Here is a 57,671-nt window from a genome sequence, read left to right as displayed (position 1 = left end):
TTTTAACATTCTAATATTTAATTTAATTGGTCTGGGAGATTTAAGATTATATGGGTGCCAAATAACCCTAATAGGCTTATAAAGGGAGGGGAGAAAGATTTTTAAAAAGATTATTACCATAATCCTAACCTTCATCGTATTAGTAACACTCACTGTTGGTGTCACTCACTATATCAATAAAAAAAGAGCTTGGCGGCCGAAACCCCAAGCTCTTTAAAGTGTCTGGACACGCCCCAGCACCCGCCGAAGCCCCGCAAACTTCCCTTTAAACATCGCCCCATGGATAAAATAAAAGCAAACACTGATTCCAATTTTGCGTCTGCTGCTGCTTCTTTATATGGCGATAGTGTTTTATAAAAAAATTTTTTTCTATTTTGTGCATAAAAACATACTCATTGTCGAAAAATAAGTTTTAAAAATTTTTTTCCAGCCGTGTATATAATTCTACTTATCTGTTCAGAATGATTGCTGAGGTGATGAAAATGAGAGAGGAAGAAAACAAAAGATCTTCTCAAGGTTCCAGTGTAAAACGCTTTTTCAAGAAGCGTTGGGTATTTCCAGCCATCTATATCGCAAGTGCAGCACTTATTTTAACGGGAGTTCTTTGGTATCAATCATCAAGCAGTAATACAAATAAGTATGATTACAAGGCCACTGACTTAACCGGTAAAAAGAACGATGCTCCAGCAGTTGAAGTAAACAAAGCAATGGAAAACTTTAAGATGCCAGTAGCAAATGCGGATGATGCAGTAGTCAAAACCAAATTCTATGATTTCCAAGGTAAGGCAGAAGACCAGGAATCGGCATTAGTATTCTACAATAATACGTATGTACCAAATACTGGTATCGACATTACCGTGAAAGATGGCGAAAGCTTTGATGTTATGGCATCACTTAGCGGAACCGTTACACGTGTCGAAGAAGATGCAACACTAGGAAATGTAGTTGAAATTGAACACGACAAAGGTATTGTAACACAATATCAATCTGTTAAAGACGTTAATGTGAAGGTTGGCGACCAAGTAAAACAAGGACAAGCCATTGCCAAGGCTGGACAAAGCTTGTTCAATGAAAAAGCTGGAACCCATGTACATTTTGAAATTCGTAAAGATGGTGTAGCAGTAAATCCAACAAACTACTTCGAAAAGTCGTTGAACACACTGCAAGAAGACACTCTTACAAATGATAGCAAAGAATCGTCAAAGACTCCGGACGTAAAGGAAGACCAACAAAAAATTGAAGATCCGGCTGCAGACGAATCAACAGATAACAGCAACTCATAATTCTGCAACAAAGGGGAAGGGGAAAAACACTTTCCTCTTTTTTTGTGTTATTTTTGGTGCCTGTCACCATTTATCCTATTGGGAAGGGGAAAATGCATGTTTGCTTTCCTTGAGGGTGCAAAAAAAATCCGGCAAGTAGGCCGGATTATCAAAGGGGGTTTGAATAAGTGTGAATAACCATAGTATAGCGCCTAGTTATGAACAAACTATTAATAAATCATTAAGATTTTCTAAAAAATGACTCTATTTGTGAGTTTATCATATGAATTGTGCAAAACCCCAAAACAAGCAAAAACCATATTCCCGCTCATCTATGTTAAAATGGAAATAAAAGGAGGGATTTGGTTTTGAAAAAATTAATCGGGATCCTGTTCCTGCTCCTGCTGAGTTTAACTGTGATTGCCGGCTGCAGTAAGGAACCCACCCCAGAAGAACGATTCTCCGATTACATAGCCTTATGGAACCAGCAAAAGTTTGCTAAGATGTATGATTATCTTTCCAATGATGCCAAAAAGAATATCACCAAAGAACAGTTTACTAGCCGTTATGAAAAACTGTACGAAGATCTTCAGATTACAGACCTCAAGATTGACTTCAAAAAACCAGAAAAAGATCAGGGTGATAAGGACCAAACCCAATATTCTTTTACCGCCAGCATGAATTCAGTGGCTGGACCTATTAAATTTGCCCAGCAAGCCAGATTACAAGAGGAAGAACGAGACAATAAGAAAAATTGGTATGTAAATTGGAATACAGAGTTTATTTTTAAAGGAATGAAAGAAGGCGACACCATTAGTATCAAGACCACAGCACCTAAGCGCGGCGAGATTCTGGACCGCAATGGGAGCGGACTGGCAGTGAATGGCCAGGTGTACGAGGTCGGAGTGGTTGCTGGTAAGGCAGATGATTCCGACATTGCACAAATGGCGCCGCTGCTTAAAGTTACGCCGGAGCAAATTAAAAAGGCGCTCGGTGCGGGCTGGGTGCAGGAAGGGCAGTTTGTGCCTTTGAAGAAGGTGTCGATGGCTGACAAGGAGCGGGTTGCCAAGTTGGTAGCGCTTGAGCCGGTTCAGACGCGCAAAGTGGAGGCGCGGGTATATCCTTATGGACCGTCTGCCGCACAGCTTGTAGGTTATGTCGGATCCATTACGGCGGATGAGCTTGAGAAGCTAAAGGACAAGGGATATACAAGCCGTGATGTGATTGGAAAACGCGGCCTTGAGCAGGTGCTTGATGAGCGCTTAAAAGGGACGAGCGGCGTGAAGGTCGTCATTAAAAAGAAAGCAGAGGACGAGGCAGATGTGGTGCTGGCTGAGAAGCCGGTAGCGGACGGCGAAAATGTGAAGCTGACGATTGATGCCGAACTGCAGAAGAGTGTGTTTGGTGAGCTTAACGGGGAGGCCGGGGCCTCGGCGGCAATGAACCCACTGACAGGGGAGACGCTGGCGCTTGTCAGCAGCCCGTCATTCGATCCAAATCAAGCCGTATTAGGTTTCTCTGCAGCGGAGTGGAAGACGCTTCAGGAGGACCCTAAAAAGCCGCTGACGACCCGCTTTAAGCTCGGGTTTGCACCGGGATCGGTGATGAAACCTTTGACAGCGGCGATTGGATTAGCTAACGGAACGATAGTGCCACCTGAAGCGGTGCCGATTATCGGCAAGAAGTGGCAAAAGGATAAGTCATGGGGGAACTACTTTGTGACAAGGGTTCATGCCGGGACAGATCCAGTGAACTTAGAGAAAGCGTTAGTGTATTCCGATAATATCTATTTCGCCCAAGCCGCGTTAGACATCGGGAAAGAAAAGTTTGTCGCTGGGTTGAAAAAGTTTGGTTTCGACGAGGATCTCAAGTATCCATTCCCACTCGAAAAATCAGTGCCAGGCACCATGGGAAGTGAAATTGCGCTTGCGGACTCCGGTTACGGCCAGGGGCAGGTACAGATGAGTATTGTTCATCTAATGTCTGCTTATACACCGTTTGTGGCTGGGAGCGAGGGCAATATGATTAAACCGGTCTTGCTTGCTGATGAGGAACTCGGGCAGGTTTGGAAGGCGGCTGTGGTGCCTCCTGACGATGCAGGCGTAATTGCTGCGGATTTACGGAAAGTCGTAAGTGAGGAGAGCGGAACGGCAAATGATGCTGAAATCAAAGGATATCCGCTGGCGGGCAAGACGGGGACAGCGGAGATTAAGCAGAAGCAAGGGGAAACGGGCACGGAAAATGGCTGGTTTATTGCCTACAATACCGATTCGCCAAGTCTGATGGTGGCGATGATGGTCGAGAATGTCCAGGGCCGAGGCGGTTCCTCGGTGCCAGTGAAGAAAGTGAAGAATGTGTTCGAAAAGTGGAAATAAACGCGAAGCGCAAGTGAGTTTGATATCACTTGTGCTTTTTTTTGTTAGCGACATGTGCCTGCAATAAGAAATCAGGGGAAAAGGGCTGTAACTAATCCCCTGGGCGATATTGATATCTAGACAAATCAATCAACCCATTCAGACCAATCTCGACACCCTCGCTTTCAAGCGAGAACAGCTGCTCATGATAAAATTCGTCATCTTTCAAAGCAATCTGCCCTTTACTATTAATCACACGGTGCCAAGGCAGCTTATACTTCCTGCTCATCGAATGAAGAACACGTACCACCTGGCGCGCCGCACGAGGGCTCCCGGCGAGGGAGGCAATTTGCCCATAGGTCATCACTTTGCCCTCAGGAATATTCTGAATAATTTCGATCACTTTCTCAGTAAATGGTGTCATAAAGAAAAATCATTTCCTTCCATACGAATAATTAATCATGGAAACATTATATAATATTTAGTCCAGAAAAAAGGAGACAGCCAGTCCTATCAGTGTTTCCAGAACCTTTATTGATAAAAAAACAAAAACAAGTTGCATTAAAATAACAATTTACGAAAAAATTCTTTCGACAAAGTTTCTTAAAGAGCCTTGGGGAATTTAGGCTAAGAAAGCGGGTTAAACCCTTGGTAATCGTGGATTTTAGGCAGATGTCGAAAAAGGCGGTTTTGTCCTATTTTCTAAAGATTTGTTCATTACCTTTGTACCGTTTGTGTAATTCGTGCATAAACCCGTATCCAAGCTAATAAAATGGTTACAAACCTTTACAAAGAGAGTGTTTGAGGTGAGGAGTCGTTTGGAGATAGAAGGTATTCAGCCGGGGACATGATTATTCATTGTATTGACAGAAGGTTACACTTTCTGCCGTGTGTGGTGCCTGTCACCATTAACACTACACACGGAAGTAGAATTGGTCGAAGTGATAAGCGGGTCTCATTTCACACTTCTCACATCCAATTTAGGGAGGGCGAGAGTGTGCACGATTACATCAAAGAGAGAACTATCAAGATTGGAAAGTATATCGTGGAGACGAGGAAAACGGTTCGCGTTATTGCGAAGGAGTTTGGCGTATCCAAAAGTACAGTCCATAAGGATTTGACAGAAAGACTTCCTGAGATTAATCCAGAGCTGGCCAACGAGGTAAAGGAAATATTAGATTACCATAAATCCATTCGTCATCTCCGGGGCGGAGAGGCAACCAAAATGAAGTACCAAAAAGAAGAAAAGGAAGGCGAGGCCGTCAAGTAGACCGCTTTTTTTGAGGCCCCATCAACCCGAAATTCCCTTGATAACCCAAAAAAGGTGAAACAAGCAATCTGATCTCAGATTGCTCTTTTCATGCAAACTTTCGATTTTCTTTCCTGAAACCTTCCATTCGATATATTCCAACAAAAGTCATGATAATTACATTAAAATGTTATGGAAAAATTAACGAATATGGTACAATTATCAATTAGGAAAAGTATGTGGATTTTTGTTCCCGAGGAGGAAAGGAAAAAGAATGTTTGCAAGGGATATTGGGATTGACTTAGGAACGGCTAACGTGCTGATTCACGTTAAAGGCCGTGGAATTGTGCTGAATGAACCTTCCGTCGTAGCGATTGATAAAAATACAAACAAAGTTTTAGCAGTAGGGGAAGAAGCGCGCCGCATGGTCGGACGTACACCTGGAAATATCGTGGCCATTCGCCCGTTAAAAGACGGCGTCATCGCTGACTTTGATGTGACTGAAGCCATGCTAAAGCACTTTATTAATAAATTGAACGTAAAAGGCTTTTTATCGAAGCCGCGCATCCTGATTTGCTGTCCAACCAACATCACAAGCGTCGAGCAAAAGGCGATCAGAGAAGCCGCGGAAAAAAGCGGCGGCAAAAAGATTTACTTGGAAGAAGAGCCAAAGGTGGCGGCGATCGGTGCCGGCATGGACATCTTCCAGCCCAGCGGTAACATGGTAGTAGATATCGGAGGAGGAACAACAGATGTAGCCGTACTTTCAATGGGCGATATCGTTACTTCTTCCTCCATCAAAATGGCCGGCGATAAATTCGACATGGAGATCCTCAACCACATTAAGCGCGAGTATAAGCTATTGATTGGGGAACGTACGGCTGAAAATATTAAAATCAACATCGGTACGGTCTTCCCAGGTTCCCGTTCAGAGGAAATGGAAATTCGCGGCCGTGACATGGTTAGCGGCTTACCGCGCACCATTACGGTCCATTCAGAAGAAATCGAAGGTGCCCTACGTGAATCAGTTGCTGTTATTGTGCAAGCGGCAAAAAGCGTCTTGGAACGTACACCACCTGAACTTTCTGCTGATATCATTGACCGCGGTGTCATCTTAACTGGCGGCGGAGCTTTGCTTCACGGCATCGATATGCTGCTTGCAGAAGAGTTAAAGGTACCGGTATTGGTGGCAGAAAATCCAATGGACTGCGTAGCCATCGGTACAGGTATCATGCTTGATAACATTGACCGAATTTCGAACAGAAAATTAGGATAACAGCAATATAAAAGTCTAATGAACCAGGCTCAGACAAGCCTTAAATCATTGGACTTTTTATTTTTTATTAATAGTCCACCGGTTATTATTTTAAAAAAGAAAGATCCTGCCAGCCACAGATAAATTGACTCTTTTTACCAAGAAACCACTTTTTAATAAAAAAATAATGAGTATTGAGGAATAATTTTTTATAATAGAGTTAATGAACCTTAAGTAAAGCGAAATTTATCGGATATACTAAGTATTAACTCGCCAAATTCGTGCAAGGTGCAACAATTTGGTTAAAGGGGAAATTTATTAATGACAGCAAATAATGGACAAGTCCGATCGAGAGAAGAATATAAAAAGGCGAAACAAGAGGACGCCCCAACGAACCAGGCCCAAGCGAAGCCAGCGCAGCAAAAACGGGTGAGGATTCGCTTGATTCCGATATGGCTTCGTCTTGTTCTTTTATTGGTCAGCATAGTTTTCTGTGTAATGGCCGGAGCCGCGGTTGGGTACGGAATGCTTGGCGGCGGAGAGATGGGAGACATCTTAAAAGAATCCACTTGGACGCATATCATCGATTTAGTCGATAAGAAATAACTGGGAAGGGAGTAATTGCCCTTCCTATTTCTATATAGTAGAATGGAATCAGTTACTAGGAGGAGGTACTAAAAATGTTAGATATCGAACAAATCAAAGAAATTATTCCCCACCGCTATCCATTCCTACTTGTTGACCGCATCTTAGAAGTGGAAGAAGGAAAAAGAGCGGTTGGCATTAAAAACGTATCGGCGAATGAAGAATTTTTTAACGGCCACTTCCCGGAATACCCTGTTATGCCTGGTGTCCTCATTGTAGAGGCACTTGCGCAGGTTGGTGCGGTAGCAATGTTGAAAAAAGAAGAGAACCGCGGCCGCCTGGCATTTTTTGCAGGAATTGATAACTGCCGTTTTAAAAAGCAAGTAAAACCAGGAGATCAGCTGCGCCTTGAGGTAGAGATGACCCGTTTGCGCGGACCGGTTGGTAAAGGCAAAGCCGTTGCAACCGTTGACGGTGAAATCGCCTGTGAAGCGGAAATCACATTTGCACTTGGTGAGAAAAAGGAATAAGTTGACAAGGGCGGAGAAGCTAATCTCTGCCGTTTTTTTTGGATAAAAAATATCAGGTCATGGGCACCCTAATAAACGCAACACCAATGCGAAAGGGGACCTTGCCTTGAAGAAAAAATTAGTTCAATTACTTATTGGCTCAATGTTGTCAGGGGTACTTTTAGTCGGCTGTAATAACAATGATGATAAAACGCCAATCACAGATAATAATCTAAGGGATGATATTAGAAATAACGACTTGAGAAACAATAATATCCAAAATCCTGCAGATAACAATCTAAGGGATGACAACAACGATGATTTGATCGACAACAATAATATCGATGATGATAATGTAAATGACTATAAAAATGATACAAACACCGACACTGATAAAGACCCTTTCAAAGACAAGAACACGAAGAAAGAAGAAATGATTGAAGATGACCTTGATGCAAACGACCGAGACAATCGGGACCGTTAAAAGAAAGGACAGGCTCGGGGCCTGTCCTTTTTCTTCATGAAAAACCGTTTGCAAATAGTGCAAAAGCAGCAACGATTACGATAATAAGCACAACATAGAACAGGATGGCAAGTATCGTAATAATCCATCCTGCCACTTTTCGGCCTGTCTTGATAAAATAAATCCCCAGCGCAATCGGACCGAAGATAAAGCCTAAAATGGCCCAGAGCCAGCGGCTTTTATTGTGCTTGGGTGCATCAATATAAAGAAAAATAGCAAAAGCAAGACTGATAATTAAACTAATTAAACTCTCCACAAATATCCCCCCTATAAGTTAGTATCCCAAAATTACCCAAAAAAGCAATAGAAAATGGACAAATAAAAAACCAGCCAGTGGCTGGTATCAGTGATTTTTCACTTTAATTTTTGGTTTACTTTTCATTTTATCTTTAAATTCCTTCAGCAATTCCGTACCTTCAAGCCCTTTTTCAATCAGGCTGTCGAGCAAGAGCTCGGAATAATCACTTTTATTGCGGCGCAAGTGGCCTTGGAATAGGACGCTTATGTGACTCTCAAATTTAGTAAGTGAGCAGATCTTCGTTTGAAAATAGGCAGGGGCGTTCTCCTTTTTGGTAATTACCGCTTCAATGATGAGATCGCGGTCTGCCTCGGAGATTTTTTTAAAATAATCATAGAGGGACAGGTCTGTATAAGCTTCAAGCAGCCAGGTGGAGTGTTCATCTTCTTTGTTCAAAATCAAACCATCTACTAATGGGATTTCCACTGAGTTTTCATCTTCTACCACTTCCAATGAGTACAACTTAAAAGATTTCATCGCTACCTCCTGTTTATTTTTTCCTAATTATAGCATATGTCAGGAGAAAGCAAATGTCGAAAAGTATTTGTCGAAACTTGGTTATTTTATTTTTGTTGGAAGATTGAAGGGGGTAAATGACAAAAACAGGGGGGATAAATGAATTTTACGACAAAAACCGCCCCGATAACCGCTTTTTCTCCCTTTTACAACAATGGGAAAAACCAGCTATGATTAAGCCATCAAAAGGTGAAGGAGCTGAAAAGATGATCAATCAAGTCACGCTTGTCGGCCGGCTGACCCGGGACCCGGAGCTGAGGAAAACAACGGAAGGTACCGCTGTTACCAGCATTACACTTGCAGTCAACCGCAATTTTCGTAATCATAATGGTGATTTCGAGACGGATTTTGTGCAATGCACTCTTTGGCGGAAGGCGGCAGAAAATACTTGCCAATATTGTCGAAAGGGGGCCGTCGTGGGAATCACGGGCAGATTACAATCGCGCAATTACGAAGGCAAAGATGGAAAAAAGGTCTACGTCACAGAAGTGGTTGCGGAATCGATCCGTTTCTTGAGTGGGAGAGCGCAGGATGTAGTACCTGAACCGAAAAAGGAGGAGACAGCCGTTGGGATATCATGAGGACGAACAGCAAAAACTGGAGCAGCTGCTTGAAAGTTTAATTAAAATGGTGGGCAAGGCCAATAAAAATGTGGACAGCCTGCAGACCCGTGTCAGGCAATTAGAGTTATTGATTCGTGAACAGAATTTGATCATCAAGGAACGAGACCCCCTAGAAAATTACCCAAGACATCATCATTTACCTGATAAATTCCCTATACATCTATGACGTTCGATTGACCCATCCTTTTGCCCTTTGGGGCTCGTGTGACAGCGAGATTAATATAGCCATTTCCTTAGTATAAAAAATCAAACATTTCCCCGTTATTCTCCCCCATCATTCAGGCATCCTCCAGGATGCTATTTTTTTTAATAGGTATAGAAACCAGCGGGCAGGGCAAACTAATAGAAAAACCCCCCTGTTTTTTTAAAGAAAGCCGCGCCAATGTATTGGCAGCGGCTTCTTTGTGTGTATTACATTTTGTCTTTATGTTTTTTATTTATCTTTATAAACGTTGTAATTGTATCGGAATAGAAACTTTTACGTTTGGGGGCCATGAGGTGAAGCTCGACGAGTGCCTTTTTTAAATCGGGTTCATCATGCAGAAGCTGAAGGATCATGGCAACATCCGGATCCTCTAGTTTTTCCTTTAACACAAATCCTGGTGCTTCCATATTTGGCAACAGCTGGTTCAGTTCATCCACTAGATACTCTTTGTCCAATCTCTTTGTCCAATTTGTGAAAATGGTGCACATATGGGGGATTTTGTCCGTTTGCGGAAGTCGTATAAAAAGGAAAATTGAATATTATTGTCGAAAAGTATGAGTCGGTGTAATAAATTGTAATTATAGGAGGTTATGCATTTGGAGCATAAGAGTATATTAATGTTTATTGGAGAAGTCATAGGCAGCAGAGAAATACGAATTACAAAAAAGGTGAGCATTCACGATGCGATTATTTTGTTAGACAAGTCAATCCCAACACTCCCAACAACTTTGGACGAATCCTATCAATCTATCCCTCTAGAAGAACAAGCAAACATATTAATTCATTTGAATCATTACAATATCTTACTCTCCTATCAACAACATTCCCTGCAGATCGTAGAAACCAGTAATTTTCTTACGGAAGAAGAAATTTTAGACGTATTTACAAATTTCATTGTAAAAATCGGGGACAAACTCACCTGCCTGGGCACCTTCCCATACAGTAAAGCACGGTGCAGAAAAAGGAAAAAAGGGCCCACCCTTACCGGTGCCTGTCACCATTAGTGATGTTTACACTATACTAATATATAATATTAAGTGATTTACCTAATTTAACCATAAGTTGACACTGTTATGCCACAGAATAGACAACTTTTCATGAAATAAGACAAATTGTGATACACTTTTATTCGTTTTGTAACATAGCTGTTACATTCGTCTGGTATAAATATAGATAACTAAGGAGGGAGAAGCGTATGCACACGACAGGAAAGCGTATAATTCTCGGTTTACTTACAACTATATTATGTGTATCTGGTTCAATGGTTACATATGCACAAACAAACACTGAAGCACTACATAATGCAGAGGCGGAGCTTAAGCAGAAGCAGCAGGTCGTAGAGCAAAAAGTACAAGAACAACAAACGGTTAATAAGGAAATTTCAAATATTCAGGCAGAATTAACATCTCTTCAAGAGGAAATCGCTAAAACACAAGCATCCATGGCTGAAGCACAGAAAAAAATAGATGCCGTGAATCAGTTGATCGAAGAGAAGAAAGCAGAAATTGTTGTCATTGAGGATAAAATGCTTGCTCGGGAAGAGGTTATGAAAAAGCGGGCAGTAGCGATGCAGCAAAATAGTAACGTTAATCTAATGATTAATATATTCTTTGAATCTGATAGTCTTTCAGATTTTATCCAGCGTGCCAGCGCAGCATCAGAGTTAATTGATGCAGACAAAGATATTCTAACCGCACAGCAAGAGGATCTAAAACAGATCGAAGAAGATAAAGCAGAAATTGATCGACAAGAGAAAGTGTTAGAAGAGAATCAGAAAGCGCTTGCATCAGAGCAGGCCGCACTTGATCAAAATATGCAAAAAAGACAGCAAACTTTAACCGTTATGCAACAGAAATATACAGAGATTTCAAAGCAAGTGGCTCTAGCTGAGCAAGACAAAGCAGGGATTGAGTCACAAATGAAAAATCTTCAAACGGCTATCCAAGAGGAACAGGCAGCGGCGAAAGCACGTGCGGCTGCAGCTGCAGCTGCAAAAGCCACTGCAACTGCAACAGCAGCAAAACCAAGCACATCTGCGGCTAGACCGGCGGCAGCTCTAGTAAAAAATAACAAATCTTCACAAGGTGTTAAGCAAGGTAAAGAAATTTATGTGACCGCAACTGCGTATACTCCTAGCTGCGCTGGCTGCTCCGGAATTACAGCTTTGGGTTATAATGTTAAGGCGAATCCAAATATGAAATTAATCGCGGTAGACCCAAGTGTTATTCCGCTTGGAAGCAGAGTCTGGGTAGAAGGCTATGGCGAAGCGATTGCTGGCGACACAGGCGGTGCCATTAAGGGCCATAGAATCGATATTTTAATGCCGACAAAAGCGAAGGCTTTGGCTTTTGGAAGAAGAACAGTAAAAGTCATCATCTTAAATTAGACCATACAAGCTAGAGTGCTAGTAACCAGTTTACTATCTAGAGCTTAATAGTTTATTAACTTTACGAGAGACCTAACCAATAAATCGGTTAGGTCTCTTTTTGGCTTTAAATGGTGCCTTTTTATAGCTGGATGTTGTAGGAAATGGTTTTTTAGTAAACAATAAAATTGTATGGTGCCTTTACAAAAATATTTTGCACTGATAAAGTAATCAAGTGTTTTTTATGAAAAATAGCTTCGCAGTGTATACACTTGCTTATTTTTAAAAGCAAAATCAGTATCATCGAAGACAGCTTGTGGAGGAACGAACTATGAACTACATCATTGCAATCATCGGATTATTAGTTGTGTTTGGACTTGCCTATCTGGCAAGCAATAATCGCAGGCAGATTAAATGGAAGCCGATTATCTTAATGGTCGTCATTCAATTGATTTTAGCTGCCTTATTATTAAATACCACCTTTGGTTTAGTCATCATCAACGGGTTTGCCGGGGTGTTTAGTAAATTATTAGAATATGCCTCAAGCGGCATAAATTTTGTGTTTGGAGGCCTTGCAAATAAAGGAGAAGCACCATTTTTCCTGACGGTTTTGCTTCCGATTGTGTTCATTTCTGTGTTAATTGGGATTTTTCAATATGTAAAGATCCTTCCATTCATCATGAGGGTAATTGGTTTAATTTTAAGTAAAGTAAACGGAATGGGAAAATTAGAATCCTACAATGCAGTGGCTTCCGCAATCGTTGGACAGTCGGAAGTTTTTATAACGGTCAAGAAGCAGCTGGGTTTGCTTCCTGCTAATCGTTTATATACCTTGTGTGCTTCCGCCATGTCAACCGTGTCGATGTCGATTGTCGGAGCGTACATGACCATGATTAAACCCGAATATGTTGTCACAGCACTTGTCGTTAATTTATTTGGCGGATTTATCATTTCCTCGATTATCAATCCCTATCAGGTAGATCCAAGTGAGGATATATTAGAGATTCAAGATGTAGAAAAACAAAGCTTCTTTGAAATGTTAGGGGAATACATATTGGATGGGTTTAAAGTAGCCATCATTGTGGGTGCGATGTTAATCGGTTTTGTTGCGTTAATGGCTGGAATCGATGACCTATTCTTGATGATTTTCGGGATTTCATTCCAGCAAATATTAGGATATGTTTTTTCACCGTTTGCATTTATTATGGGGGTGCCATTTTCAGAAACGGTAAGGGCTGGGGGAATTATGGCAACAAAACTTGTAACGAATGAGTTTGTAGCCATGATCAATCTGACAAAAATACAGTCAGGTTTAAGTGCACGGACAATAGGGATTATCTCGGTATTCCTTGTCTCGTTCGCAAACTTTTCTTCAATTGGGATTGTTGCAGGAGCGGTAAAGAGCTTAAATGAAAAACAAGGAAATACAGTGGCCCGCTTCGGCTTGAAGCTGTTATATGGAGCCACATTAGTGAGTGTTTTATCAGCGGTCATTGTAAGTGTGGTTTTATAAAAAGTAAAAAAGGTGGCAGAACTACGATAAACAGTAGTCTGTCACCTTTTTTAAAAAGAACTATGCGCACTTCACTTAACCAACTGCATGAAGCAGAAAATTGGTGAAAAACAGAAGTGAAATGACCACACTTGAAAAAGTAAGCTGCTTTGATTTATTAGAAAAAACTTTTACAAGCGGATAAGCGATAAATCCGAAAGCAATTCCATCGACAATACTATAAGTCAACGGAATCATTATGATCACCAGAAAGGCCGGAAATGCTTCAGTAAAATCAGTAAAATCGATATTTACTACATTTGCCATCATCAATCCCCCGATAATAATGAGAATTGGAGTGATGGCGGCATCTGGTACTAATTTTATAAACGGCATGAAAAACAGAGACAGCAGAAGGAGTGAACCTGTTATAACAGAAGTTAAGCCAGTTCTTCCGCCCGTCGTGATACCCGCCGCTGTTTCAACCGTTGAAACAGCAGGACTTGTGCCAAAAAGTCCACAAACAATCGTGGAAAGTGAAATCGCCTTTAAAGATCTTTCACTCTTTTCCGGGGCCTTAAGCATCCCGTTGACTTGGGAATGCACCAAACCGATGTTTTCAAAGACGAGCACTAACACCAGGGAAAAGACCGCCGACCAAAATGGAAGGAACGACCACTTTCCAAACTGGCTGCTTAGGAAAACGTCCTGATAACTCTTAAAAGAAATGAAGCTAGTATCCATCCCTTTAAACTCGACAAGCCCGAAAAAGTAGGAAACAATCGTCCCTAGGATGATCGTGATCAAAAAGTTCCCCGGTATTTTCTTCAGGAATAAAAATAAGGCAATGATCAGATTAATAATCGAAGCCATCACCATCGGCGAAGATAACTCGCCAAGGGAAACAAAATTAGTCGGGTTTTCAGCGATGATTCCACTCTTTTGCAGTCCAATAAAGGCAATAAATAGTCCAATGCCAACAGAAATGGATTCCTTCAAAGAATCAGGAATCGCTTTTGTTATGATGCGGTGTAAATTGGTAAAAGCAACGATAACAAAAATAATCCCAGCAAGAACCACAGCCCCTAGAGCTTCCTTATAGTCAAGTCCCATTGAACCGACGATCGTATACGTAAATAAGGCATTAATCCCCATTCCCGGAACGATGATGAGCGGTGCATTGGCGATAAAGGCAACCAAAAGGCATCCTATAAACGAGGATAGTACGGTTGCGATGATTCCAGCTTCTAAAGGAATTCCGGCATCTTCAAGAATCTTTCCGTTGACGGCAAGGATATAAACGATTGAAAAAAACGAAGTTAACCCTGCAATAACCTCCTTTCTTATAGTTGTTTCATGCTGCTTAAGCTTAAAAACTCCCTTCATAATTATTATCACACTTTCGCGATTTCCCTCTCCCACCCGCATCAAGTTTATTTATTTAACTTATGCCGAGGGATATTATAACACAAACAGATGATTAATGGTGCCTGTCACCATTTACCATTTTTTCACTATGTTCAGGCAAAAAAATATCCAGCCGACGAGCGGCTGGATCAAAAAATATATAATTAAAAGGGGGTCATTCATGAAAAAGAGGTAAATCTGTTTCATAGGTTTATAATACCCGGTACAGATGAACAAAGTATGAACAAATCTTTAAATAATATTAGATTTTGAAACAAGGGGATTCAGACAAAAAAATCTAGCTGACTTTATCTTAAATAAGGCAGCGGGATGGTCCCACTGCCTTTTCCTTAGCCTAGTATTCGCAAAGATTCTTGGATAAACACCGGTATGTCCTCCGGCTGTCTGCTCGTCACCAGCTGATTTTGGCACACAACCACTTCTTTGTCATGCAAATTACCGCCGGCATTTTTTAGATCCACATGTATCGACTTATATCCAGTGACATCACGCCCATCAAGTGTTTCCGCTGTAATGAGCAGCTGAGGTCCGTGGCAGATGGCCAACACAGGTTTTTTAGCATCCATAAACGCTTTCGCGAATTGCACAAAGCGCTCGTCCGCCCGGAGAATATCCGGTGAAAATCCGCCTGGAATGAAAAGTGCATCAAAGTCCTCAGGAGAGACATCATCAATACTTTGATCGATGACCACCTCACTGCTTCCCTGTTTGCCTTTCACCGTTTTGCCCTTTTCCATTTCAATCGCAGTAACCTCAAACCCGCGCTCGTTAAAGGCCTGCACCGGCTCGGTATATTCGGAATCCTCGAAATGATCTGTTACTACCACAGCAATTTTTTTGCTCATAGCTATCCACTCCTTTTCTAAAACTCACTATTAATGTACCCTATATTATGACAGGTAAAACTTACCAGAGTGGGGGAGTGGAGGATGCATTATAGTAAGAAACGTCCCATTTCACAAAAATAGGAGCTGTCCATTTTTCGGACAACCCCCAGTACCTAAACAAAAAACCCAATACCAATTAAGATTGCTTCCACTGCGACAACGCCTAATAGTAAATTCATCTTACGCGCGCTTCTTTTCTCCAGTTTGGCCAGGTCATCCTTGCGGGTCGCCTGATCCGAAAGAGAGTGGAGTTTATCATTCGTTTGTTTAGCCATCATCTCTACTTGATCCTGCAATTGCTCAATGTCTGCTTTGTAGGATTCCAGCTGCTCAAGTTGTTTATGGGTCAAACTCTCTAGCTGATAAATCACCTTATTGATAAGAGCTTCTTCCCGAACGACGAGAATGCTATTGATCGACTCCGAATGCTTATGGAACATTTCCTTATACGACTGCTGCAATTGCTGCAAACGGTTATCCATTGCCAATAGGGCAGTGACATGAGAAGCTAATTTTTCTTCGGTTTTTGCTAAGTCATCTTTGGTGAGAGTGAAATACTCCTCATTTTGCTCCAAAAATTTACGGTTATTTTCGGCTGAAATCATCAGCTCACGGGTAAATTCCGCAATTTCATTTGAAACGGAATCAATGGTGGTGACGGATTTTTCCAACAACTCTTTGTTTCTGTTTTCTAATGTGTTCAGTTTTTCCTTAAAATCACCGTAAAAAATGTCTTCATTCAACTTCTTTAATTCATTCACTGCATTTTCATATTCACTTTGTGCAGGGAGATTGGTTTGGTGCGCCATCTATACATCGCCTCCTCTATTTAAAGATTCGATAATCCTCTCACCGTCTTGCCGTAAAAGCTGTAAATAGTGTGCCGCAAGAAATCGACTTTCTGCGTCGCCATACAGGAATTGCTGCTGCAACTCCTCCTTAAACGCCAGCCAATGTTTGATCAAATAGCCTTGTAAATCAGCGGCATGCTCATGGAATTGCTTCCTTAATTCACAGGCATTTAGATAGCGGGTTTTAAGCCTAGCTTCTTCCGTTTGGATTGTAGTTAATTCATTTTCTAGAGTGTTTATTTTTTGTCGGTAGCCACGCTTAGATGCCTCAGCCTCTTTGATCACTTGTTCTTTTCGGGCAGTTACTTCCTGTAATATTGATGTTAATAAACGATTATAGTTTTGATACATTTCCGTCACCCAGTCATGTGCTTGGGAGCGCATGCTGGACAGGGCCTTTTCATAGGTACCCTTAAACCAGAAGGCATCAATTTTTTGCTCGATCGGCGGAATCGGAGGGACGAAGGGAAGCTCTAAAGGCTGTGTTAGCTCTATTTTAAAATAACTAGCTTCCTGTTTGAGAATAAGAAGGGAGGTCCCTAAATCTCTTTCCACCGAAGTCTGCAATCTAGCTGTATCGTCATTGATGAGGCTGGCTTTCCGGTCATGGGGAGTATACTCAATGGTATCATCCACCAATAACGAAATATCGACGGGATCCGTACTTTTCAGTTCAATTTGTTTGAGAAATCGGTTATAGTCATCAATTTCGTTTGTAAATCCTTCCTCTTCCAGTTGGGATTCTTCCTTTTTACGATCGATGAGAAAAGATTGTTTGGTGATTAACAGCTCATACGGTTCAAGTTGTTTTTCATAATTGTTAAGCTCCAATTCCATTTCCTCTCCCGCTTTTTGAAAAAATTTCTGGAGACGGCTGAAAGAGAGTTCGTTTGGATTTTCAAGTTCGGTCTGCAGAAGATGCAACAAGTCTTCGATTGTGTCGATCAGTTCTCCATCTAGATGATGAAGGAAATCCTCTTTTGCCTTATAGGCCCATTCCAAACGTTTTCTGTGTAAATTAAGTAATGTAGGGTTCATGATTAAGGTCCAACTCCTGCATTCTATCTATGAAGTTTATTTTACCATTTTTATGGATAGATTTGTCTGAAAATAAGATTAAAAGATTTGCGGGGGGGTGGAGGAGATGGGAAGGAGGGTATAAAGAAAAGGGAGAAGAATGATCTCCTCCCCTTTATATACTAGCTTTAATCGTCATCCCGCTGTTCTGCCCGGGCCTTTCCGCCTTTTTCTCCGATTTCCTGATAAAATTCTTTATCATGGTTCTTAGAGGTGGCTTCTCCGCCCTTGCGTCCAATTTCTTGATAGAATTCTTTGTCGTGGTTCTCAGAGGTGGCTTCTCCACCCTTACGCCCAATTTCTTGGTAAAACTCTTTGTCATGTGTACGTGAAGTTTCTTCTCCGCCCATGCGGCCTGCTTCTTCTACTGTCATTTTACCTTTGTCATCTTTTTTGTTTGCCATAATAAAATCCCTCCTACGTGATATTTGGAATTGCTATTTGACTTACATTATTTATGTACCCGGGCTGCTTGTAATCAAACATTTTTTTTAAAAGTTTTATAAAAACTTAGAGGGATTAAGGGTGGGAAGGAGTTTGGTAATGGATTTGCAATTATTGTTGAATGCAAGCGAGGAAATGTAGAATTACAATAATTTTCGTAGAATTATTCTTCATTTTGTAGAATTCAGCATGATCTTTGTAGAATTGCTCTAAGGATTTAGATAAAACAGCCATTCGGACCGTAAAAATGACTCGTCCGGTCCGAATGGCTGTGTTTATTGTGGAGTCTCTCTCAATATCGGCATCGTACAGCAGCGGAAGGCACCGCCGGATTTAATAATTTCACTAATATCCACCTCAATCACTTCATAGCCGCGTTCCCTGAGCTGTTTGTTTACTTCCTTGTTGATAGGCAAACTTAACACCCGCTTGTTTCCAATTGAAAGGACATTGGTTCCCAGAGTGGCCTGTTCTTCTTCTGATACTTTAATTAAATTATAGCGGGAAGCAAGCAATTCTAATTTCTCCTCATGGATTTCACTTGGGAAAATTAATGCATCCTCTTCGGAAAGTATATTAAAAACACAATCTAAATGAAGATAGGTATCGGTGAATGGGATAGGAACAACTTCAAACGTTGGCAATAAGCTTTGTAAATGTTCAATGGCTGTTTCATTGGTTCGGTTACTTACGCCGATATAAATAGTGTTTCGGTCAATTAATACATCGCCGCCTTCAATCTTGTCTTCCAAAAGGTTGGTATAGGTGATTTGTTCCTTCTCAAGTAGATCGATTAACGGTTGTTCTTCGCCTTTCCGAACATCATGTGCCATATGGGCGACAAAAACTTGATTTCCAAGCGTAAACCCAATGTCACGTGTAAATACTTGTTCGGGGAACTTTTCGGAAGGAGTGACTAATAGTACTTCCACACCGTTTTCCTCTAGCGTCTGGACGAGTTGTTGATGTTGTTTTTTAGCCAGTTCGGTATCAATGTTTTCTTTTAAAAATTGTTTTTGAGTCTCATTGATCGGTTCACGGATGGTCATAAATGTGGGTGAACACAGAACCACCTTTTTTAACGTGTCATACTCACTAAAACAAGAGCTCTTTATGTATTGTGTTTCATTTTGCATATTTTTCCTCCTTGACGAGCGAAATTCCATTATAATATTCCCTATCGAGGTTCGGAGTAAACGAATAACCGATGAACCAAGCAATAAACAAAGAAGGGGTTATCTTGATGAGCCAGAAACAGATGCTGCATATCTTAAACGGACAAGCAATGTATGACTTTTACAAAGAGACAGATTTTCTGAAAGGGGAAAGGATAGTCCCTTTTAATGAGGCTATGTGTTATGGGGACACCAGTGAGGAGTTGTTTTCAAAAGAATTCATCCATAGCCGTTCGGAAGTTCATCATGTAACGGAAGAAGATTATATAAATCACACACTAAAACCGTTGCAGCCTCTATTTAACAGAGAATTTACGGATATCGTATTATGGTTTGATGAAGATATGTTCTGCCAAATCAATCTCCTTACCGTTCTTGCTTGGTTAGATCAGATAGATTATACAGAGGCAGTTGAAATCTATTTAGTTGGTGATAAGTTCGTACCTATTAGTCATTTTGTGGTAAATGCAAAAGGATATTTTGCCATCTACGAACAAGTGATGATTCATAAAAAGCTGCCGGAAAATATTTATCCAGCTCCATTAAAAAGAGGAGTAGAGCTTTATTTAAACTACCTTCACGAAGACAGTGATCTTATCCGATATATCGAAGAACATGGGGATGTTCCAGAAGAAGCCCTTGTATTTCAATTAATAAATAAATTCAAAGAATACGGCTTAGGAGATACACAATACCTAGAAATAATCAAACATCAGCGGCAAAACCAACAATTAATTAAAAAAAGGGATGACTCTTAGAATCATCCCGGTGCCTGTCACCGTTTCTCATTTCATCACAATAGTAATGTTGGCCTCGCGGCGATATGGTGCCTGTCACCATTACTCATTCCATCACAGTAGTAACGTTGCCATGGCGGCACAGTCACGGCAACTAGATTACCCTAAATAAACAAGATCTTTTAGTTCATCAGTAGAGAGCTCAGTAAGCCAGTTTTCACTGGTGATTATTTGGTCGTTTAGGAATTGCTTCTTCTCCAGCATCGCATCAATTTTTTCTTCCAGCGTACCCGTACAAATAAGCTTATGAACATGAACGAACCTTGTTTGGCCAATCCGATATGCCCGGTCAGTGGCCTGATTCTCGACTGCCGGATTCCACCAGCGGTCATAGTGGATGACATGATTGGCGGCCGTAAGGTTCAATCCAGTTCCGCCAGCCTTCAACGATAACAAGAACACAGGGAACTCCTGGTTCTGGAACCGTTCAATCATCTCGTCACGCTGTACCTTTGGCACACTGCCGTTCAAGAACGGCACATCGACGCCAAACTTTTTCTTCAACGTACTCTTAATCATTTCTCCCATTTCAATATACTGCGTGAAAATCAAACAGCTCTCGCCTTGATCCAGGACAGCATCAACCAGTTCGACCAGCTTTTCCAGCTTATTCGAACGATCCATGAGCTCGCGGCTAGTTCTCTGCTCCTTTAAATAGAGAGCCGGATGGTTACATAACTGTTTTAATCGGCTCAGCATCTGTAAGATTAATCCTTTACGCTCGAAGCCCGTTAACTTTTCAATCTCCGCAAATGTATCATGAATAAGCTGTTCATACAGCGAAGCCTGTTCAGCTGTAAGTGGACAGTATTCTTTCTGCTCAAGCTTATCAGGAAGGTTAAGAGCCACTTCTTCGTCTTTTTTCGTCCGGCGCAGCAAGAATGGACGAATCAGGGACTGCAGCTGCTGGACCTTTTCCTTCTTCTCGTCTTTCTCAATCGGAATGACGAAGCGCTTCTGGAATTGCCCCAGGCTGCCAAGGTAGCCGTGATTGGTAAAATCAAAAATTGACCATAGCTCTGTGAGGCGATTTTCCATCGGCGTCCCTGTTAAGGCGATATGGTGTCGGCCGCGCAGCCGCCTTACTGCTTTCGATTGCTTAGTTTGAGCGTTCTTAATGTTTTGCGCCTCATCGATGGCGATCGAACCCCAAATCACCGACTCAAACTCATCCGAATCAAGGTGGCTTATTCCATACGAGGTCAACACCACATCGGCATCTTGGACCTGTTCCGCGAAAGCTTCTTCCTTGAGGCGGTTCGAACCATAGTGTAAATACACTTTCATCTCTGGCGCAAACCGTTCCAGCTCCTTCTGCCAGTTCCCCAGTACAGACGTAGGGCAGATAATCAACGCAGCCTTTGTAGGGACCTTAGCCTTCGGAGCCGTCTCCGTCTCATCAGCACTTTTCTTACGCTTGGTAGTGCTAACGGTGTCAGGCACCATTTCTAAGGTATCCTCGTTTTTCACCTTCAAAAGGTAGGAGATGAGCTGGACGGTTTTGCCGAGGCCCATGTCGTCGGCTAGGACGGCGCCGAAGCCGAATTGGCGCAGGAACCAGAGCCAGCTCATGCCGAGCTGCTGGTATGGGCGGAGTTCGCCGTTTAATCCTTCCGGAACTGACTCGAGCGGGATTTCGTGAACCTCCGATAGCATCTTGACCATCTGCTTCCATTGGCGATTGAGCTCAATTTGGATCTTCGCAAATGCCTTTGGATTTTCAAGTTCCTCCTCACTGGCTGCAGAATCACCCAGCTCTTGCTCGAGCAAATCGCGGACATGCAAGCCCTCTTTTTCGGCCCGTTTCATTAAATCCTGTATTTGCCTGATAAACTGCGGGTCGAGCTTCACCCAGCGGCCGCGGATATACACGAGCCTGCGCTTTTCCTCAACCAACTGTCCAAACTCTTCTTCCGATAAGTCCACGCCATTCATTGAAAACCGCCAATTGAAATCAAGCATGGCCTGAAGTCCAACGAAGGATGGCCGATGGCTGGATGATCCCTTCAATGAAGCTTTTACCTTTAAGTTGGCGTTCTTCATCGCCTGCCACCACGAAGGAAGGAGGATTTCGACATTGAGTGCGACTAGGGTTTCACTGGCATCTGTTAAAAACATCCACGCTTCTTCCTCAGTCAGGTGGGTCTTAAAAAAGCCATCCTCCGCAAGCCAAGGAATTAATCGGGCCCAGCGGGCGCGCTCTTCATCTACCTTGTCTAAAAATGGGCGCCACTTGGCAGGGATTTTCCGGATTCCTTCCACATCATAAATATCATCCACATTTTTCTTACCCCGCAAGAATACGTCTAATCTCCAAGGACCCTCTCCATCCAAAGGTTCCTCCAGCCGCAGCCCAATGGTAAATGGGGTGTCGCTTTCCTTTATTCCTACCCACTCAAGCCAGCTGTTTTCATCAAAGTAACGGGCAAGCTCTACGCCGGATATATCTTGCTTTCGTAATAGATCCAGCTTCGGACCAAATAATTCTTTCATGGCCGCATTTCGGGTCAAATAGGCATCCAAAGCATGATTATATAAATCAGAAATATAGTCTTTCGTTGTGCCGAGCTCACTACTAGCGCTTACTAAGCTTTCAGTATCATTCTCGATTGGCTGATCCCAGAAAGAGGAATCAAATTCATCCTTGACCCTTTCCGGAAGCTTCCAGCGGAAATCACCATGTTCCCATACAGAGAAATCTGGGAGCCAATCCTTCTCCACAATACCCTCATAGAGTGTGAGTGCAGAGGCAAGACAGATCTCAGATTGCTCGTTCCAATCCCAATCTATATACCGATTGAACGATTCCTTAGCAAACAACGAGACGAGCTGCCAGCTGCTGACGACAACACCTTCCACATCATGAACAGTTTCCGTCTCGAGTAGTGTGCCAAAAAAGCTTTCTTCATGGCTGCTAAAAACGAGGTTCTTCCATCTAAACGGGTTCATATATTTCCCCCGTTCATCTTGGGCTGTCAAAAGAAAACGGCCATCCCCTAATTTAGTTGTCTGTAATTTGATAAACCTTGTTTTAAGCATAAATACCGTACCCCTTTAACCCAAACCGCAGGCCGTGACCCCGGTTAATAAAGTTATCTATAAACAAATGGTGCCTGTCACCGTAAATTCCATTAACACCGTTACCATGCTGCTTTATTAAAAAGCTGGTCTATTAATTTGGTTTCTGTAAAAATCCATATTCCTATATTATAACCAAAAAATTGTGGTTAGAGGAGTGGGGAGGACGGAAAGGGAAATTTTCATTTATGTAAGAGAAGTATTATGATAATAAAGGGACTAAAAAAAGGTGGTATAGAGAATGGAAAGAATAGCTGTTATTTCAGATATACATGGAAATATTCCTGCTTTACAAGCAGTTCTTAAAGATATTCAGTCCAGGAAGATTGAGAGAATCTTCTGTTTAGGTGATCTAGTTGGAAAAGGGCCCGATTCAAGTGAAGCGATAGACATGATCCGCACGACTTGTGAGGTGACTGTGAAAGGGAATTGGGATGATTTTATTACAAAACCAACGGAGTTTGAAGCGCTCAAATGGCATCAAAATCAATTAACGCCCCCACACACTCATTTTTTAGAGCAGCTTCCTTTTTCAGTAGAATTCATGATGAGTGGAAAGCTCATTAGACTTTTCCATGCTTCTCCAAGAAGCTTATATGACCGAATTCAGCCATGGGATCCAATCGATCGCCGCTTGAGTATGTTCGAAAATACTACATACACGGAAAATATCCTTGGAGGCAAGGAGCCGGATGTGGTTTGCTATGGGGATATCCATAATGCATATGTGGAAGTTATCAAAGGAAAGACCCTTTGCAATGTAGGAAGCGTGGGCAACCCGCTAGACCTGCCCCAAGCATCTTATGCCATATTAGAAGGAGAATATGGAAGTAAGGAGGCAGGCACCTTTTCGATTCAATTAATCCGGGTCCCTTATGATATTGAGTTGGCTGTTCAACTTGCCAAAGAAAAAGGGATGCCCGATCTTGAACCATATATAACAGAATTAACAACCGCTCAGTACAGAGGAATCAAAAAGGATTAAAAGGAATGACCCCTATTGTTGATCAGATACAATTCAAAAAATCCCATTATCAGGGTAGCGACTTAACAACAGTCCTTAATTAAGTAACCAGCGAAGGTTAAGTAAGCGGAGATTTTCCGGTTAAGTGCAGAATGGAGCTTGTTTCGGGATAAATAAGGGGAGATTTTCCGACTATGCAAAGTAAAATCCCCCATTTTCACGTTTTTCGAGTCAATAGACGGAATTTCTCCGTCTATTGAGGCTATTTTTAACGCTAATTACAAATTAAGCGGAATTTTTCCGTCTATTTATAAGATCGGGAACTTAACCTGATCTCCCAACCGATAAGAGCGGAGCCTCATGATCTCATAAGCCTTTCATGGTTTGCTCTCGCTCCATTGTTTTTTAAAAACAAATAGCACCATAGATATGGTGCTATATAATAGGTATTTTTTGTTGATAATTCACATTTTTCGATACCAAAATGGTTTATTTTTTCATCAAAAGATACAAGAAATAGGGCGCACCAATTAAGGCAACCATAATGCCAGCTGGAATCCCATTCGGTTCGACAAGATTACGGCCAAGAGTATCGGCAATTAACAAGAGCCAGCCTCCGATAAGAATCGCAATCGGGAGAGATAATTGATGTCTCGGTCCAACCAACGCTTTTGCCATATGCGGAGCCATCAATCCAATAAACGAAATCCCGCCCGTAACAGATACAGCGGAAGCAGCTAAGGCAACGGCCGCTAACAGTAAAACCATCCGTTCCTTCTCAAGCGACAGCCCCACACCAATCGCCACAGGGTCACTAAACCCAAGCAGATTCAACCGGTTAGCTTTATACAAAGTAAAAGGGATCAGCACAACCAGCCAAGGGAGAAGGGACCAAATAAACGGCCAATCCGTTCCCCAAATATTCCCCGCCAGCCATTTCGCGATAAAAGCGACTTTTTCACGGTCGGCAGAAGAAATCAGGACAATCATCGCTCCGGACAGCGCCATTGAAAAACCAATCCCAACAAGCACTAATCGAACCGGCTGAAGGCCGGTATTCCTCTTATACGAAAACAAATAGATAAAGCCGGCAGTAAGGACGGCGCTAAAAAAGGCAATCAGAGGCAGGACATAAACAAATGAACCCGCTTCAATTGGGAAAAAGAGAAAGAAAACAGCAACCCCAACTCCTGCGCCCGCATTAATCCCGATAATCCCCGGATCCGCCAAATCATTTCGGGTAATTCCCTGTAAAATCGAACCAGACAAGGCCAGGGCCATCCCTGCTAAAAAGGTAACGATCATCCGCGGCATACGAATCGAAAATAACACAAACTCCTCTTTAAACGTGCCATCACCCAGAAGCGTTGGCCACAGCCGATCATAAGAGACAGAGGAATAGCCCCAGCCCATGCCAATCACCGTTGTCATAAAAATGAATCCAACTAAAACAGAGAGAACCACGCGCTGTTTTTTTACCAAGGCAGGATGCATCATGAGAAAACACTGCCCCCTTTACGAACAACCATTAAGAAAAACGGCAGCCCCATAACGGCAACAATCGCAGCCACGGGTGTTTCGTAGGGTGCGTGAATCGTTCGCCCCACGGTATCGGCGATCAGCATAAAAACAGCGCCGGACACCGCACTCATCGGCAGAATCAGCCGGTAATCCGTCCCAACGATAGCCCGGACGAGATGAGGGACCATCAAGCCGATAAAGGCCATATTTCCAACCAAGGCAACAGAGGCGCCGGCAAGTAGCACGATCACCATAAAAAGAATCGCTTTAATTTGGGTGATTTTTTGCCCCAACCCAACGGCAACCTCCTCACTTAAGCTAAGAATCGTGAGCTGCCTGGAAAGGAGGAGTGCTATCAAGATACCAATTGTAATCACCGGAACCACGACAGTAAGCTGGCTCCAGGAAGTCCCGATCAGCCCCCCTGCAGTCCACATAGAAACATTTTTTGATAGTTTAAAATAAATCCCAACCCCTTCAGCGACCGCATAAAGGAAGGCCGAGACCGCTGCCCCGGCCAATACAATCCGAAGCGGTGAAAAGCCGCCCTTCGTCACGGCACCAATGCCGAAAACTAAAATCGTTCCTGCAGCCGCTCCAATAAAACAAGCAAATGTAATAGAAAGATAGTTGGCAGAAGGGATAAAGGCAATCGTAACTGCAAGCGCGGCGTTGGCACCGGCAGTCAGTCCGAGCAGCCCCGGGTCAGCCAGGGGATTTCGTGTCAGTCCTTGCATAACCGCCCCGGAAACCGCAAGACCAGCTCCCACAAAAATCGCTGCTACTTCTCTAGGGAAACGGATTTCACGCAGCATTAATGTGGCATCATTTTTTACATGGGTCGTCAGTGCCAGCCAAACATCCTTCACCGTCGTCTCAGCGGCGCCAAATGTACATGCGATGATAAACATTCCGATAAAAACGACCAGACTAGCCGCCATTTTATAGATAAAAGGATTCCTCATGGCTTTTATTTTCCTAAAAATGATTCCTTGATGAATTTGAGGTGCTTTTCTAAGGTAACCGGATCACTGAAGGAAGCGCCATCACCCGCCATTTCATAAACCTGCTTATTTTTAACCGCCGGAATGTTCTTGAAGGTTTCCGTTTCCTCGAAGGACGTATCGGCATTCGCGTATTTGCTAAGGATTACATAATCCCCGGCATACTCCGGAATCACCTCGGCAGAAATCGTATAATAGCCGGACTTCAGCGCCATTTCCTTAACCTTTTCGGGCATGTTCAATTTCATCGCTTGATATAGGATTTCCGTTCCGCGTGCCCAGTTATTGCCGTAGACATATAGGTTTTTATCGTATGCCTCGATGACAGAGACGGTGGCATCTTCACCTATTTTGGCCTTGATATCTGTCCCAATATCTTCGGCGCGTTTTTGGAAGTCATCCACCCAGGCTTGAGCCTCATTCTCCTTGTTTAATAGTTTTCCGATTTCAACATGCTGTGATAGGTAATCCAATTTTCCCCATGTATAAGTGACCGTCGGGGCAATTTTTTTTAGTTTATCGACGTTTTTAACAGTGGATAGCCCAATAATCAAATCTGGATTTAATTCAATAATTTTCTCCAAGTTGTCTTCAGATACTTCAGTAACATCTTTCAACTCTTCTTTGAAAGTAGGGTTGGTTTTGGACCAAGTATCGACGCCAACTACATTGACTCCTAATGAAAGGACATTACCGGTAAAGCCAGAGAGCATGACGACACGTTTCGGGTGGGTGGGTACTTCAACAGGTCCGGTTTCTGATTGATATGTAAAAGTTTTTGGCTCCTCCTTTGCTTCGGCGGTACTAGCTTTCTCTTCCGAAGAAGAATGACTGCAAGCACTAACCATTAACACTAAGAGCAGGATAAACGGGAATAATAGCTTTTTCATTTTGATAGACTCCTTTTAATAGATTATAAGTTATACACATCGGTTTATTTGTGCGTGGGTCTCTGCCAATTTCGGCATCGATTTGAAAAACCTCTTGAAGCACCTCTTGCCGCATGACGTCTTCACAATTTCCAGCTTTCACAATCCGACCCTTTTTCATGGCAATCATATAGTCGGCAAAGCGGGCGGCCTGATTCAAATCATGAAGGACCATCACAATGGTCCGGCCCTGTTCGATGTTCAGCTTCTGCAAGAGCTCCAACACTTCAAGCTGATGGGCCATATCTAAATAGGTGGTGGGTTCATCTAGAAAAATAATCTCTGTTTCTTGTGCAAGAGCCATCGCAATCCAAACACGCTGCCGCTGCCCGCCTGATAAAGCATCGACAGGGCGGAACTTAAAGTCGATGGTGCCTGTCACCTCAAGCGCCCAATCAATCACTTCCACATCCCTTTTGGTCAATCGGCCAAGGCCTTTTTGATAGGGAAAGCGCCCATAGGAGACCAGCTCCCCGACGGTTAAGCCACTGGCACCCTCTGGTGACTGCGGCAGGATCGCCATTTTGGTGGCGAGAATCTTGGTGTTTTCCTTCGAAATATTTTTACCGTCTAACACCACCGCACCAGATTGTTGTGAAATAATCCGGGTGATCGCTTTTAAAAGAGTGGATTTTCCGCAGCCATTCGAGCCAATGATCGCAGTTACTTTACGATCGGGTATTTGAACATTAAGATTTTCGACAATAAGCTGCTCACCATAACCAATTGATAAATCATCTGTATATAATCGGACCAATGTGTACCTCCTTAACTTTCGGTTAATTGATAATGATTATCATTTTCGTTAATAACTATATGTTGACGAACAAGCCTCTGTCAACAACTTTTAGAAAAATTAAAAAAATAGTTGATATTGATAATCGTTTTCAACTAGAATAAAATTAAGTGATAATCCTTATCAATTAGAAAAATGAACATAAATATAAATCTTAACGGGAGGTGCAGTGCAAGTGGAATTATTTGATGTGACAATCATTGGGGGAGGACCTGCAGGGCTTTATTCTGCTTTTTACAGTGGGTTAAGAGAAATGAAAACAAAAATAATCGAATTCCAGCCGCAATTAGGCGGGAAGTTACAAATCTATCCGGAAAAAATGATTTGGGATGTGGGCGGGCAGACACCCATACCTGGGGCAAAACTAATGGAACAGCTCATCACGCAGGGATTAACGTTTAATCCTGCGGTCGTGTTAAATGAAAAGGTGGAGTCGATCACTCGGAATGAAGAAGGAGTGTTTGTTTTAGAAGCAGCCTCAGGCCAGAAGCATTTCTCAAAAACGGTGATCGTCGCGATCGGAAGCGGCATTTTAAAACCGCAAAAGCTCCAGATCGAAGGGGCTGAGCGGTTTGAAGTGACTAATTTAAATTATACCGTCAAATCACTGCGCCACTTCAAAGATAAAACCGTCATTATTTCAGGCGGGGGAAATACCGCGGTCGATTGGGCAAATGAGTTAGAATCAATTGCGAAGAGGGTGTATGTCACTTATCGGAAGGACGCACTTAAAGGCCATGAGGCCCAGGCCACCCAATTATTAAACAGCTCCGCGGTTTGCCTGCCGAATACGTCGATTACAAAACTGGTGGCAAACAGTGATCATGATGTCATTGAAAAAGTCGAACTGACTAATCATGAGACAGGGGAGGTTACCTATTTGCCGATTGATGAAGTCATCATTAATCATGGCTTTGAAATTGATGCCGCCTTACTTCAAACTAGCAGCTTGGATATTGCCTTAGCGGATCACTATTATATTGCCGGGAATGCAACGAGTGAGTCTTCGGTAGACGGACTATATGCGGCGGGGGATATCCTGATGTATGAGGGGAAAGTCCAGTTGATTGCCGGCGCCTTTCAGGATGCAGCTAACGCGGTGAATAAGGCGAAGAAGTTTATCCAGCCTGAGGCGGAAAAAAGTGCGATGGTTTCGTCTCATAATGAGGTGTTTAAGCAGCGGAATAAGGAATTGGTGAGGCAATTGATAAAATAAGCGGTAGATGGGCAGGTAGTTGCCTTGGAATGAATCATATAAATGGCACTTATCAGCGTTTTTATTGAGCTTATCAGCGCTTTATAAAAAATATCAGCGTTTTCTGGAATTTATCAGCGGTATTAGCCAACATATCAGCGATTTTTATAAAATAAGCAAACTGCCGCGAACTCTGCAATAAAACATATCAGCGTTTTCTGGGATTTATCAGCGGTTTTAGCCAACATATCAGCGATTTTAAAAAATAAGCAAACTTTCGTGTACTCTTCGATAAACTATATCAGCAATCCTAGGAACTTATCGGCACTTTTCTTGGATTTATCGGCACTTTTCCCAAGTTTATCGGCACTTTGCATAAAAAAAGCCAGCTCGCCCACCGATATAAATAAATCGGCTCGCTCGCTGACATTCCTTTTTAAACATCAACTAACTTACTCCTGCGGCACTCCTCATGAAACGCCCGCAGCCGTTTCGTCCGCTCCATCAGCGTCTCCATGAAATAATCCCAATCATCCACACGCTTCAACTTCTTATACAACGTCCGCAGCTTCTTCAAATGCCGCACCGCCATCTTATAACTCGACCGATTCTTCTGATCAATCTCCCGCTGTGCCGTCTGATGCAGCATCCCAAGCAGCACCTCAGGCCGCTCCTTCTCAATCACCTTCAACCGATCCTTCGGCAAATCATAAAAATCCAGCCCGACGAACGCTTGAAGCTCGCCCCAGCGGTCATACTGCTTACGCTCAAACAACATATACTCATACTCACCAAAACTGTACGGCAGCATCACCAGCAAACCGCGCTCATACAAATCGACCCGATCATTCTCCGTACAATAAGCGGCCACCGCCTTAAGCGCATTCCGGGCAAACGTCACACAACTATGATAGCCGCCCAATGCCAACAAGTACGCCTTCACCTTTTGTAAAAATAACTCAATCAACGCCCCAACGCGGCGCCATGCCTTCAACGCGGACAAATACTCAATCCAGAACAGCATATAAGGAACAATCTCCTCATCGGCAAACTGCCCAATCAACTTCATCGCGGCCTCATCATCGCCAACAAGCAGATTCAAGTGGACCCCGGCTACCATCATCGGCAGCGGATTCTCCCAATCCTGAAGAGCCTTCAGGCCATCCTTGATCTTCGTCAGCTCCTCCTCACGCCAAGACTTCCTTTTGAAAAATTGTACCCACAACAGTCGATACAAAAAGATACGCTCATACTCTAATCCACTCGCACAACGGAGCAGGTCAAACGCATCATCCTTGAGCCGCTCAATAAACTCATCAAACGCAAACGGCAGCGACTGCACGCCAATTTTAACAGAAAGATCTTCCGCATCGTCCATCAAATTGTGGAACACATGCAAGTAGGCCCGCCTTACGGTGTCCTCATCATGACCAAGCGACTCGCTCAACGCAGCCAGCTTCCTGAACGACACCACGATCGCAACCAGCTCATATAACAAGCGCCATTCCTGTTCAACCGGGGCGCTCGCATGAACGCGGCGCTCATAAATACCGTACAATTCCGGGATCACAAATGGGCTCGAATACTTTTTCGAAGCAAGCAGCGTATCAAAGCTGACTTCAAACGAATGAACCCAGCGGCTGTAGTCCGGCTTCAAGACACCGTTCGCCTTAATTAAATCCTTTGCAGTCTGCATGCCCCAGTCCTGAACCGCCTTTTGCTCACGTGCCGGCTCGCGCCATGCGGTTACCCAGTCACTGACACTGCCAAACTTGGAAAACGACGCAAAAAAGGTTGCCATCTGATGGCGGCAAAAACCTTCCTCAGGGCAGGTACACGTACTCATCGAGGCGAACACTAAATCCAGTTTTACATGGACGTTATTGACGTCCTGGACCATTGAGGTGATTTTATCATTCCATATTTGTAATTGCTTCACTACTCCTTGCCGGTAGAGCATCAATCCCTTTTGAACAAGCTTGGCATCCTCCGCTTCGGTTGGGATCAGCATCTCTTGTAACTGTATCTCGAAGTGCTCCAATTGTTCGTTAGCAGGCGTCGACTCCATAGCCGCGACCCCCTTTTTCAAAAAAATCCATATTCATTCATTATACCCAAAAAATCGAAATAAGTTAATGAGTCCGTTACAAACAAAAAAAACCCGGAAATTAATTTTTCCGAGTAGAAATGAAAAATCCCACCATTATAGTGGGATCCGTATCTTTCATTATTAGAATTTATTAAAGAGGAGCAGAGTAATGTAGAAAAAAGTTGTATACGTCATTGTTTGGAAGATGTAATAAGTTTCATACTTGTTCGATCGAACTCCAATGGCATGATAATTCATTGGCTATTTCTTAAGCGTGAAAACTTAAATGGTAACAACTCGGTTCTGAAGTATACTCGAGGAAGTGGTGTTTACCTTGATGTTTGGAAAGGTGGTTAACTTTTGCTTACTCGTCTGCTTCAGCATAAGATTCCATTGTTTTGTCTCTGCAATCCCAGCATTCCGCGCGGTTCCTCTCCATAAGAGCTAATTCTTCTCCACATCTAATACAATTATCCATGATTCATTCCCTCTTTCCGTCATATTTTTGTGAAATCACCAACTTTAATAAATATATAAGTTGTTAGAGTAATTATAACACAAAGTATTCAGAAAAGAGAGACGATATATATGTTAATTTTGTGACATTAATTGCAATAAGGTCACCCTTCATTTCAAAATAGGGAGGAATTCTGTAAATTACGACATCATAAATGACAGAAATTACTTTTTTATTAAAAACCCGTAAAACAATGGATTTAGATAATTATTTTTTATTAGAATGGGATTCACACAAGACAAGGTTTATGGAGGGATTCGTTTGTTATTCAAGGCCAAAAAGAAAGCAGAAGTAGGCGATTGCATCTTTTTTAAAAATGGAGTCAAGGGGATCGTCAAGAAGGTCAACGATAATTCCGTGATTACGAGAATAACCGAAAATGATACGGAATTGGAATTTAAAGAAAATATAACAGTCGTAGCACACAAAAATTATAAAGTTTTGGCATAGGCGTGCCGAGATATCTCAGAAAAAGAGCAGAAATGGATAGTCAGATAAGGCTATCCATTTTTTGAAGTTATTTAATTAACTGTCTTTTACCGCGCACTTTCTATTTTATTCCGCCTTTTTTTCAGCTTTTTCCTCCAATTCATCAAATAATTCCAACAAGCCCCATTTAAAAACCCCAAGTTTCGAGGAAATATTTCAAAAGGGTTACAGTTTCTTTATAATTCTATGATTCTCGTTTTTTCGACGGGGCAATTGTTATAATGGAAAAAAAGTGAAATGCTGGAGGATACATACATATGAAAAAAATAATTAGTATGGCAACTGCCGCATTTATTGGGTTCGGTCTATTTACGGCGTCAGCCGAAGCGGCTACGGTTGTCAATGCAGATGTATTGAATGTACGACAAAGTCCTGCTACAAGCTCAAGAGTCATTGGAAAAGTAACAAATGGTCAGACTTTGTCCGTGAAGAGCCGTCAGAGTGGCTGGCTAAAGGTTAGCTATAAAGGAAAAACAGGTTACGTAAGTTCACAATATACAAAAGAAACAAGCACGGCAAAACCAAGCACCACGACAACTACAGGAACCTATTACGTCAATGCCACTTCTCTAAACGTTCGTTCCGGCGCTGGCACGAAATACGCTCGGATTGGTACATTAAGAAGAGGACAAGCGGTCAGTGTAAAAAAGGACCTTGGAAACGGCTGGTATCAAATTAGTTATAATGGCCGGACAGGATACGTTAGTAAGCAATTTGTAGTGAAAACTGCCGTAAAAGCAGCAGCAGAGTTCATTGTGGAATCCACTGCTTACACACCAAACGAATCTAGAAGCGGAATAACAGCAGCAGGCTACAATGTTCGTAAAAATCCAAACATGAAACTGATTGCGGTCGATCCGAAAGTGATTCCGCTCGGAACGAAAGTCTGGGTGGAAGGCTATGGAGAGGCGATTGCCGGTGATACAGGCGGTGCCATTAAAGGAAGAAAAATCGATGTGCTTTTCCCGACTGTAAAACAAGCTCTTCAATGGGGCCGCAAAAATGTGAAGGTAAGAATATTGAAATAATCAAAGCATGGGGACGGTTTCTATTAAGCAGGAGAACCGGTCCCATGCTTATTTCCTTTTATGACTGTAATTAACAATGGAATCGTCATGGTTAACATAAGAACTAAAATCATACCGCTTATGTAATAAAGAACATTTGGTTTGTAACCAAAGCTATGGAAAAGAAATAAAGATAAAATGAACAGAAAAGCTAAAAATAGCTCAAATAGGAAGGTAAGGCTTAAAAATAATAGATAGGGAATAACCACTTGTTTACAAGAAACATGCTTTAAACTAAATCCCTCCCAGCATAAATCCGCTAATTCATTTATTTTCCTCAACCGTATCACTCCTATGGAAACCCATAATCTCTTACTAGCTTTCACCATATGAATAGTTTTATAACAAAAATTTCTCGACAAAAAAAGCATTGCTCACGAAAACAATGCCCTTGGTCAATTAAGGGTTATATTAACTTTTCCTAGGCACGCCACCACATCCACCATCTCTTCTGTTTGGCGGCAGCAATTTGATTTCTTGTTTCTTCCTCTATTTTACTCCGTTCCAACACCCATTGCTCAGTACGTTCTACATATCTTAAAATCTGATTCAGCTTCTCTTCTAAAGAAGCTTCCCGTACAGCCTTCTCCTTCAAATGGTTGATTAAATCTAGGTTTATTTGCTCCAAATGTTCGATCCGTTCCAATAACTCATCATGGCTGCGATCCGGCTTACTATCCTGGTCAGCGGGAGACTCTAGCATAACTATTTTCGTATCAGTGCCCGTACTAGCTTTCTCAGAAACCCCTGACATTACAGTAATAACGGCCTGTTCGATGGTCATTCCGTCTTGCTTATTGAATTCTATCAATTGGCGGAGAGTGCTGACATCCTTGTCAAAATAGCCTCTATGCCCTTTCGTGTTACGGTGGATCGAATATCCCTGGCCTTCCAAGAGAGTGGCATACTTCCGTAAAGTACTACTATCAATTCCTAGCAAGTCTTGAACTTTTTTAGGTGTATATATTTCACTCATCGCATGACACCTCCGCTAAGTTTCAAATCTATTTCCTTTTAAATTAACCCTATTATAACAAGGAATATTTTTGAAAGTTGTCGAACGAACGGATAATAACCTAATTGTAAAAGGGCTGTTACCTTCACTTAATAAAAGTCTAATCTTCTATCACACACTAGTAATGAAACATGTGATATATTAACCATTTTTAAAAAGTAGGTCAGACTTAACTGGACAATTTTAGTAGTGTTACTTAGACTAAAGACTAGCCACAATAAACGGTAAAATATTCTATATCGTAATCTACTAAACCAAAGAGATTGAAAATTCGGAAAAGAGTAGGAAGGTTCTTCTAGTAACCTCGATTTGGGCAAAAACAAATCAGTATGGAAAACAAGGAGGATGAATCATGAATATGGACCAATTGGCCGCGATTAAAGTAATCGGTGTCGGCGGCGGCGGGAACAACGCCGTGAACCGGATGATCGAAGACGGAGTGGAAGGCGTAGAATTTATTGCTGTTAATACAGATGCCCAAGCGATTAATCAATCAAGAGCAGAGATTAAGATGCAAATCGGTACATCCTTGACAAGGGGTTTAGGAGCAGGAGCGAATCCCGAGATAGGAAAACTAGCGATAGAAGAAAGCAGAAGTCAGATTGAAGAAGTGTTATCAGGCGCTGACATGGTCTTCGTTACGGCAGGAATGGGTGGCGGCACAGGTACAGGTGCAGCGCCTGCCATAGCTAGAATTGCCAGAAAGCTGGGAGCCCTGACCATTGGGGTGGTCACGAGGCCTTTCAAATTTGAAGGCAAGAAGCGGGCGTTGAATGCGGAAATCGGAATAAACGCCTTGAGGGAAGCAGTGGATACGTTAATCATTATCCCAAACGATCGTTTGTTGGAGATTGTAGAACGGAATACACCTGTACTGGAGGCTTTCCGTGAAGCAGATGCGGTCCTTCGCCAGGGCGTGCAGGGAATTTCCGATCTAGTGGCAGTGCCAGGGTTAATTAACCTTGATTTTGCTGACGTGAAAACGGTCATGTCCCATAAAGGAACGGCCTTAATGGGAATTGGTATGGCGACAGGCAGCAATCGTGCGGCCGAGGCGGCTCAGAAAGCGTTAAATAGTCCAATCCTGGAAACATCCATCAATGGGGCACAAGGTGTAATTATGAACATCACGGGCGGTCACAATCTGAGTCTGTTTGAAGTCCAGGAGGCAGCAGAGATCGTTGCTGAAGCTTCCCATGAGGATCTAAATATGATTTTTGGTTCCGTCATTAATGAAAACTTAAAGGATGAAATTATCGTCACGATCATTGCCACTGGATTTACGGAGCAAGTGAGTGAAAAAGAGAGTATGGTCATACAAAATGATCCGGTACCAACAGAGGAGAGTATGCCTAATCCCTATCGCAGGGAAAGAACTAGACAACCTTCTCTAATAAACCACGGCGAACCCGCTCAAAGGTATGAACGCCAAGTGGAACCGAATCAAAGGTATGACCGCCAAGTGGAACCCGCTCAAAGGTATGACCGACAAGTGGAAAACGCAGAAGATTCTTTGGATGTTCCTACGTTTCTGCGCAATCGAAAACGGCGATTTTGATTCATTTATTAAAATAAAGGCTCTGTTATAACTGAAAATTAATTTTACTGTGTTTGAAAAATAAACGGTAAAATTCCGTTTAAATTGGGAAATACCCATATTTCCTTAGAAATAAAGGGAATTTTTCCGTTTATATTATCCAAAACATTGGATTTTGTCTTAATTAGAGCAGTTAATCGGAATATCTCCGCTTATATCTGCCTCTTAAGCTTCCTCTTTATACATTAGCCGGAAATTCTCCGTCTATGAATCCTTATACATACACGAAAATCAACAATGAATAATAACAGACCCAAAGTAAAAAATTCCTGCCAATGTAAAAGGCAGGAATTTTTTGTTTCAATAGTTTTTGATCAGCATTTTATCTATCGTATGTACTTTATCATATGATTTTAAGAGTCTCTCAGGTACCAAGGTTCTGCCGTATACCCAAGAATTCCTTTCGATTACAGCGCGAAGCTGTTCTTTCTCTTCATCCCCGCCATACATTAAAGTCCTTAAATCATGTTTGTTTTTCTTAAAATCCAAATAATAGCCGAGCTGATGATAAAGAATGAGTTTCACACAGTCTTCATCGCTCTCTTTTATTTTAAAATTAATATTGGCTACGTATCCATTGATTTGCAGATAATTAAACTTAATCGTACTGGTCGACACGTTAAAACTCATGGGTGCAGGTAGTTGATTGTTCAATTCATAATTAAGATTCAATCTGTGCTCTAGCAAAGTATTTTTAATGATTTCCTCAATATCCCATATATAAAGCAATTTACCCATCACTACCTTTCCAAACAGCATTCTCTCTTTATTTTTAAAAAATAACGGCGGAAAGTAAATCCTGCTATTTTCCTTTAGCCTATTTACCTATATCACAAAAAAAGAAGTAAGCACCCTATGAGTGCTTACCTAGTTAATAACTCATCCAGAGAAAGGATTCTATGCTTTAATTCTTCCTCTGAATCTAACACACCGATAACTATTTGGTTATCTTCTGTTATGGTCGCATATCTGAAATGTTCATCCCCATTAATGAGTAAAGCTGTTTCCTGTTTTGCCTCCATCTTCGCAAAGACACTTTCTGTGTACACAAGTGGGAGAAAATCATCTATTCCTTCTGCTGGCTCACCAACCCATCTAAATAGGAAGTCTTTGATTGAAAATTGCTCAATGTTCGATAATTTTTTCTTGAATGTTAGCTCATTTACAAGTACTGCTTTCAACTTAATCACTCCTCGATAATAAGTAAAGTGTATACCTGCAAATGTCTAACATCAACGTTATTATAGTGACAGAATATTTACATTTTGATTTCGGGCGATGTCAAAGTGCTAGTAAGCCCATAACTCTTCATTACGCCCGGCAAAAGAAAAACCAGCCTCTGATCAGGCCGGCTCCGTATTTATATCATTTTTGTTTGATAGAGTAGAGAATTGTTCAAATAAATGAGTAAGATAATTATTCAATTCAAATCCATCTTCATTAGCAAACTCTGATAATAGTAGTAATTGATCATTCATTTCTCACATCTCCCTTTGAACGTCTTACTACTACTATTCCCAATCTATGACTCTTTTATACATGAAAAATCTCCCAAAATGAGAGATTTTTATAAAAATAGATTTTATTATTCCGTTTTTCTTAATAAAGGCGCTTAAATGCCGCAAAATGAGAAGTATAGTATGGATTATTTAAATTAGAAATCTTAATCCCGTGGGTGGAATCAGCCTGAATAAACTCGTTTTCGTTAAGATAAATGCCCACGTGGGAAATTCCCTGTTTATATGTATTTTCAAAAAATACAAGGTCGCCGGCCTTAGGTGAATTTACATAATAACTGCGGTCATAATAGCCTGCTGCCGAAGTACGCGGCAGTGATTTACCCGCTTTATTGGCAACATAATAAATAAATCCGCTGCAATCAAAGCCGGATGGCGTGCTGCCGCCCCAAACATAAGGGACCCCTATTAAACTCTTAGCAATAGAAACCATCTTAGCGGCCGCATCAGTGGTCGGCGGCTGTGTTGAGTCTGGTGCGGTAACCGTTGTAGTTGTCCCTGTAACCTTAAGTTTCTGCCCAACATAAATGTTGTCTGACTTCAGGCCGTTGAGAGATTTCAATACACTAACAGTCATATCATAAGCGAGTGCAATTTTTCCAAGCGTATCCCCGCTTTTCACCACATAGGTACCGGTTGTGCCTGATGCCGGCTGCTTAGTTGTAGTCGGTGCAGGCGTTGTTGGAGCTGTTATAGTTGGAGCAGGTGCACTAGTTTTCTTGGCAGTGACCTTCAGCTTTTGTCCTACATAGATTAAATCCGATTTCAAACCATTAAGTGATTTCAACTGCGATACAGTCATTCCATATTGTTTAGAAATTTTTCCTAGATAATCGCCGCTTTTAACGGTATAAACAGTAGTAGCAGTTGTTGTTGTTGGCGTAGTTTTCGCCGTCGTTGGAGCTGCCACTGTTGGTGTCGTAACGGTTACTGTTTTTCCAGGAGCAGAAACTTTTAGGACTTGCCCCACGTAAATGAGAGTGCCCTTCAAACCATTCCACTGCTGGAGTTCACCGACCGTCACATCAAAACGGTTGGCAATCTTAATTAAAGCATCGCCGCTTACAACCTTATAAGTAGTCTGCTGAACGGCCTTGACGGAAGTGGTTGGTGCAGCAGACGAAATTTGGAGCGTTTGATTAACATAGATCACATCTGACTTTAAACCGTTTAACTTCTTAATATTGGTCACAGTCGTTTGATGGCTAGAAGCAATTTCTGATAGAGTATCCCCTTTTTGCACCTTGTATTCAGCGGCTAGAGCGGAGCCGGCAAAAGCGCATGAAAAGAGAGCTGTTGTCGAGAGAGTTCGAACGATGGTTTTCTTCATGTAGTAAAATTCACCTCAAAATTTCATTTTTTTATTAATTTTACCATAGTTTGCTAATATTTCGGGACAAAAAATTACGAAATACGAGGAATTTATTAAAAAAAATAAATTATTTTGAAGAAATAAAGAGGGTTAATTTTTATAATAGTTTAGAAGATTGGCACTAAATTACCATAAATATAGTATAATAGATTTATTATTTGAGAAAAGAATAATCAGATAGGCGGACTACATAGCTGATTTGTTTAGTCATTTAGGGGGATTCTCTGTGAAAGGTAGAAAGTTAATTAGTTTCATTTTATCGAGCGTGTTAGTCACTAGTGCCGTTCCTCTTGCAAGCGCAAGCGCAAATGGAACAAATACCGTTAACGTAAAAAAAGGTACAAACAAGGTGAGCGATATTGTCCAGGTACCTAAGAAAGAGAAAGCTTCGAAGGGCTTACTAGTAAAAAAAGCTGCTCCAGCATCCTCCAAGCAAATTTCGAAGGATGAGATTCTTGTAAAGTACAAATCAACCATAAAGACACAGGTTTTAGGCGCACTAGAAAAAAACTTAAGCATCAAAAAGGCAAAGGACTTCGGCACAACAGGAGTTAAATTATATAAACTCCAAAAGGGCCAATCAGTCGCCCAAACGATTGCTAAGTTAAAACAAGATAAAAACGTAGTCTATGCGGAGCCAAACTATAAATTAACCGTCAATAGCGTAAGTGATCCTTATTACAGCAAATTATGGGGACTAAAAAATACCGGCCAAAATGTGAACGGCTATTACGGTACAGCAGGCATGGATATTAACGTAGAAACGGCATGGAAAAAGACAACTGGTGCGAATGTGGTTGTCGGGGTCATTGATGAAGGAATTGATATTAACCATCCGGATCTGAAAAATAACATCTGGGTAAATCCTAAAGAAAAAGCCGGGGACGGTATTGATAACGATAATAACGGCTATGTCGACGATATCAATGGCTGGGATTTTTATAATGGAGATAATAGCGTTTATGATCAAAGGAATGGAGATGAGCACGGCACGCATGTGGCAGGAACGATTGGAGCTTCCGCAAATACTGTAGGCGTGGTGGGTGTTGCTCCCAATGTTAAAATCGTATCGCTGAAATTTGCAGGGCCGGACGGAGGGTATACCTCTGATGCGATTGCGGCCATTCAGTATGCAGAAAAAATGGGCATTAAAATATTGAATAATTCATGGGGAGCAGACCAATATAGCCAAGCACTGTATGATGCCATTAAAAATTATCATGGCTTATTCGTTGCAGCAGCAGGGAATGATGGAGTCAACAATGATTATAGTGTTCTAGCAAACTATCCATCTAGCTATGACCTTCCAAACATTCTAGCGGTTGCGTCGATAGATAGTGATGGCTATCGATCTTATTTTTCAAACTATGGAGCAACAACGGTAGATGTCGCTGCCCCTGGTGAGGAAATTTATAGTACAGCACCTTATGGATATTCCAATAACTATAGTACGGCCTATCAATTTATGAGCGGAACGTCGATGGCAACACCACATGTAACGGGAAGTGCTGCCCTTGTTCTAGCGAGCCATCCAACTTATACGGCTGCTCAAATTAAACAATCGCTGATGGACAACGCCAAAAAATTATCTACCCTATCAGGGAAAGTAGCTAGCGGCGGCTTAGTGGATGTCGGAACATCCGTAGGATATAGCAAAGATGATGACATCCCAGGTACCTCTTTAAGCGGCACAAAGGTTTCCGATAGTCTGGATCAGATTGCAGATGTGGATGATGTCTATGCAGTGAAGCTCTCTAAAGGCGAGAAATTGACCGCAAGTCTGACCGGTGCAACAGGCACAGACTTTGACTTGTACTTATATGATTCCAAAGCCACTACCGTGAAATCTAGTGATGGAATCTTGAAATACTCGGAAAAAGCGGGAACATCTTCTGAAAGTGTGAGCTTTATTGCTCCATATGCAGGAACTTTCTACCTGGATACGTACGCCTATAAAGGAAAAGGAACTTATACCTTATCTGTCACACTCGGAGCAACAGCCGGAAGCTATGATAATAAAAGTGAAGTCTTGAATTATGTTTCTTCGGCACCTTGGAATGTGATTTCCAATGCGTATGCATCTAATGGTTCCTATTCAACTATTAATGCAGCTAAATCAAGTGTCGAATTCGTCTTCAACGGGACAGGCATTCAATATAATGCGTTGAAAAATGCTGGACAAGGAATTGCCAAAGTTACATTAGATGGCACAGCACAAAATGTCGATCTATATTCAAGTATGGCCAAGTATAATACAACCGTATTTGAAAAAGTCGATCTCAAGCCGGGTACCCATACGATTAAAATTGAATGGACAGGATTAAAAAATTCCTTGGCACGTAAATCATCGACGGCGATTAATGTCGATTCGCTTACCGTAACGAATAAACAATCGGTCACGGTTGAAGAAAATAACGCAACCGTTTCTTACAGTGGAAGCTGGATAGCGGCCTCGTCTGCAAGTCTATCAGGGGGTACGGCAAAAACGGCCTCAACAAAGGGCAGTGCGGCCGAACTGAAATTTACTGGTGAAGGCGTAAAGGTCTTAGGTTCCACCGGAAGCAATCGAGGAAAAGCGGATATTTATGTAGATGGTAAACTAGTAAAAACAGTCGACCTCTACTCAAGTACAACAAAGTATAAGGCTGCCATCTATGAAGCGGCAAATCTATCAAAAGGTTCTCATGTGATTAAAATCGTCAATAGAGGAGAAAAAGCTGCGGCCTCTTCTGGTACTTCCATTACGGTCGACTCCTTTGTGGTGAGTCAAAAATATGCTAGTTACCGAACAGAAGAAACTGCAGCAGCGGCTGCCTATAAAGGGACATGGAGTGTGAATACTTCTCCTAATCATTCTGGCGGTACAGCTAAATTCTCCACTTCTGCGGGGAGTTATGTGGAATATACCTTTACGGGAAAAGGAATGAGGCTGTTAAGTCATACTGGTTCGAATCGGGGAATGGCGGATATTTATGTGGATGGAAAGCTTGTTAAGACGGTAAATATGTATACAAGCTCAATCTTGTACCAAGTCCCGGTTTATAGTGTAACGAATTTGCCGTTTGGCTCACATAAGGTGAAGATTGTTAATAAAGGGACAAAATCCACTGCTTCTACGGGAACGATGATTACGGTTGATGCGTTTGAGGCGACTGGTTATTAAAAATGAAGAAGCTGGCTCGAGAGGTCTTGTGAGACCATTTGGGCCAGCTTTTGTTATATGGTCGGTAACTAAGGGAAGTAGGGTATCGATTATAAAGCGTCATAGAAAAGGAAGCTGGGAAGCTACGGGGAAAGGAGACTCTCAACTGTCGAAGGGAAGGAAATCGAGAAGCTTCAGGGGATGAGGAGACATCTCATCGGTCGAAGAGAAGGAAATCGAGAAGCTTCAGGGGATGAGGAGGCATCTCATCGGTCGAAGAGAAGGAAATCGAGAAGCTTCAGGGGATGAGGAGGTATCTCATCGGTCGAAGAGAAGGAAATCGAGAAGCTTCAGGGGGTGAGGAGCTATCTCATCGGTCGAAGGGAAGGAAATCGAGAAGCTTCAGGGGATGAGGAGGCATCTCATCGGTCGAAGGGAAGGGAATCGAGAGGCTTCAGGGGATGAGGGAGCCTCTCAACTGTCGAAGGAAAAGAAACCCAGAATCTTCAAGGGATGAGGAAATGTCTTACCTACTGTTTTCCCTGGAGGATAAACACAAAAAAACTGAAAGGAATCCCCTTCCAGTTTTTTTATGACCACTTATAAAAATAACCGCTCAAAAAGCCAAATCGCTCCCAACGCCACAATCGCATACGAACCATAAGTAACAATTTTACGAGAATGCTTAAGCTTAAACAAATAAGCCAACAACGGCAGCAGCACCAACACAATCGTCAGCTGCACCGCCTCAATCCCCAAATTAAAATTAAACAGCGCTACAGCCAGATGGCTCTTAGGAATCGCCATCTCTTTTAAAATCGTCGCAAACCCTAGGCCATGGATCAAACCAAACAAAAACGTGATGCTCCAGCGATACCGAATCTCTTTTCTAAAAATATTCTCCGCCGCCACATAACAAATACTAAAAGCAATCACAGCCTCAACAAACCGCGAAGGAAGCGTCACCCATCCCAGCACAGAAAGACTAAGCGTAATACTATGCGCAATCGTAAACGACGTAACAATAGCCAGATACTGTTTAAAGGTTTGCTTCCGCAGCAGCAAGGCAAGCAGGAACAGCAAATGATCATAACCGGTCAGGATATGAAGCATCCCCAGTTTTAAAAAAGAAAACCATGAAGCGGAAGTACTTTTCTCAACAGGCTTCTCAGCCGGCTCCCCAGGCTGATCCTGCGCTGTATCAGGCTGCACGATCTGACCTTGTTCCTGTTGAACCTCGTTCACCAGGACCGTCCAAGTACGCTCTTTCCCTTGCAAAATCCCCTCACTAGACTCTCCATAAATCGATGCGGTGATCAAGTCAACATAATTCGTCCCTGTGTCATGAAAATAGAATCCATCGTTATAGTTTATTGTATCCCCAGGTGAAAAGGCTGGGAACGTCATATAAGTGGATAAGAATTCTTTATTCTCCTTTTTGACTAGTTTCATATTTTCAATAGTAGGAGTTTGTTCTTCGTTCCCTTTATCAAGGGTCAGCCCCTCCTCAATTAACTCTTCCAAGTGATGCTTATTTTTGTTGATCTCGGACTTTTCTAGGACATAGTTTTTATTAGCATCAATATCGGGTATTAATTCAAGGATGGATAATGTATCAAGAGTAAAAACGACTTCCGTCTGTTTACCATCGATTGTTATCTTTGTATAACTGGCACTGTACGCATGGGCAGATGCTTTAGAAGGAATCGAGATTCCAACAAATAGAATAGATAAGCAGGCCAGAAGGAGAGGAAAGAACAATCGATTTTTGTCGAAAAAGTTAGCCACGGTATTCCTCCTATTACACTATATTTAAATAACTTTATTAATGGAAATTGATTGGGAGTTATTCTAGTTCTATTTCTATATAATCATATTTTAATACAGCTTGTACACATGGAAATAAATTCTGTTCACAAATCTGACAAACTTTATATCATTTAAATTTAAAATTTTGTAGAATAGTAGTGTAATTGAAATTATTCAGAAAGAAGGGATCATTCGGTCTGTTTTTTGTCGAAAAATATATAAAAGGGTGGAGTATGAATGAAGGGGAAGAATAGGAAGTTTAAGCGTTGGACGAGCGCGTCCATGGCAGCACTTCTATCGATCAGTACATTTTTGCCGAGCAGTTTTATAGGCAGGGCCCATGCGGAGCAGGCTGATCATGTAGTTATCTCTCAAGTTTATGGTGGAGGAGGTAACAGCGGGGCCACTTATACAAATGATTTCATTGAATTGTACAATCCAACTGATCGTGATGTTTCTTTGGATGGCTGGTCAGTTCAATACGCAAGCTCTACAGGTAAATTGTGGGGTGTTACTACTCTAGACGGGACCATTAAATCTCATGGATATTACCTAATTCAAGAGGCAGCAGGTACTTCGGTAACTGACAAACCTTTACCGGCAGCTGACAAAACAGGAACTGTTGCTATGGCAGCGGGTTCTGGTAAAGTCGTTTTAGTTAATTCTACTACTGTACAAACTGAACAAACTCCAACAGGTTTCATTGATTTTGTTGGATATGGATCTGGGACAGTCGGTTTTGAAGGTTCAACTGGACCTACAGGTACCCTATCTTCTTCAAAAAGCGCTCAGCGCAGACCATACGCAAATGTTGACCCTGCACCAGGCAAAGGTAACGCCTGGGATACAGACGATAACGCAGCCGATTTTGCAACAGCTACACCAGTTCCTAGAAACACAGCAAGCCCAACAGAAGCTCCAATGGTGCCTGTCACCAGCTTGCAGCCAAAAGGAACCAATATTCAATATACACCACAAAAAGTGACCGGAGGACCGGAAGCCGTAGAAGCCGGTTCAACCGTAAACGTATACGCAAGTGCAGCTAAAGGGACTGCTCTTGGAACAGCTACAGCACAAGAGGACGGATCATTTGTGGTGAACTTACCAACAGTTGAAACATCATCATCCGTTTATGTCGCTGCAACACAAAATGGGTTAGCAGAAAGTGCTGTCATTCAGATTAATGCAGCCACAGCGAGTACAGATGTTCAATTCGCCAAGTTAAGCTATGCAGTAGCAAATGGCGTCGGGACATTAATCGGCAGTGCAGGAGCGGCTTCTGCCAATGCCATCATCAATGTGTATGCGCCAGATCAAACGAAATTAAATACAGAAGAAATCAAAGCAGGTACACAGGGAGAGTTCAGCTTAACCATCAACAACGCTCCAAATACGGTATCTGTCACACAAACAACAAGTTCTGCAAAAGGAATCATGCTCGAAAGCAACCTAGTTTCCGTAACAAAAGCAGACACTTCCCAGGTAACAAAACTAAAAGAAGTCCGTTCTTACGATTCAAATGGCAAGCCTGCAAATCTAGATAAATATTTTACGATTGAAGGGGTAGCCACAGTCGATAACCAGATCCTTGGAACACAGAAGCAAAACTTCTACCTTCAAGATGACACAGCTGGAATCAATATCTTTAGTACGTCATTAGATACTCCTTTTAATGTACTAAAGGGGGACAAGTTACGAGTAACTGGTAAAGTCCTTGTGTATAACGGCTTAACCGAATTCGAACCAACTTCGATTGAAAAAATAAGCGAAGGGAATCCAGTTCCTGAAGCTAAAACATTATCCATCTTAGACTCAACCACCTTCGCAACAGCAGAACCGCTGGAAGGAAGTCTTGTAACCGTTACAGGTAAAGTTTCAGCGGTAGCAAGCACACCGCCAAACTATAACGTTACCTTTATCGATGAAAACAACAAGGCAACCACCTTAAGGGTAATGAGCCCTACAGGAATTGTCCCAGATAATGATTTAGTCGTTGGGAAAAGCTATACAGTGACTGGCGTACTTGGTCAATATACAACAAACAAAACACAGCTAACATCTGGATATCAAGTCTATCCGCGTGCAGTAAGTGATATTGCGCCAATCCTGGGTATTACCCACACAGCGATTACAGAAGTATATAGAGAGGCAAATGTAGAATTCGAAGCCAATGCCGATGGAGCAGAATCGGTTAAAGTCTACTACCGGGCAACGGGTACAACAGAGTACTCGGCATTACCAATGGCTAAAGGCAGTGAAGGACGTTATACCGTTACCTTACAAGCGACAGATGTACCACAAAATGGGTTTGAGTATTACATCGAAGCAAAAGCAGGATCACAAGTACAAACAGCTGGCACAAGTGCTGACCCATATCCTGTCAAATTAGTCGAGGACACAGAAGGTCCAGAGATTACAGGTATGACACCGCAAGATACAACTAAGGTGGAAAGTCCAACACCTGAAATTACAGCGTTAATTGACGATCCAAGCGGTGTCGATGAAACAACCGTTCAAATGTGGCTGGATAGCAAAGAATTGATGGCACCAGACGCAACGATCAGCAGAACACAGGTAAAATACACACCTAAAGAAGACCTTGAACTTGGAACACATATCGTAAAGGTTGTAGCAGAAGACTCAAAAGGCAACCTATCAGAAAAAACATGGTCCTTTGAAGTAGTACCTCGTTTTACCGGCGGTAATCACTACCGCGGTACAACGCACAACCATACAAACATTTCTCATGACGGAGCAGGAACGCCTGAAGATGCGTTAAAAGCAGGTAAGTACTATAACTATGATTGGTTTGCATTCTCTGACCACTCACACGACATTGACCCTGAAAAGTTGGGATCAGACACCGTCGAGCGTACAACTGCAGATGGTAAGGCTGTACCGGAACGTAAAGGCGGAGAAGATTGGCAGCTAACAAAGGATTTAGCAAAACAATATACCACCGATGACTATGTAGTATTCCCAGCATTTGAAATGACATCTACGACATGGGGACACTCGAATATTTTCGGATCAGATAACTTCATCGACCGAAACATTAACGGCAAGCAATACCAAGACTTGAGCCAGTACTATGCATGGGTCATGACATACGACGATATCGTTGGTCAATTCAACCATCCGGATATGTCGGCAAATGCATTCAACAACTTTAAGCCTTATGATGCCAATGTGGATAAACTATTTACAATGTTAGAAGTAGGAAATGGTTCCGGCCACTATGGCTATGCCAACGCCGAAACAAAATTCTACTCTGCTCTTGATCTAGGCTGGCACGTCGCTCCAACCTATGGGGAAGACAACCATGAAGGAACATGGGGACAAGTTAATGCCCGTACGGTTATCGTTGCGGACGATTTAACTCAAGCATCCCTTCTTCACTCGATGCGTAACATGCGCGTCTACATGGAAGAAGACCCGAACTTCACGTTAGATGTATTAGCGAACGGCTATTATATGGGTTCAACGGTCGACAGCAAAACCCTTAACTTCAAAATTAAGGGAAGCGACTTTGTAGCAGAAGCTCATAACGACACGGATTATAACTATCTGCCAACAAGCTACCAATCTAATGACACAATCGAAAAAGTAGAATTAATTACAAATGGCGGTAAGGTAGTAGATTCTATCTCGCCAAATGAAAAAGAGTTCACTTGGGAGCCAACTTATACCGTTACCGGCGGCCAGCAATGGTTTGTTGTAAAAGTAACGCAGAAAGATGGCGAGCGAATCTATTCTTCGCCAATCTGGTCAAAAGAAGAACCAGTGGATGTCAAAGTAAACAGCATTGATATCGACGGCGAAGTCATCATTGGCGGCAACCCTGCAACATTAAAAGCAACCGTTGCAAACAACGGTACGCAAGTCGTTAAAAACTTAAAAGTAGATTTCTACTATGATGAAGTAAAAGAAGGAAATCTAATTGGCACAAGACCCATCTCATCGATTTTAACAAAGAGCTCCGCAGCCGCATCTGCGACATGGGCAAATCCATCAATCGGAGAACACAAAATCATTGCGGTTGTCACTTCACTTGATGGGCTTGATATTGGTGATGTGAAATATGAATTGTCAGTAAACATTAAACAGCCGCTAGGATTAAAGGTGTTAATCGATGCCGCACACGGTAATGAAAACACCTCAGGGGACAGCGGAACGTATAAGGATAATTTAAAATCATTTACCCAGATGCTTCAAAAAGAAGGATACACCGTTACGGAAAATAAAGCAGCCCTTACAGATGAAGTCTTAGCCAATGTAAAGGTACTTGTACTCACCCATACTAGAACAGCCCTCACTGCAGCAGAAGATGCAGCCGTGGCGAAGTTTGTAAAAAATGGCGGGGCCTTGTTAATGGCCGGTAAGAGTAATAACAGCACCGACCCTACGGTTAACAACGACCTGCTTGACCAGATTGGTTCGACCATTCGCATGGGCAACGACGGTGTCTTTGACTTAAGCAAGAGCGGCAACTTTTGGAGTGAACCGACGGTGAGCCCATATGCAGTCAGAGTACATCCTGGATTAGTACCAAACTTAATTACCGACCGCGTCTCATTTATTGATTATTACAGCGGAACAAGTTTGTCTGGAGCGAATAATCAACCATTAACAGACGGTGGTAAAGTAACAATCCTTGCAAAAGGAAATGAAACCACTTATCAAGGAAATATCAAAGGCGGATACACCTATGATGCCGTTTCTGATGAAACAGGCGGTTCAGCGATCCCGTTAATTGCCTCTGAAGAAATCGGCACCGATGGACGTATTATTGTTTCCGGTATGAATATTTTCAATGACAAGCAGATGGATGAATCATATGAGCCAAAAGGCAACGATGAATTAATCTTGAATGCTGTCAACTGGCTGGCTGATCGTGAAACGGAAGTATCAAAAATTGCTGATGCCCGCACACATGAAGATGGTACAGAGGTAGTCGTAGAAGGAACGGTTACAACTGGAGCAGGCGTATTCTTTGATTCGTTCTACTTGCAGGATGAAACAGGCGGTATCATGGCCTTCCAGGAAGTCGCTGAAGACTCATTGAAACCAGGCGACAAAGTCCGTGTTTATGGACATATCAAGACATTTGAAAGTAACAAAGAATTAGAGTTTACAAGCTTTGCTGATGATGTGATTAAAATTGGTTCAGGGGAACCGCTCCAACCGAAGGAAGTAGCTACGGGTGAGGCAACATCTGTTGAAAATCAAGGGCAACTGGTCAAGGTTATAGGAACTGTAAAATCAAAGTTTGATGAAAATTCCTATGTCATCAATGATGGTTCCGGTGAAGTATTAGTCTTTACGGACGGATACATCGTCAACCAGAGCGGGCCAGTACCAGTTCTGAACATTGGGGACACCCTAGAAGCAGTCGGCCTTTCTGGTTCATTCGCCCAAGGAACGCGGATCCGTGTAAGAGATACGAAAGAATTAATTGGTCATGACAAAACCGCTCCAGAAGCACCAGCTGTAAATGGAGTAACAGACCAAGATGTGACGATTACAGGGAAAACCGAAGCTAATGCGAAAGTGGAAGCAAAGATTGATAGCACCGTAATTGGTACGGCAACTGCAGGCGAAGATGGTCAATTTACAATCTCGATTGAAAAGCAAACAGCTGGAACAAAAATCGCTGTATCGGCTGCCGATACGTCAGGCAACCCTAGTGCGGCAACGGAAGTTACAGTTAGTGATGCTACAGCACCGATTGCACCAAATGTTAATCCAGTGAACGACAATGACGTGGTGATTACTGGTGATACAGAAGCAAATGCAAATCTAGTAGCAACAGTAAACGAAGAAGAATTTAAAGCAACAGCTGATAATGATGGCAACTATAGCATTGCTATTAAAAAACTACCAGCTGGTTCAACCATCTCTATTACAGCAACTGATGCTGCTGGAAACACTAGTCCAGCAACAACCATCACTGTTACAGATGAAAAAGTAACAAAGGTATCTGTTACAACAGTTAAACCTGGTACACAGGCATTTAAAGAACAAATTCAATTTAAGGCTGCATCCGAAGGAAGCAGAACTCCTGTCTATCGTTTCTATATTATCGATAAAAAGGGAGATGTCATCTTCTCGCAGGCTTATGGGGACAGCAATACATTGAAATGGACAGCAAAAACTCCTGGTACTTACACGATTACCGTGGAAGCAAGGGATAAGTATAATCCCGCTATATTCGGATATAATCCTGAAGCCAGCGCGAAAATGAGTTTTGAAGTCGAAGCAGGTAAACGTAATAAATAATAACTAACTGAAGGTGGAAAGAGCAATTCAATGCTCTTTCCACCTTTTTTTATTTTGGGTCTATGAGGTCTATTTATAGTGCTGTCGATGCAAGCAAAAGAACCGTCTTTCTGCTAAAAATATTTATTTTTTAACCTAGGAATATGGGACGAAACACCCTAGTATATTAGACTCGTATGGTTTATACATACTACATTCCGGAGGGAGAAATGGTATGAGGAAAAAGACGACGGCATTACTAGTAAGTTTGGGGATGATCTTTTCTAGCATCCCTGCCTTTGCCGCAGGCAATCAGGCAGATGGCGGAACCCATAATGTAAAAAAGGCATCCCAAGTATTTAACAACGTAGTTCAAATCCCTGCAAAAAGTGCACAGAGTAAAAAAGCAACCGCAACATATAAAAACAACGCGGCTAAAGCACATAAAAAAGGGGAAGTCATCGTCAAGTTTAAAAATGCCTATACCACTGAGAGTTTGGGAGCATTATCAACCAAACTTGGCTTAAAGACACAGCAGATTTTAAACCACAATAACAATACAAAACTCTTAAACTTCAACACGAATATACCAATAGACCAGGTCCTAAAATCATTAAATGATTCCCCTCTAGTTGACTATGCAGAGCCAAACTATCTCATTAAGCCAGATGCTGCCCCTACTGATGAATATTGGCCAGACTTATGGGGAATGAAGAACACGGGTCAGAGCATTTTCGGTATAACCGGAAAAGCTGGAATTGATATGGGTGCGGAAGGCGCATGGGCGATCACAAAAGGAAGCTCAACTGTAGTCATCGGTGTCATAGATACTGGGGTAGACATTAACCACCCTGATCTAAAAGCACAAATTTGGAAAAACACTGGGGAGATCGCAGGAGACAAGATTGACAATGATAAGAACGGATATATAGATGATGTCAATGGTTGGGACTTCTATAATAAGGATAACACCGTTTATGATGCAGCCGATGGAGATGAGCATGGTACCCACGTTTCAGGAACCATAGCCGGAACACCCAATACCATCGGTGTCATTGGGCTTGCCCCAAATGTAAAAATCATGCCGCTCAAATTCCTTGGCCCTGAGGGCGGATATACATCTGATGCAATTCTAGCCGTCAATTATGCGAAGGCAAAAGGGGTAAAAATCACCAATAATTCTTGGGGTGGTGGGGCCTTCAGCCAAGCTTTATATGACGCGATTAAGAACTCAAACTCCCTGTTCTTAGCAGCTGCAGGAAATGATGGAACAAATAATGATACGACACCACACTATCCATCAAACTATGACTTGGCTAACATTATATCCGTGGCAGCGATTGATAACACCGGTAATCTAGCCGATTTTTCCAACTATGGGGCAAAAACTGTTGATATTGCTGCCCCAGGTGTAAATATCGTAAGTACAGTACCAGCGTGGTTCGGAAGTTATACCTATGCGTATGATTACTACAATGGTACTTCTATGGCGACACCACATGTCACTGGGGAAGCAGCATTAATCCTGAGCAAGTATCCAACCTATACCCCAGCGTTAATTAAGGATCAGATTTTGAAAAAGGCAACCGCTCTTTCTTCATTAACAGGGAAGATGACAACAGGCAGCATGGCAAGAGCAGACAAGGGGCTTGTGGTTGTGTCGGATAATGACATACCTGGCATTGCCTTCCCTGGCACAAGCGTAACCAATACGCTAAGCGCTACCACAGACTTGGACGATGTTTACGCGCTTAATCTAACGAAGGGTCAAAAAATCACGGTAACCTTGACCGGAGTAACAGGTACGGATTTTGACATCTACCTCTATAATAGCAGTGCGACAACGGTGAAAAGCAGTGCAAACATTGTCGCCTATTCTGAAAAGGCAGCCACCTCAAGCGAAACCTTTACGTACACGGCCACAGCTACTGGCAAATTTTATTTAGATGTTTACGCCTATAAGGGAGCAGGAAGCTATACAGCGACGGTTAAAACAGATCCAGTTGCCGGTGCCGGAACCTATGAAAATACGGCCAAGCAAATTGGATACACCCCTTCATGGAGTACGGTATCCAATACGAATGTTTCTGGTGGATCCTATGCCTCGACTAATACTGCGGGAACTAGGGCTGAGTTTATCTTTAATGGAACATCCATAACGATAAAAGGTCTGAAGTCCGCAAGTCAAGGATATGTAAAGATAACCCTAGACGGGGTAAGTACTCAAGTCAGCTTGTATTCCGCAAGCACTCTTTACAAGCAAACATATTTTACAAAAACAGGTCTTAAAACAGGGAAACACGTACTAACGATTGAATGGACTGGTAAATCTGCGACAGGCGTGAAAAAGTCTGCAACCGCAATCAACCTCGATACAATTGTTGTAAAGTAATGTATAAAATGTGGAGAGAGTGACAAACCGGGCTCGTTTTTGCCCGGTTTGTTTATTTATCACGCTAAGAATCATAAAACAGGAAATTATACCTATAATTATATGTATTTAAAAAGATAGAATAATAGAGTAAAATCATACTTTGAATACATATTATGTAAGAAATGGGGGACTTTTTTGCTAATGAAGAGAAAAATTATTTCAGCCATTGCCGTTCTTTTGCTACTTGCAGGGAACTTCATAATGGCAAAGCCTGCGCTCGCATATGGTGAAACAGCGGTGCCGATTAGTGTCAACAAGTTATACGATGGTACACTACAAGGTAGTTATGAGAAATATTACACCTTTACACTGAAAAGTGATGGAGTCGTCACGTTGTCTATGTTGCGAAATACCAAAAGCAGCTGGTATACGGTTTTATCGGATACAAATGGAAGTACAATCGAATCATTTTCCACTGCATATGGAACAACCGTCACTGGCTATGAGGAAAGACAAGTGGGGCTTCCCAAAGGTACATACATTGTGAGAGTATCGAGTAATTATAACGGATCTACTGCACCATATAAATTTCAGGTGAAATATACCGCAGGAAGTGGATACGAAAAAGAGAAAAATAATACGCAAGAAACTGCGAACCCTATCTTGCTGAACACCACTTATAAAGGTGCGATTCAGTCAGATTATGACTATGATTATTATATCTTCACAACACCAGCGGATGGTAATGTTACGATTTCAATGAGGCGAAATCAAAAGGCCAGCTGGGGGGTCACTCTATATTATGATGATTTAAATGAAAATCAATATTATAAGACGGCTTACGGCACAACCGCTGCGGGCTATGAAGAACGTCAGTACGGACTGCCGAAGGGGACCTATATTATTAAGGTGGATAACAGTACCTCTTCACAAGACATTATGTATGACTTCCAAGTTAAATTTACGGCCGGAAGTCAATATGAGAAGGAGCAAAACGATTCATTTGAAACTGCAAATCTGATTCAAGTAAATAAAAGCTGTTACGGGGTAATCAATGATTACTACGATGATGATTACTATGTTTTCACGATGCCAAACGACGGGAATGTAACGCTCTCGATGAAACGTAATACAAAAGCAAGCTGGTACGTGAATCTTTATAACATTGATGGCGGTAATCCGTATAAATCATTTACCACCGCCTATGGTCCCCTAGCATCCGGCTATGAAGAAAAACAAATCGGCTTGCCAAAAGGGACCTATATTGTCAAGATCGAGAATCAATCGTCCTCTGAGGATCTTCAATATCAGTTCCAGGTAAAATACAATGCCGGAAACTATTTTGAAAAAGAGTTAAATAACAAATTCGAAACAGCTACTCCTGTTGTGTTAAATGCAGTATATAAAGGTACGCTTCAAAATACTTACGATGATGACTACTATAGCTTCAGTGTGGCAAAGACACAACAGGTACGAGTATCTATACCGAGAAAGCCGGGAGTCAGCTGGTATGCCTATCTATATAATGAAAACGGCTCTTACATTGGATATTTCAATACAGCCTATGGATCGACAGTAACTGGGAATGAAGAGAGAACCTACACATTAGCACCGGGGAAATACTACTTTAAGATAGTTAATTATAATAATGCAGTGGATTACCCATACGAATTTGGCATATGGACGACCACACCGATGCTTGCACCAGGGCAAGTGACGGTAAAAAATAATAAAGGTACATCCGATATTATTACTGTTAACGGCCTTGGAACGGGAGATGTGGTGAAAGTTTACAATGCATCAAGTGGCGGCACATTACTAAAGTCCGGCACTGCATCATCCACTGGAGTGGCAGTCATGAGTGTGACCCAAGTTGGGCAAAAGTCGGGGAAAATCTATGTAACTGTAACAAAGGCTGGATGGAGGGAAAGTGCTAGAACAGCGGTTGAATTTATCGGCGAACAGTCTAATCCCCTTGTAACAAGTCAGGTTAAAATAGAAAACAATAAAGGCAAAGCCGACGTTATGACAATTAGCAGCCTGGGTAATGGTGACGTTGTAAAAGTATACAATACCAGCGGCAAATTAATCGGAGTTTCCATGCCAGCTGAAGCGGGGCAGGCTGTGATTGCCTTTACACAGCTTGGACAAATAGCTGGAAAAGTGTATGTAGCCATAACAAGAGCTGGAATGACAGAAAGCGGTAAGACAACGATTTCCTTTGTTGGTGAGCAGACCAACGCACTCTCTGCCAGTCAGATTGTTGTAGTCAATAATAAAGGCAAAGCAGATACAATAACAATATCGTCGATTAAGATCGGTGATAAAATCTCTGTATTTAATGCATCAGGCAAACAAATTGCCGCTGCTACAGCTTCAAGCACGAAAGCAATTGTTTCAGTCACTCAACTTGGAACTGCAGCAGGTAATGTATATGTAACATTGACCCGTACCGGAATGTTACCAAGTGTAAAAACAAAGGTAAGTTATAAGGCGGAATAAGACCAAAATTCATCGACAGCCACCTGAAAAACAGGTGGCTGTTTTTTAAAATTCCGAATCTTTTATCCTATTATTATGGTAAAATATAGAATGTGAAAACGTTTTGATGTATAGGAAAGGAGCTGCCAATGAAAAAGCTATTCATTTTTGCAGTTATTCTCTTTATGTGGTTAGGAACGGTGCCTAATCGGGGGATGGCGGCCGCACAAGAACCTCAGGTGAGAGTAGAACTATTAAACTATCTTGAAAACAAAACGAGTATTTCTCTAAAGGTTACAGGAACTTACTCCCTAAATGGGACAACCACCCGTTTAAGCACCGGAAAAACGTATACTTTGAAGGTGGTCACCCAAAGTAACAAGAAATACATAGGCTTATATTATGGAACGACAAGGCTTGCATTAGGATCCACTATATCAATAAAAACGAGCAGCCGAAAAGATACCGCCACATTAAATAACAATACATACTTAGGGAATTTCAATTTCACAGTCAAGAGTGGACGTTATGTGAGTGTGATTAATACCATTTTTTTAGAGGATTATCTGAAATGTGTGGTACCATCCGAAATGTATGCCTCATGGAATAGGGAAGCATTAAAATCACAGGCGGTTGCGGCAAGGTCTTACGCTTATTACCGTATAAACAGGGTGATTGACGATACAGCTGCCTTTCAGTTTTACGATGGAACGGCTAGACTTCATTCTAATTCCACAGCTGCAACCCAGGAAACAGCAGGTCAAATTATTACGTATAATGGAAAAGTCATTGATACGCTATTTTCTGCTTCTAATGGAGGAATGACGGAGAGCAATTACAATGAATTTGGATCCCCGGCACTACCATATTTTCCGGTCAAAAGAGACAGTTATGATACAAAAATCAAATGGAATCCGGTTATACATAAGCAGCAAATCAAAACTACTGGATTAGATCTTCGTAAACCAGCAAATTGGTGGGATAAGACATTTGAAGCGGACCAAACCGTCTCTAAAAATATTAAAACGTGGCTGTCCCAGAATGGTTATAGTAATAAACAAATTAAGATTGTCAGCATCCCTAAATTGACCTTCTACGATAAGACGACAAGCGGCCGGGTCACAAGGGGAGATATACAGTTCCAATTTTATGTAAAGGGAAAAGTCGATTCCACTGGAAAGCTACAGCTACAAACGATTAGCTATACTCGTGTAATCGCGGATAAAGTACGTAATATAATAGGAAGAAACGTGATACCAAGTACGTTAATTTCTAAACAGTCCCAAACCACTACAACCTATACAATTTCAGGATCAGGTAATGGTCATGGGGTTGGTATGAGCCAGCATGGGGCTAATAATCGTGCGAATGCCGGCTTTAAGTACAAAAGTATCTTGGTCTTCTATTATCCGCATACAGTGATTTCTAAGGTATATGAAACAAAGGCGAATTACTAACTGTCATTGCTTTGGATACTAGTAATTTTGGTACTACTAGAATAATACTCTAAATAAGTCTTCTGCAATCACAGCATGGAGGCTTATTTAGATTTATTATTCTTTTTGGGTTCTATAATGGCCGTAAGAAATGTAAATGAAAGAAGGTTACCAAAGATGGTTTTCGATTTTCAAAGAAATAGTAAAGGGTCATATTACAGAAGAAAAAAAGTTGGCTTGTAAGAGTTCTATGAATTGGTATAAGATTCGGGGAATTCCTTAGTCACCCCTTTTCAAGATGCTTACACTTTTGTTTCTACTTACCTTTATTCCCCAATGAATTGATGTTATCATTTATGAGTTATTAAATATGGGATAACTTCAGCCACTCTATGAAAATTTTGTGTTTTAATTTAGTTATTGCAGAGTAATAACCAGTCTAAATTTAGAAAAAATGTAGGAACTGAAATTGGAGGGCAAACATCTATGGAATGGAAAGTAATAGCGAAAAGTTGGATTGAATTTGAAGAGTTAGACAATGAGTTAAAGAGTGAATTAGAAGCAGTAAAGGGAAATGAAAAGCAACTTGAAGAATTATTTTATAAGAATCTAGAGTTTGGCACAGGTGGAATGCGCGGGGAAATAGGCGCAGGTACAAACCGTATGAACCTTTATACCGTACGCAAGGCATCAGCAGGTTTAGCTGCTTACATAGAAGAACAAGGAGAAGAAGCAAAGAACCGCGGAGTTGTCATTGCCTATGATTCACGTCATAAATCTCCTGAATTTGCAATGGAGGCTGCAAAAACACTTGCATCCCAAGGGATTCAAACATACGTTTTTGATGAATTACGGCCTACACCGGAACTATCATTTGCATTAAGACATTTACATGCTTTTTCTGGAATTGTTGTGACTGCCAGCCATAATCCGCCAGAATATAACGGCTATAAAGTATACGGTTCAGACGGAGGTCAGCTCCCGCCAGAAGCGGCTGATATTGTGATTGCAAAGGTTAATGAAATTGAAAATGAATTGCTCATCGAAGTTAAAAGTGAGCAAGAATTACGTAATGCAGGTCTAATCAAAACGATTGGTGCTGAAATCGATCAGGTTTATATTGAAA

45 protein-coding genes and 2 pseudogenes are annotated in these 57,671 nt (G+C 41.9%); 24 read left to right on the top strand and 23 right to left on the bottom strand.

Annotation, left to right across the window (positions count from 1 at the left end; translation table 11 throughout):
• Positions 1-482: 482 nt before the first annotated feature.
• The gene (locus GXK58_RS15875) at positions 483-1,283 is read left to right on the top strand and encodes a M23 family metallopeptidase (protein WP_160724139.1); all 801 of its coding nucleotides are present in this window, start codon (positions 483-485) and stop codon (positions 1,281-1,283) included.
• Between the two features lie 347 nt (positions 1,284-1,630).
• The gene (locus GXK58_RS15870) at positions 1,631-3,637 is read left to right on the top strand and encodes a penicillin-binding transpeptidase domain-containing protein (RefSeq protein WP_160724138.1); all 2,007 of its coding nucleotides are present in this window, start codon (positions 1,631-1,633) and stop codon (positions 3,635-3,637) included.
• Between the two features lie 91 nt (positions 3,638-3,728).
• Here the strand turns inward: GXK58_RS15870 and GXK58_RS15865 are convergent, their stop codons facing one another.
• On the bottom strand, positions 3,729-4,040 hold the full coding sequence (locus GXK58_RS15865; protein WP_160724137.1) for an MGMT family protein: 312 nt from the start codon (positions 4,038-4,040) through the stop codon (positions 3,729-3,731).
• A 573-nt stretch (positions 4,041-4,613) separates the two neighbouring features.
• Between GXK58_RS15865 and spoIIID the strand changes: the two genes are divergently transcribed.
• The 5 genes from spoIIID (at position 4,614) to GXK58_RS15840 (ending at position 7,698) form a co-directional block, all read left to right on the top strand.
• Positions 4,614-4,886, top strand: a complete 273-nt coding sequence (spoIIID, locus tag GXK58_RS15860) for a sporulation transcriptional regulator SpoIIID (RefSeq protein ID WP_007086083.1) — start codon at positions 4,614-4,616, stop codon at positions 4,884-4,886.
• 253 nt (positions 4,887-5,139) lie between these two features.
• Entirely contained in the window at positions 5,140-6,141 is a 1,002-nt protein-coding gene (locus tag GXK58_RS15855) for a rod shape-determining protein (RefSeq protein WP_160724136.1), read from the top strand.
• Positions 6,142-6,441: 300 nt separating this feature from the next.
• On the top strand, positions 6,442-6,726 hold the full coding sequence (locus tag GXK58_RS15850; RefSeq protein WP_160724135.1) for a DNA-directed RNA polymerase subunit beta: 285 nt from the start codon (positions 6,442-6,444) through the stop codon (positions 6,724-6,726).
• A gap of 74 nt (positions 6,727-6,800) precedes the next feature.
• On the top strand, positions 6,801-7,235 hold the full coding sequence (fabZ, locus tag GXK58_RS15845) for a 3-hydroxyacyl-ACP dehydratase FabZ (protein ID WP_160724134.1): 435 nt from the start codon (positions 6,801-6,803) through the stop codon (positions 7,233-7,235).
• A 106-nt stretch (positions 7,236-7,341) separates the two neighbouring features.
• Positions 7,342-7,698 (top strand): hypothetical protein, encoded by a 357-nt coding sequence (locus GXK58_RS15840; RefSeq protein ID WP_160724133.1) that lies wholly within the window; start codon positions 7,342-7,344, stop codon positions 7,696-7,698.
• Positions 7,699-7,732: 34 nt separating this feature from the next.
• Here the strand turns inward: GXK58_RS15840 and GXK58_RS15835 are convergent, their stop codons facing one another.
• Both GXK58_RS15835 and GXK58_RS15830 read right to left on the bottom strand, forming a co-directional pair.
• Entirely contained in the window at positions 7,733-7,993 is a 261-nt protein-coding gene (locus GXK58_RS15835) for a hypothetical protein (RefSeq protein ID WP_160724132.1), read from the bottom strand.
• An 87-nt stretch (positions 7,994-8,080) separates the two neighbouring features.
• Complete coding sequence (locus GXK58_RS15830) at positions 8,081-8,512, bottom strand: YwpF-like family protein (protein WP_160724131.1); 432 nt, start codon at positions 8,510-8,512, stop codon at positions 8,081-8,083.
• 245 nt (positions 8,513-8,757) lie between these two features.
• Here GXK58_RS15830 and ssb point away from each other — a divergent pair, with 245 nt between their 5' ends.
• Entirely contained in the window at positions 8,758-9,132 is a 375-nt protein-coding gene (gene ssb, locus GXK58_RS15825) for a single-stranded DNA-binding protein (protein WP_160724226.1), read from the top strand.
• Positions 9,119-9,340: a hypothetical protein gene (locus tag GXK58_RS15820; RefSeq protein WP_160724130.1), complete on the top strand. Its 222-nt coding sequence runs from the start codon at positions 9,119-9,121 to the stop codon at positions 9,338-9,340. The genes ssb and GXK58_RS15820 overlap by 14 nt, the downstream gene beginning before the upstream one ends.
• 245 nt (positions 9,341-9,585) lie before the next feature.
• Here the strand turns inward: GXK58_RS15820 and GXK58_RS15815 are convergent, their stop codons facing one another.
• Complete coding sequence (locus GXK58_RS15815; protein ID WP_160724129.1) at positions 9,586-9,816, bottom strand: hypothetical protein; 231 nt, start codon at positions 9,814-9,816, stop codon at positions 9,586-9,588.
• A 159-nt stretch (positions 9,817-9,975) separates the two neighbouring features.
• Here GXK58_RS15815 and GXK58_RS15810 point away from each other — a divergent pair, with 159 nt between their 5' ends.
• The 3 genes from GXK58_RS15810 to GXK58_RS15800 all read left to right on the top strand — a co-directional run bounded on the left by GXK58_RS15810 (position 9,976) and on the right by GXK58_RS15800 (position 13,257).
• Positions 9,976-10,383 carry a hypothetical protein gene (locus GXK58_RS15810; RefSeq protein WP_160724128.1) on the top strand — a complete coding sequence of 136 codons (408 nt, stop codon included), beginning with the start codon at positions 9,976-9,978 and terminating at the stop codon, positions 10,381-10,383.
• A 191-nt stretch (positions 10,384-10,574) separates the two neighbouring features.
• A complete protein-coding gene (locus GXK58_RS15805; protein WP_160724127.1) occupies positions 10,575-11,765 on the top strand; it encodes a 3D domain-containing protein in 1,191 nt (396 codons plus the stop codon).
• Between the two features lie 310 nt (positions 11,766-12,075).
• Entirely contained in the window at positions 12,076-13,257 is a 1,182-nt protein-coding gene (locus tag GXK58_RS15800; RefSeq protein ID WP_160724126.1) for a NupC/NupG family nucleoside CNT transporter, read from the top strand.
• A gap of 75 nt (positions 13,258-13,332) precedes the next feature.
• On the opposite strand, the gene GXK58_RS15795 is transcribed toward GXK58_RS15800, so the two are convergent.
• From GXK58_RS15795 to GXK58_RS15770, 6 genes and pseudogenes are all read right to left on the bottom strand, one after another.
• Entirely contained in the window at positions 13,333-14,622 is a 1,290-nt protein-coding gene (locus tag GXK58_RS15795) for an NCS2 family permease (RefSeq protein WP_160724125.1), read from the bottom strand.
• A gap of 371 nt (positions 14,623-14,993) precedes the next feature.
• Positions 14,994-15,509: a type 1 glutamine amidotransferase domain-containing protein gene (locus tag GXK58_RS15790; RefSeq protein WP_160724124.1), complete on the bottom strand. Its 516-nt coding sequence runs from the start codon at positions 15,507-15,509 to the stop codon at positions 14,994-14,996.
• Between the two features lie 155 nt (positions 15,510-15,664).
• Positions 15,665-16,360: a hypothetical protein gene (locus tag GXK58_RS15785; protein WP_160724123.1), complete on the bottom strand. Its 696-nt coding sequence runs from the start codon at positions 16,358-16,360 to the stop codon at positions 15,665-15,667.
• Positions 16,361-17,440, bottom strand: a complete 1,080-nt coding sequence (locus tag GXK58_RS15780; protein WP_160724122.1) for a hypothetical protein — start codon at positions 17,438-17,440, stop codon at positions 16,361-16,363.
• A 170-nt stretch (positions 17,441-17,610) separates the two neighbouring features.
• Positions 17,611-17,883, bottom strand: a pseudogene (locus GXK58_RS15775) (KGG domain-containing protein); the annotation flags it as partial.
• Positions 17,884-18,198: 315 nt separating this feature from the next.
• Complete coding sequence (locus tag GXK58_RS15770; RefSeq protein WP_160724120.1) at positions 18,199-19,059, bottom strand: dimethylarginine dimethylaminohydrolase family protein; 861 nt, start codon at positions 19,057-19,059, stop codon at positions 18,199-18,201.
• 107 nt (positions 19,060-19,166) lie between these two features.
• Between GXK58_RS15770 and GXK58_RS15765 the strand changes: the two genes are divergently transcribed.
• Positions 19,167-19,856: an AraC family transcriptional regulator gene (locus tag GXK58_RS15765; RefSeq protein ID WP_160724119.1), complete on the top strand. Its 690-nt coding sequence runs from the start codon at positions 19,167-19,169 to the stop codon at positions 19,854-19,856.
• 138 nt (positions 19,857-19,994) lie between these two features.
• Here GXK58_RS15765 and GXK58_RS15760 read toward each other — a convergent pair whose 3' ends face one another.
• Positions 19,995-22,934: a DEAD/DEAH box helicase gene (locus GXK58_RS15760; protein WP_160724118.1), complete on the bottom strand. Its 2,940-nt coding sequence runs from the start codon at positions 22,932-22,934 to the stop codon at positions 19,995-19,997.
• Between the two features lie 280 nt (positions 22,935-23,214).
• On the opposite strand from GXK58_RS15760, the gene GXK58_RS15755 reads away from it, so the two are divergent.
• Positions 23,215-23,958 carry a metallophosphoesterase family protein gene (locus tag GXK58_RS15755; protein ID WP_160724117.1) on the top strand — a complete coding sequence of 248 codons (744 nt, stop codon included), beginning with the start codon at positions 23,215-23,217 and terminating at the stop codon, positions 23,956-23,958.
• Positions 23,959-24,426: 468 nt separating this feature from the next.
• Here the strand turns inward: GXK58_RS15755 and GXK58_RS15750 are convergent, their stop codons facing one another.
• From GXK58_RS15750 to GXK58_RS15735, 4 genes are read right to left on the bottom strand one after another with little or no spacing between them, the layout of a single operon-like run.
• Positions 24,427-25,434: a FecCD family ABC transporter permease gene (locus GXK58_RS15750; RefSeq protein WP_160724116.1), complete on the bottom strand. Its 1,008-nt coding sequence runs from the start codon at positions 25,432-25,434 to the stop codon at positions 24,427-24,429.
• Positions 25,431-26,423, bottom strand: a complete 993-nt coding sequence (locus GXK58_RS15745) for a FecCD family ABC transporter permease (protein WP_160724115.1) — start codon at positions 26,421-26,423, stop codon at positions 25,431-25,433. Before GXK58_RS15745 ends, GXK58_RS15750 begins: the two co-directional genes overlap by 4 nt.
• A gap of 5 nt (positions 26,424-26,428) precedes the next feature.
• Positions 26,429-27,352 (bottom strand): iron-hydroxamate ABC transporter substrate-binding protein, encoded by a 924-nt coding sequence (locus GXK58_RS15740; RefSeq protein ID WP_160724114.1) that lies wholly within the window; start codon positions 27,350-27,352, stop codon positions 26,429-26,431.
• On the bottom strand, positions 27,303-28,148 hold the full coding sequence (locus GXK58_RS15735; RefSeq protein WP_160724113.1) for an ABC transporter ATP-binding protein: 846 nt from the start codon (positions 28,146-28,148) through the stop codon (positions 27,303-27,305). The genes GXK58_RS15740 and GXK58_RS15735 overlap by 50 nt, the downstream gene beginning before the upstream one ends.
• 208 nt (positions 28,149-28,356) lie before the next feature.
• Between GXK58_RS15735 and GXK58_RS15730 the strand changes: the two genes are divergently transcribed.
• Positions 28,357-29,403 (top strand): NAD(P)/FAD-dependent oxidoreductase, encoded by a 1,047-nt coding sequence (locus GXK58_RS15730; RefSeq protein ID WP_160724112.1) that lies wholly within the window; start codon positions 28,357-28,359, stop codon positions 29,401-29,403.
• Positions 29,404-29,818: 415 nt separating this feature from the next.
• Here the strand turns inward: GXK58_RS15730 and GXK58_RS15725 are convergent, their stop codons facing one another.
• Positions 29,819-31,450, bottom strand: coding sequence for an SWIM zinc finger family protein (locus GXK58_RS15725; protein ID WP_160724111.1), 1,632 nt, complete (start codon positions 31,448-31,450; stop codon positions 29,819-29,821).
• Positions 31,451-32,249: 799 nt separating this feature from the next.
• Here GXK58_RS15725 and GXK58_RS15720 point away from each other — a divergent pair.
• Together GXK58_RS15720 and GXK58_RS15715 are read left to right on the top strand one after the other, a co-directional pair.
• Positions 32,250-32,438 (top strand): DUF2187 family protein, encoded by a 189-nt coding sequence (locus GXK58_RS15720; protein WP_237389690.1) that lies wholly within the window; start codon positions 32,250-32,252, stop codon positions 32,436-32,438.
• A gap of 296 nt (positions 32,439-32,734) precedes the next feature.
• Positions 32,735-33,505 (top strand): 3D domain-containing protein, encoded by a 771-nt coding sequence (locus tag GXK58_RS15715; RefSeq protein ID WP_160724109.1) that lies wholly within the window; start codon positions 32,735-32,737, stop codon positions 33,503-33,505.
• A gap of 23 nt (positions 33,506-33,528) precedes the next feature.
• On the opposite strand, the gene GXK58_RS15710 is transcribed toward GXK58_RS15715, so the two are convergent.
• Complete coding sequence (locus GXK58_RS15710; protein WP_160724108.1) at positions 33,529-33,825, bottom strand: hypothetical protein; 297 nt, start codon at positions 33,823-33,825, stop codon at positions 33,529-33,531.
• A 140-nt stretch (positions 33,826-33,965) separates the two neighbouring features.
• The gene (locus GXK58_RS15705; protein ID WP_160724107.1) at positions 33,966-34,520 is read right to left on the bottom strand and encodes a MerR family transcriptional regulator; all 555 of its coding nucleotides are present in this window, start codon (positions 34,518-34,520) and stop codon (positions 33,966-33,968) included.
• A 391-nt stretch (positions 34,521-34,911) separates the two neighbouring features.
• On the opposite strand from GXK58_RS15705, the gene ftsZ reads away from it, so the two are divergent.
• Positions 34,912-36,117, top strand: a complete 1,206-nt coding sequence (ftsZ, locus tag GXK58_RS15700) for a cell division protein FtsZ (RefSeq protein ID WP_160724106.1) — start codon at positions 34,912-34,914, stop codon at positions 36,115-36,117.
• Positions 36,118-36,456: 339 nt separating this feature from the next.
• Here ftsZ and GXK58_RS15695 read toward each other — a convergent pair whose 3' ends face one another.
• The 4 genes from GXK58_RS15695 to GXK58_RS15685 form a co-directional block, all read right to left on the bottom strand.
• Complete coding sequence (locus GXK58_RS15695) at positions 36,457-36,894, bottom strand: hypothetical protein (protein ID WP_337248190.1); 438 nt, start codon at positions 36,892-36,894, stop codon at positions 36,457-36,459.
• 125 nt (positions 36,895-37,019) lie between these two features.
• Positions 37,020-37,337: a hypothetical protein gene (locus GXK58_RS15690; protein ID WP_160724105.1), complete on the bottom strand. Its 318-nt coding sequence runs from the start codon at positions 37,335-37,337 to the stop codon at positions 37,020-37,022.
• Between the two features lie 162 nt (positions 37,338-37,499).
• Positions 37,500-37,634 carry a hypothetical protein gene (locus GXK58_RS27570; protein ID WP_272928158.1) on the bottom strand — a complete coding sequence of 45 codons (135 nt, stop codon included), beginning with the start codon at positions 37,632-37,634 and terminating at the stop codon, positions 37,500-37,502.
• A gap of 121 nt (positions 37,635-37,755) precedes the next feature.
• Positions 37,756-39,003, bottom strand: a complete 1,248-nt coding sequence (locus tag GXK58_RS15685) for a C40 family peptidase (RefSeq protein ID WP_160724104.1) — start codon at positions 39,001-39,003, stop codon at positions 37,756-37,758.
• A gap of 268 nt (positions 39,004-39,271) precedes the next feature.
• On the opposite strand from GXK58_RS15685, the gene GXK58_RS15680 reads away from it, so the two are divergent.
• Positions 39,272-42,208 carry a S8 family serine peptidase gene (locus GXK58_RS15680; protein WP_160724103.1) on the top strand — a complete coding sequence of 979 codons (2,937 nt, stop codon included), beginning with the start codon at positions 39,272-39,274 and terminating at the stop codon, positions 42,206-42,208.
• A 579-nt stretch (positions 42,209-42,787) separates the two neighbouring features.
• Here the strand turns inward: GXK58_RS15680 and GXK58_RS15675 are convergent.
• Positions 42,788-43,975, bottom strand: a complete 1,188-nt coding sequence (locus GXK58_RS15675) for a HupE/UreJ family protein (RefSeq protein ID WP_237389689.1) — start codon at positions 43,973-43,975, stop codon at positions 42,788-42,790.
• Between the two features lie 258 nt (positions 43,976-44,233).
• Here GXK58_RS15675 and GXK58_RS15670 point away from each other — a divergent pair, with 258 nt between their 5' ends.
• The 5 genes and pseudogenes from GXK58_RS15670 to GXK58_RS15650 form a co-directional block, all read left to right on the top strand.
• On the top strand, positions 44,234-50,275 hold the full coding sequence (locus tag GXK58_RS15670) for a DUF4350 domain-containing protein (protein WP_160724102.1): 6,042 nt from the start codon (positions 44,234-44,236) through the stop codon (positions 50,273-50,275).
• A gap of 214 nt (positions 50,276-50,489) precedes the next feature.
• A complete protein-coding gene (locus GXK58_RS15665) occupies positions 50,490-52,646 on the top strand; it encodes a S8 family serine peptidase (protein ID WP_160724101.1) in 2,157 nt (718 codons plus the stop codon).
• A 183-nt stretch (positions 52,647-52,829) separates the two neighbouring features.
• Positions 52,830-55,130 carry a hypothetical protein gene (locus tag GXK58_RS15660; protein ID WP_160724100.1) on the top strand — a complete coding sequence of 767 codons (2,301 nt, stop codon included), beginning with the start codon at positions 52,830-52,832 and terminating at the stop codon, positions 55,128-55,130.
• 128 nt (positions 55,131-55,258) lie between these two features.
• Positions 55,259-56,566 (top strand): SpoIID/LytB domain-containing protein, encoded by a 1,308-nt coding sequence (locus tag GXK58_RS15655; protein WP_160724099.1) that lies wholly within the window; start codon positions 55,259-55,261, stop codon positions 56,564-56,566.
• Between the two features lie 465 nt (positions 56,567-57,031).
• Positions 57,032-57,671, top strand: a pseudogene (locus tag GXK58_RS15650) (phospho-sugar mutase); the annotation flags it as partial.

This window comes from Bacillus sp. USDA818B3_A, assembly GCF_009928415.1.
GTDB lineage: Bacteria > Bacillota > Bacilli > Bacillales > Cytobacillaceae > Neobacillus.
This window is presented reverse-complemented; position numbering and strand designations above follow the sequence as displayed.

Excerpts from the sequence above, each read along its gene's own strand:
- GXK58_RS15770 (WP_160724120.1), bottom strand. The coding sequence starts at position 19,059 with ATGCAAAATGAAACACAATACATAAAGAGCTCTTGTTTTAGTGAGTAT.
- fabZ (WP_160724134.1), top strand. The coding sequence starts at position 6,801 with ATGTTAGATATCGAACAAATCAAAGAAATTATTCCCCACCGCTATCCA.
- GXK58_RS15745 (WP_160724115.1), bottom strand. The coding sequence starts at position 26,423 with ATGAGGAATCCTTTTATCTATAAAATGGCGGCTAGTCTGGTCGTTTTT.
- GXK58_RS15850 (WP_160724135.1), top strand. The coding sequence starts at position 6,442 with ATGACAGCAAATAATGGACAAGTCCGATCGAGAGAAGAATATAAAAAG.
- ftsZ (WP_160724106.1), top strand. The coding sequence starts at position 34,912 with ATGAATATGGACCAATTGGCCGCGATTAAAGTAATCGGTGTCGGCGGC.
- GXK58_RS15695 (WP_337248190.1), bottom strand. The coding sequence starts at position 36,894 with ATGGGTAAATTGCTTTATATATGGGATATTGAGGAAATCATTAAAAAT.
- GXK58_RS15805 (WP_160724127.1), top strand. The coding sequence starts at position 10,575 with ATGCACACGACAGGAAAGCGTATAATTCTCGGTTTACTTACAACTATA.
- GXK58_RS15740 (WP_160724114.1), bottom strand. The coding sequence starts at position 27,352 with ATGAAAAAGCTATTATTCCCGTTTATCCTGCTCTTAGTGTTAATGGTT.
- GXK58_RS15670 (WP_160724102.1), top strand. The coding sequence starts at position 44,234 with ATGAAGGGGAAGAATAGGAAGTTTAAGCGTTGGACGAGCGCGTCCATG.
- GXK58_RS15665 (WP_160724101.1), top strand. The coding sequence starts at position 50,490 with ATGAGGAAAAAGACGACGGCATTACTAGTAAGTTTGGGGATGATCTTT.
- GXK58_RS15865 (WP_160724137.1), bottom strand. The coding sequence starts at position 4,040 with ATGACACCATTTACTGAGAAAGTGATCGAAATTATTCAGAATATTCCT.
- GXK58_RS15875 (WP_160724139.1), top strand. The coding sequence starts at position 483 with ATGAGAGAGGAAGAAAACAAAAGATCTTCTCAAGGTTCCAGTGTAAAA.
- GXK58_RS15685 (WP_160724104.1), bottom strand. The coding sequence starts at position 39,003 with ATGAAGAAAACCATCGTTCGAACTCTCTCGACAACAGCTCTCTTTTCA.
- GXK58_RS15655 (WP_160724099.1), top strand. The coding sequence starts at position 55,259 with ATGAAAAAGCTATTCATTTTTGCAGTTATTCTCTTTATGTGGTTAGGA.
- GXK58_RS15855 (WP_160724136.1), top strand. The coding sequence starts at position 5,140 with ATGTTTGCAAGGGATATTGGGATTGACTTAGGAACGGCTAACGTGCTG.
- GXK58_RS15780 (WP_160724122.1), bottom strand. The coding sequence starts at position 17,440 with ATGAACCCTACATTACTTAATTTACACAGAAAACGTTTGGAATGGGCC.
- GXK58_RS15830 (WP_160724131.1), bottom strand. The coding sequence starts at position 8,512 with ATGAAATCTTTTAAGTTGTACTCATTGGAAGTGGTAGAAGATGAAAAC.
- GXK58_RS15785 (WP_160724123.1), bottom strand. The coding sequence starts at position 16,360 with ATGGCGCACCAAACCAATCTCCCTGCACAAAGTGAATATGAAAATGCA.
- GXK58_RS15765 (WP_160724119.1), top strand. The coding sequence starts at position 19,167 with ATGAGCCAGAAACAGATGCTGCATATCTTAAACGGACAAGCAATGTAT.
- GXK58_RS15790 (WP_160724124.1), bottom strand. The coding sequence starts at position 15,509 with ATGAGCAAAAAAATTGCTGTGGTAGTAACAGATCATTTCGAGGATTCC.
- GXK58_RS15715 (WP_160724109.1), top strand. The coding sequence starts at position 32,735 with ATGAAAAAAATAATTAGTATGGCAACTGCCGCATTTATTGGGTTCGGT.
- GXK58_RS15800 (WP_160724126.1), top strand. The coding sequence starts at position 12,076 with ATGAACTACATCATTGCAATCATCGGATTATTAGTTGTGTTTGGACTT.
- GXK58_RS15795 (WP_160724125.1), bottom strand. The coding sequence starts at position 14,622 with ATGAAGGGAGTTTTTAAGCTTAAGCAGCATGAAACAACTATAAGAAAG.
- GXK58_RS15750 (WP_160724116.1), bottom strand. The coding sequence starts at position 25,434 with ATGATGCATCCTGCCTTGGTAAAAAAACAGCGCGTGGTTCTCTCTGTT.
- GXK58_RS15725 (WP_160724111.1), bottom strand. The coding sequence starts at position 31,450 with ATGGAGTCGACGCCTGCTAACGAACAATTGGAGCACTTCGAGATACAG.
- GXK58_RS27570 (WP_272928158.1), bottom strand. The coding sequence starts at position 37,634 with ATGAATGATCAATTACTACTATTATCAGAGTTTGCTAATGAAGATGGA.
- ssb (WP_160724226.1), top strand. The coding sequence starts at position 8,758 with ATGATCAATCAAGTCACGCTTGTCGGCCGGCTGACCCGGGACCCGGAG.
- GXK58_RS15760 (WP_160724118.1), bottom strand. The coding sequence starts at position 22,934 with ATGCTTAAAACAAGGTTTATCAAATTACAGACAACTAAATTAGGGGAT.
- GXK58_RS15755 (WP_160724117.1), top strand. The coding sequence starts at position 23,215 with ATGGAAAGAATAGCTGTTATTTCAGATATACATGGAAATATTCCTGCT.
- GXK58_RS15660 (WP_160724100.1), top strand. The coding sequence starts at position 52,830 with ATGAAGAGAAAAATTATTTCAGCCATTGCCGTTCTTTTGCTACTTGCA.
- GXK58_RS15705 (WP_160724107.1), bottom strand. The coding sequence starts at position 34,520 with ATGAGTGAAATATATACACCTAAAAAAGTTCAAGACTTGCTAGGAATT.